Here is a 54189-nt window from a genome sequence, read left to right as displayed (position 1 = left end):
CCAGTTGCTGGGCGGCGCCTGCCACGAACGCATGCGGGTCTACAACACCTGCGCGGGCGTGGACTACAACAGCAAGAGCCTCCAGCGCCGCCTGATCGAGCCCGGCCAATCGCAGGTGCGCGGCCGCTACGACGACCAGATCGCCTTCATCGAGAACCCGGCCGAACTCGCGCAGAGCCTGCTGGACGAAGGCTTCGGCGCCATGAAGATCTGGCCCTTCGACGGCGCCGCCGCGCAGACCGATGGCCAGTACGTGAGCGGCGCCTCGATGCGCCAGGGGCTCGAAGTGTTCGAGAAGATCCGGCTGGCCGTGGGCGACCGCATCGAGATCATGTGCGAGCTGCACTCCATGTGGAACCTCACCTCGGCGCTGGCGATCGCGCGCGAGCTGCGGCAGTACCGGCCGTTCTGGGCCGAAGACCCGATCAAGATGGACAGCCCCGGCGCGCTGGCCGACTACCGCCGGCTCTCGGGCATTCCGGTGTGCGGCAGCGAGACGCTGGCGGCGCAAGGCGCGTTCCGCGACCTGTTGGCCGCCGACGCGGTGGACATCGTGATGCCCGACCTGTCGTGGTGCGGCGGCATCACCGAGGCGCGCAAGATCGCGACCCTGGCCGATGCGTACCAGAAGCCCATCGCGCCGCACGACTGCACCGGGCCCGTGGTCCTCTGGGCATCGCTGCACCTGGCGCTGGCCTCGCCCAACGCCATCTTCCAGGAAGTCGTGCGCGCCTTCATGGCCACCTTCTACCGCGACCTGGTGACCGAGCTGCCGGTGCTGGACCGGGGCTTTCTGGCGCGGCCCACCGAGCCGGGCCTGGGCACCGCACTCAGCCCCGCCGTGCGCAACGATCCGACCGCGATCGTTCGCCGCACCGAGCACGTTTAAGCCCTTTACTTCTCCATCGACTCAGGAACATTTCATGCCGACTTTTGACCGCGCCGCGGTGCGCTCCGCACTCGATGGCATCTCGGGCATTCTCGTCACGCCCTTCGACGCGCAGAACCGCATTGCCCCCGACCTGCAAAAACCCATCGTGGACCGCGCCATCCAGGCGGGGGTGCACGTGCTGGTGGCCAACGGCAACACCAGCGAGTACTACGCGCTGCGCGCCAGCGAAGCCGAGGCCATGGTGGCGGCAAGCGCCGAACACATTGCAGGGCGCGTGCCGCTGCTGGGCGGTGTGGGGCGCGGCATCGAAGAAGCCTGCGACCTGGCCGCGGCCTCGTACCGCGCGGGCGCCGACGCGCTCATGGTGCACCAGCCGCCCGACCCGTTCGTGTCCCCGCGCGGCGTGGTGGCCTATGTGCAACGCGTGGCCGAGGCCGGCAACGGCCTGCCCGTGGTGCTGTATTTGCGCAACGAGAACATTGGCCTGGCGGCCATCGAAGCGCTGTGCGCCATCCCCGAAGTGGTGGGCGTGAAGTGGGCGTCGCCCACGCCGCTGCTGCTGTCCGAAGCCATCCGCCGCACGCGAGACCGCGGGCTGGCCTGGGTGAACGGCCTGGCGGAGAACTGGGCGCCTGCGTTGTACGCGGCCGGCGCGCGTGGGTTCACGTCGGGACTGATCAATGTGCTGCCCGAGCGCTCGATGGAAATCCACGCCGCGCTGGACAAGGGTGACTACGCGGGTGCACAAGTGCTGATCGAATCGGTCCTGCCGTTCGAGACCCTGCGCGCGCAGGAGAACAACGGCACCAACGTCACCGTCGTCAAGGCGGCGCTGGCGTTCATGGGGCTGGACTGCGGTGCAACCCGGCCGCCCTCGGCCTGGCCGTTGACGCCGGAGGCGTCGTCGACATTGAAAGAACTGGTGCGCGGCTGGGGTGCTTCCGTGTAACCGGTCTTCGGGTCAGCGCGCCTCTGCACTCCCTCCCCCGCTGGGGGAAGGAGCAACCCCGCGATTTCAAACCCTCAAGCCATCGCCCCATTGATCGAGATCACCTGTCCGCTCACGTAAGCGGCTTTGTCCGATGCCAGAAACGCCACCAGTTCCGCCACTTCGTTGGCGCGGCCCGCGCGCTGCATCGGCACCAGGCGCTTGATCGCCTCGGCATCGAACGCGCCCGCGCTCATGTCGGTTTCGATGATGCCGGGCGCCACCGCGTTCACGGTGACGCCGCGTGTGGCCAGCTCCAGCGCGAGCGACTTGCTCGCCGCGTGCAGCGCGCCCTTGGCGGCCGCGTAGTTCACCTGGCCCCGGTTGCCCATAACGCCGGCGATGGAGGTGATGGTGACGATGCGGCCCCAGCGCGTGCGGATCATCGGCATGGTGAGCGGCTGCGTCACGTTGTAGAAGCCGTTGAGCGACACGTCCAGCACGCGGTCCCACTGCTCGCCGCTCATGCCGGGGAATACCGCGTCGTCATGGATGCCGGCGTTGTTCACCAGGATCTGCACCGCGCCGGCTTCGACGATCGTGGCCAGCGCGGTGGCGCAGGCGTCGCGGTCGGTCACGTCAAAGGCCACGGCTTCGGCGCTGCCGCCGCTGTCGCGAATGGCTTGCGCGGTGGCTTCGGCTTTGTCCAGCGCGCGGTGCGCGTGCACGATGACGTGGTGGCCATCGGCGGCCAGGCGCTGGCAGATCGCCGCGCCGATGCCGCCGCTGCCGCCGGTGACGAGGGCTCGTTTCATCGCAGTTCCTTCCTTGTTCAGAGTGCTTGCGCGTCCAGCACAACGGAAGCACGGCCTTCGAGCAGGCAGCGGTCGCCGTGGTGGACGGTGAAGCGGTAGAGCACGTTGTTCGCATCGCCCGAGAGGCGCTCGGCGCGCACGCCCAGCGGGCCATCGAGATCATCGAGGCGGTCGGCGTGCAGGGTGACGCTGCGCACGCTGGTGAGGTAACCCTGGCGCGGCGCGGTGTTCGCGTCGGCCACCAGCGCGCCGTGCACCGCCATGGCCTGCGCCGCGTACTCAATGCCGTTGGCGGCACCCAGGCGCCCTGCCGCGCGCAGCGGGTTCTTCGGGTCGGCGTGGCTGGTGGCGCGGCACACGATGTGGTCGGCAGACCAGTCGTCCACCGCGTCGAGCAGGCACATGTCGCCCTGGTGGGGAATGCGCGCGGCGATCCAGGCCTTGTCCATCAGGTCAACACGTCCAGCCGCACCGCGAGTTGCAGGCCGGGCAGGTAGTCCAGGCAGACTTCGCCGCTGTGGCCTTGCGCGAGTTGTTCGAGCAGGGGCAGGGCGCGCAGGGCCGGGATGGACGCGCGCAGCGGTTCGAGCGTGGCGTGGTTCCAGGTTGGCGCGGGCGCCTCGGTGGTCCACGCGGTGATGCGCGCCAGTGCGTGTTCGGACGCTTGCGGTTCCAGGCGCAGCGCCACGCCGGCGCAGTCGGGCACGGGGCGCTTGGCGAACAGCGGTTCGGGGTACTCGCTGTCGTAGGCCATCAGCAGCGTGGCCTGCTGGTCGAGCGCGACCTGCGCCAGCGTGTCGAGCAGGCCCGCGCCGAAGCTGCCATCAAAAGCGCAGAGCACCTGGCAGGGCGCCATCGACTTCGTGGCAATGCCCCAGTAGCCCGCGGGCGCGTTGTGCACCGAGTTGTGAAAGCGCGTGGGCGAGACGTGGCGGTCGTCGGTGGCCAGTTGCTCGCACAGCGCGTGGCAGTTGTGGCCGTCGGAGCCGGAAGCGCTGAACACGGTGGCCAGGGTCGACACATCGGCACCCGCCGCGGCTTCCAGGCCAATCCCGAGCGCGAGCTTGATGACGCGGCTGGCGCGGCGGCGCTCGGCCGGCGGCAGGATCGCCGGGGCCGGCAGCACCGAGGGCGCGGACACCCAGGGCTGCTCGCCGCGCAGCACGGCGCGTGCGCTGGGCCAGTCGGGCAGGCCGGGGGCAATGAAGCCCACACCGGTGATCCAGGCGGTCAAGGGGGCGGGAGCGTTCACTGGACTACCTTCGCCCTGCGGGCTGCGGTGCGAGCTTGCTTGGGAACGGCCCGGTGCGGCGCTCATGCGCGCACCCCCAGCACCAGGCTGCAATTGCTGCCACCGAAGCCAAACGAGTTGGTGAGCGCGTGGCGCAAGGGTGCCGGCGCGCCTTGCAACGGGACGTTGATCGGGATGGCCGGATCGAGTGTGCGTGTGCCGGGGCTGCCGGGCACGAAGCCATCGACCAGCGCGATCGCGCACAGCACCGCTTCCACCGCGCCGGCCGCGCCCAGGGTGTGGCCGGTCGCGCCTTTGGTGGACGAGCAGGGCACGCGCGGGCCGAACAGCGCGGCCACGGCCTTGCCTTCGGCGCTGTCGTTGGCCGGCGTGGCCGTGCCGTGCAGGTTGATGTAGTCGATCGCGCCCGCGTCCAGCGAGGCGCTGCGCAGCGCGGCCTGCATCGCCCGTTGCGCGCCCAGGCCTTCGGGGTGCGGTGCGGACATGTGGTACGCGTCGCTCGACTCGCCGGTGCCCAGCAACCACACGGCGCCCGGTTCGGCCGCGTCGCCGCGCTCCAGCAAGGCATAGGCCGCGCCTTCGCCAATCGAGATGCCGTCGCGGTCCACATCGCAGGGGCGGCAGGGCTCGCGCGAGGTGAGTTCCAGCGAGGCGAAACCGTACAGCGTGGTCAGGCACAGCGAGTCGACACCCCCGACCAGCGCCGCGTCGATTGTGCCCAGCTCCAGTTGCCGCGCGGCGGCGGCGAACACCTTGGCGCTGGACGAACACGCGGTGGAAATGGTGACGGCCATGCCGGTGATGCCGAGGTGTTCGCGCAGCAGCTCGCTCACCGAATACGGGTTGTGCGTGGCCGCGTAATCGAACGCGGCGGGCAGCGCGCCGGTGACCGGGTCGCGCTCGCGGTACGCGAGTTCGGTCTGCAGGATGCCGGAGGTGCTGGTGCCCATGAAGACACCCACGCGCCCCGCGCCGTGGCGTGCGATGGCGGCGCGCACCCGGTCTTCAAAACCGTCGGCGTGCAGCCCGAGCAGGGCCAGGCGGTTGTTGCGGCATTCGTAGCGCGCCAGCGCGGCGGGCAGGGGGTGGTCGTCCACACCGGGCACCTCGCCCACCCAGGTCGGCAGGTCCACCGTTTCGAACGTGCAGGGCTGCAGGCCGCTGCGGTTGTCGTGCAAGGCCGCGCGGTGGGCGGCCAGGCCCACACCCAGGCAGGTGGTGGCGGTGGTGGCGGTTAATGACAAAGGCTTCAAAGTGGGGCTCGGAAAACGCGACCGCGCATTGTCTCAGACCGGTCGCGGCCGTTCAGTGCGGTACCCGGCAGACGAGCATCACGTTGGCAAAGGGCTTGCGACCGCTCATGGGCTCGGTTTCCACGACGAAACCCAGGCGCTGCAGTTCGGCCGCCCAGTCCTGCAGACTGCGGCAGTACAGGCGCGGCAGGCGGTGGCCGCGCGAGTAGGTGACGAGGCGGTCCACGCCGTTGCAGATGCGGTGTGGGAGGCCCGCGCTGGCGTCGCCGATGCGCGTGAGGAACACGCCACCGGGCGGCAGCGCCTGGCGGATGCGGGAGAGCACCTCGCGCTGCTGCTCGTGGCTGAAGTAGTGCAGCGCGTCCAGGATCACGATCGCGTCGGGTCGGCCGAAATCGACCGCGTTCATGTCGCCCCGTTCCACGCGCACCACCGGGTGCTGCGGTCCGAAGGCGAGGGCGGCACGCTCCACATCTTTCTGCATCAGTTCCACGCCGCGCAGTTGCTGCGGCACCGGTGGCGGTGCCCAGCCTTCAGGCCATGGGCCCCGTTCGTACACGCGGCGCGCCGCGAGCAGCCAGGCGAACAGGCTGCCCTGGCCGCAACCGAGGTCCAGGTAACGGCCGCCTTCGGGCAGCAGACCCCGGCGCAACATCTCGTGAAAGATGGTGTCGTAGCCGAGCTTGCCGCGCGCGTAGTGGTACGCGAAGGGGCCGCTCGGGCGGAAGGTCTGGCTGGCTTCGTCGACCAGCGTTCGGACAAATGGACGGCTCATGTGGGCAGGGTGGGTGTCAGCGTGACGGGATGGAGTTGGCGTTCGGCGATCGTCTGCAGCAGGCGCGGCAGCACGGCAAGGATCACGGGCTCACCGGCCGGGGTGCGGGCGCCATGGCCGTCGTGCATCAACACGATGTCGCCCGCGCCCAGGTGTTGGGCCAGGCGCTGGTACACGCGCTCGGGGTCGCCGGTGCGGGTGTCGTAGGCGCGGCGCGTCCAGGTGGCCAGTTGCAGGCCCAGGCCGTGCAGCACCGGATCGAGAAACGGGTTGCGCAGGCCGGCGGTGGCGCGGAAGAAACGCGGGGCCTGGCCGGTGATGTCGGACAGCGTGGCCTGCGCGCGCGCGATGTCGCGCCGCATCGCGCCCGGGCCGAACAGCGAGAACGCATTGCTGTGGGCATAGCCGTGGTTCTCCACGCGGTGGCCGCGTTGCACGATCTCGCGGCACAGGACCGGGTGCTGCTCGGCAATGCGGCCGATGCAGAAGAAACTGGCTTTCACGTTTGCGGCGTCGAGCAGGTCGAGCACGCGCGGGGTCGCTTCTGGGTCGGGGCCGTCGTCGATGGTGAGCGCGATCTCGCGCCGCTGTGCCGCGTCGGGCGGCAGGCGTGTGAGGTTGGGCCCGAGCAGGTGCGAACTCGGCCACAGGCCCGCACCTGCGAGCAGTGCGTGGTTGGCCACCAGCGCGCCCACCGCCCACGGCCATGCAGCGGGCACCGCGAGCGTGCCGAGCACGGCCGTGGTGTGCACCACGGCCGATGCGTGCAGCAGGGGAGCGGGTTTCCAGCGCGTGTTCACCATGTCAATCCACGAAGTAACCGGTGTCCAGAAAATGTTCCCACAAGGGCAGCCAGGCCGACCAGTCGTGGCCGCCCGCGACGGTGTGGCGCGCGGCGGCAGGAAAACGATCCGCCACGCGCTGGATGCGGTCGGCGAACCGGTCTTCACGGCCGTGCCCGATGAACACCGGCAACTCGGGCGGTGGGCGTTGCAGCCACCGCCACACACGCAACTCGGGGTCGCGCAGGTCTTCTTCGCTGGGTTGCCAGCGGTCGGGGCCACCGGCGCGGTCCATCACGTTGACGCTGGGCCGGCTGCCCGGGTAGGGCGCGAGCAGGCACAGCCCGTCGACCACGTCGGGCCGCTCGGCCACGTGCGCCATGGCCACCAGGCCGCCGAGCGAAATGCCGCCGAGCCAGACGCTCTTGCGGCGCGCGCGCTCCGGCGTCAGAAGGCCGTCTTGCAACGCATGCCAGGTGTCGGACGACTCCAGCCCGATGCCACTCACATCCACGGCCAGCAGGTCCAAGGGCAGCGCGCGGCGCGCCACGGCATCGGCAAACCCGGCTTCAAACATTTCTTCGGCGCGCATGGCCATGCCCGGCAGCATCACCACCAGGTGCTTTGCATCGCCTGGCGTGCCGACGGTGCGCAGCGGGGTGTTCATGCGGCGCGCTTTCGCACGGCAAAAGCCGCCGCCATGATCAGCGCGAGCACCGCGCCCGGACCCACCGTAACGCCGATCGCGTGCAGCACCGGCACCGACGACCAGGCCAGCACGCCGAAGCCGACCGCGGTGGTGAAACTCGCCACGCCGATCGACAGCAAGGTCTCGTCGTCCAGCGCTTCGCCGAGCGCGAGACGGTCGAAGAACAGCGTGTAGTTCGAACCCACGGCCACGGTGAGCAGCAGGCCCACCAGGTGCAACAGGTGCAGGCGAACGCCGGCGGCGTGCAGGCCCGCGACGACCACCATCACCGCCATCACCAGCGGCAGCATCACACCGAGCAGCCGCGCCGGGCTGCGCAACACGAAGGCCAGCACCACGACGATGGCGAGGAAGCCCGCGAGCGAGAGCACGATGGCCTCGTCGATGTACTCGCCGTACAGCGTGTCGAACTCGCCCTTGAGGTCGATGAACAAGGCGCCGGTGCCGGCCAGCGCAGTGCGCACGGCGTCCACGGGGATGTCGGCGCCCTCGGAACTGGCCGGTGGGCGCAGCGGCAACAGCACGCTCCAGCCGGTGGGGCGTTGCAGCAGCAGGGCGTCGACCGCGAGGCCCAGGCCTGTGCCGTCCAGGTCGGCGCGCGTGAGGTTGGGCGCATTGCGCGCGGCCTTCACGTCGTCCAGGAAGGGTTGCAGCCGGTCGGCCGACAGCGGCGCATCCACCAGTGCGACGCGCAGGCGCTCCCCGAGTTCGTCGGGCGTGGGCAGGCTGGCGCGCCGCGCGGCCTGCGTGGCTTCGCTGGGCAGGAAGCGCGCGGGCGTGTCGTAGCCGCCGATGAGTCCTTGGTCCACCAGCCCGCGCAGCTGGGTGCCGGCGCGTTCGGCTGCTTGCAATGCGCTCTCGCGGTCGGGCGCGGTGATGACGGCCATGTAGCGCGCGTCGGGTGCGCCGAGGTCGGCGCGCAGGTGGGCGTCGAGTTCGCCTTCTTCCTGCGTCACGGTGGACAGCGCGGAGAGGTCGGGTTGCCACAGTTCGTGGCGGTGCTGCGCGAGGTAGATGCCGGCGACCAGCACGATCGCGAGCAAGGGCCAGCGCAAGGTGTGGGCATGCGCCACCAGCGGACGCAGCACACGGCCCTGGCGCGCGCCGTCGTCCAGGTGCACGCCGGGGCCCGCGAGATCGGGCAGCAGGTAACGCGTGACCAGCGCGGCCGCGAGCACGCCGCTGATGGCGTACAGGCCCAGCTGCGCCAGACCCGGAAAGCCCGAGAACAGCAGCGCGCCAAAACCCAGCACCGAGGTGAGCACGCCCAGGCGAATGGTCGGCCAGTACTGCTCGCGCCACGACGTCGCGCCCTGCCGCCCGGACTGCACGAAGTAATAAATGGCGTAGTCCACCGCCTCGCCAATGAGCGCCGCGCCAAAGCCCACCGTGATGCCGAACACCGTGCCATGCACCAGGCCCACGGTGACGATGGCCGCGAGCGTGCCGCTGAGCACCGGCACCAGCGTGAGCAACATCAGGCGCGCGCGGCGGTACACGAAGCCGAGCATCACCGCGAGGATCACCGTGCTCATGAGCGACAGGCGCGCCACTTCTTCCTGGATCGTGGCGCGCGCGCGCACCGCGAACAGGCCGGGGCCGGACATCTGCATCGTCAGGCCGCTCATGCCGTCCTGCGCGGCGACCTTGTCGAAGGTCGCGCGGATCAGGTCGACGGCGGCGGCCTGGCCGTCGGTGTCGGAGCCGAGTGCGTGGGTCTGCACGATCAGCATGGCGCGCTCGCCATCGCGCGAGGCCCAGACGCCTTCGCGCTCGTTGGGTTGCACGCCGGCGTTGAGGCCGGACACGAGTTCGATCAACTCGCCCGTGGGGTCGCGCGCCAGATAGGGTTTGAACAACAGCCCCGCCGACGAGCTGAGCATGTCCACGCTGTTGTTGACCGCGTTGCGCAGGCCTTCCACGCTGAAACGTTCGGGCGTGACCGCGCTGCTGAGCTGGTAGCGGTGCTTCAGCATGAAGTCACGCACGGTGTCCAGGGCCTCGGCCTCGCCGTTCTGCACCGTTTCCAGCGACGTGTCTTTCGCCAGCGCCGCGCGCAGCGCGCGGGACGCGTCGGCGCGTTGCTCGGCGCTGCCGCCCGAAATGGCCACCATCAGCAGGCGCGACACCGCGCCTTCGCGCAGCTGGTCGACCATCACCTGCTGCTCGGCCGTGGGTTTGGAGGGCAGGAAAAAAGAGATGTCGGCCGAGAAGCGCGTGTTCAGGAGCAGCACGACGCCGCAGCCCATCGCCGCCAGCCAGATCAGCAGGGCGCGCCAGAAACCGCGGCTCATGGGTTCTTCACCGGCGTGATGATCATTTCGGTGCGGTCGCCATCGGCTTGCAGGTATTCGATCGTCAGCACCTGTTCGCGCGCGCCGCCCACCGTGATGCGCTTGAGCAGTTCCAGGATCTTCGGCTCGCTGGGCACCAGGGTGAGCGTCCAGGCGTCGACGTTGCCGGTCAAGGCGAGCTTGTAGTTGCGCTCCAGCGAGGCGCGGTCGCCCGAGAGCGTGCTGCGGATGCTGTCCACGAACGCCGCCACTTCGGGCCGCTGGTTCAGCTGGATGGTCATCGTGCGGCGGTCGCGCTCCAGGCTCAGCGTGTTCTTGTTGAGCACCACGGTTTCGGGCCGGGGCTTGAGGGTGCGCTTCTCCAGCCAGTCAGGCGCCCTGTAGCTCATCTCGCCGGAGGCGACCACCGGCTTGTCGAGCAGCGCGAGGTAACGCTTCTCCACGAACCTGGCGTTGCCGCCGGGGTTGCGCGCCAGCTCGGCCATGAGCTGGTCAACGTCGAACGCCGCGTGTGCCATGGCGGTGAAAGCGCAGAGCACGAGGCCCGTGAGGAGTCGTCGGATCATGTGCGTTGCCAGAAGTCGAAGAAGTTGAACCAGTTGAAAGGCGCCTGGCGACAGTACGCGCCAAGGCGGTCGGCGTAGACCTGCATGGCCTGGGCGATCGCCGCGTCGCGCTCGCCGCGTTCGACGGTGGAGAAATCGGCCAGCAGCTCGAAGTGCAGCCGGTAGCGGTTGCCGCCGAGGTACAGGCCGGCCATGAAGAACACCGGGCGGCGCAACATCGCCGCCATGCGCCAGGGGCCGATCGGGAAACGCGCGGGCTTACCGAGGAACAGGCATTCTGCCGTGCTGTCGTTGGCAAGCGATCGGTCGGCCAGCAAGCCCACGAGGTGTCCGGCGTCCAGCCGGTCGCGCGCCTTGAGCATGGAGTCGGGGCGGCCCAGCGGCACCACATCCTGGTGCGCCTTCGGGTTGATGGCGTGCAGGATGGCGTTGATCTTGCGCGCATTCTCCTCGTACATCAACATCGCCACCGGCGCGTGGGCGTGCTGGTGCGCCATGGCGCGCAGCACCTCGAAGCTGCCCAGGTGTGCGCCCAGCAGAAAGGCGCCGCGTTGCCGTTCGAGCGCGGCATGCACCTGCTCGTCACCGACGAACTGGATGTCGAACAGGTCGAAGCGGTCGTTGAGCAGATAGACACGGTCGTGCACCGTGCTGGAAAAACTCATCACGTGGCGGTAGGCGTCGAGCCAGGTGGGCTTGCGCCCGAGCGCGCGTTCCAGGTAGACGGCCCCCGTGCGGCGCGCCTTGGGCGAGAACACCACGTAGTACAGCGCGATGAAGCGCAGCAACACCCGGCCCACCGTGCGCCCCAGGCGCAGCGAGACCCAGACCATGAAGCGCAGCACACCGAGGTGGCTGCGTTCTTCCTGGCGCATCCAGTCGGGTGGTGCCGGGTTGCTCATGCGGCCGATGGTGGCACGAAGTTGCCCGCAGCCACCTCCCGGCCTTCACAGGTCACGGCAAAAGCGATCGCGCCGCGCGGCGTGGTCTTGAGCGCGAAGCGCAATACCTGCGACGGCCCGACCGGCACGAAGAACTTGGCCTGCGCGATCTGCCAGCCCGCGGCGTGGGATACACCGCGCATCTGCACCGCGAACAGGAGGGCCTGGTCGAGCAGCACCACGCCGGGCACGATGGGGCGCGACGGGAAGTGGCCGGCAAAGGCCGGGTGGTCGGCCGGCACGGTCCAGGTGAATTCAGCCGTGTCCATGCGGCTTCACCTTGTCGGCATAGAGCGCCTGCAGCGCGGTGCGCGGCAGCTTGCCGGTGTCGTTGCGCGGCAGTGCTTCCAGCAGCACCAGCGGGCGCGGCAGGAACACCGCGTCCAGCCGCTGGCGCAACTGGGCCATGAGCGTGCGGGCGTCCAGCGTGGGGGCCACCACGAAGGCGGTGAGGCGCACCACGCCGTCGTGGGCGTCGGCCTCGTCGGGCAGGAAGAACGCGGCATCGACCACGCCGGGCACGGCGCCGATCTGGTGGTTGAGGTAGGCCAGCGAGGTGCGTTTGCCGGCGATGTTGACGAGGTCGGCGTGGCGGCCGTGCAGCACGAAGCGGCCGTCGTCCCGGCATTCGATGATGTCGGCCAGCGGCACGCGGCCTTCCACATGGCCGCCGCTGGCGTAGGTGGTGTCGCCTTCCTGTTCGAGCCGCGCCTGCCCCATGATGGTCCAGGCCGCGCCGTCGAGCGTGCGGCGGCAGGCCAGGGCGGACGATTCGGTGGAGCCATAGATCTCATGCACCGGCGCGCCGCAGTGCGCTTCGGCGCGGCGCGCAAGCTCGGGGCTGAGCGGCGCGGTGGCCGAGAGAATCAGGTCCACCGGCGGCACCTGGAGTTCCGAGGCCAGCAGCGCCGAGAGGTGGTAGGGCGTGGTCACCAGCATGCGCGGGCGCGGCACGGCTTGCAGTGCGGTGACGATGTCTTGCGGGTAGAACGGTTTGCCGGCAAAGAAGCTGCAGCCACCGTGCAGCGCCACGAGAAAGGTGGACTCGAAACCGTAGCTGTGTTGCGCCGGCACCGTGCCCACGATGGCCTGCGGCTGCTTCAGCAGACCCAGTGCCTCGGATTCCGCCAGCCCGTTGAGCACCACCTTGCCCCAGGTCTTGCGGTGCGGCTGCGGCGCGCCGGTGGAGCCGGAGGTGAACAGGATCGCCACCAGGCGCTGCCCGTCCACCTGCGGCATCTCGACCTGGGCCGGGCGCTCCAGCGCACCGAGGTCGGGGAACACCAGGCCGGGCATGCCGGGCACGGTGTCGGGGCGGTCGCCGAGCCAGGCCACGCCGGGGTGGTCGAGCGCCAGGTGTTGCAGGGTCTCCGGCGACTGCGACGAGGGCTGCAGGCTGACCTTGCCCGCCAGCAGACCGGCGGCAAAACCGACCGCGAAGTGGTAGCGGTCTTCGCACATGTTGAGCAGCCAGTCGCCCGCGGGCAGCACGGCCGCGAGCGCGTGCGCGTCGCTCAGGAAGGCGCGCACGGTGACCGGGCCTTGCGCGCGCCAGGCGAACACGTCGTCCAGCGCGTGGTGGCTGAACAGGGCGGACGTGCTCATGGCTTCGACGCCTTCGTGCCGTTGCGCTGCGCCGACTCGCGCCGATAGGCCTTGATGACCGCCGAGATGCCCGGGCGCTCGTCCGGTGGCAACAGCCAGAATCGCATCAGGTATTCGGCGAGAAACATCAGGCCCACGAGCGGGCCGGTCAGCAGGTTGGCGTGTATCGACCAGACCTCGGGCGAGGCCCAGATGAACAGCCCGGTGGAGACCAGTGCATTGCCAAAGAAGAACAACGTCCAGGCCAGCGTGGCGCCGCGCGTGTAGCGCACATTGCGCTCGGACAGTGGCGGCGGAAAGATGCGCCGCGCCATGCGGGTAATGACCGCTTCCCCCGGGCCGAACAGCGACTTGCCGAAGAACACCCCCAGCGCGATGTGAATGCCCAGGTGCTGCAGGTAGTACATCAGCGGCACGTTGTGGCGCAGGCGCGGCCACAACCAGGCCAGCAGCGCGCACAAGGCCAGCACACCGCCCGCGCGCAACATCCATTGCGGCACGCGCCACAAGGCCATGGCCAGCGCCGCCACGATCGGCAGCACCGCCACCGCCGCGTTGAAGCTGGCGTTGCCCCAGCCACTGCTGCCCACGTGCGCCGCGACGACCCATGCCACCATCAGGAGCAGCACGCCGAGGTTGCGCAGCACCGAGGACTCCGTCATCTCAGACCTTCTCAGGTCGTGCGCTGGCTGGCGATGTAGGCGGTGAGGGCGCGTGGCGACGCGAAGATTTTTTCGTTGTCTTCGTTGTCCGAGCGCATCTGGAAGCCGTAGCGCTTGGAGATCACGAGCGAGATCTCGAGCATGTCGATGGAGTCCAGACCCATGCCATCGCCGTACAGCGGGCCATCGGGGTCGACCTCGCTGGCTTCGAGTTCCATGTTGAGGGCTTCGATGATCAGCGCGATCACCTCGGGAACGAGGGCGTCGATGTCGGCGGGAGAAGCGGGAGAAGTCATGGCATCCGTTCAAGAAGAAAAACCAGGTGGTGCGCGGAACGCCAGCACGGCGTTGCTGCCACCGAAGGCAAAGGAGTTCGACAAGGCCGTCCGCAGCGGCACGCCACGGCGGCCTTGCAGGACATGGTCCACGCCTTCGCAGGCCGGGTCAATGCGCCCGGACAAGTGGGCGGTGGGCGGAATGGCCTGCTCGCGCAGGGCCAGGGCGGTGATCACCGCTTCGACCGCGCCGCTGGCCCCCAGCAGGTGGCCGTGCATGGACTTGGTGGCGCTCACCGGCAGCTGCCGCGCGTGCTCGCCAAAGACCTCGCACAGGGCGGCAATCTCCACCGGATCACCCTCGGCCGTGGCGGTGCCATGGGCGTTGACGTAGTGGACGTCGTCGGGGCCGAGCTGCGCATCGGCCAGCGCCGCGCGCAGGGCGCGCACCTGGCCCGTGCGTTGCGGGCGGACGAGATGGGTGTGGTCGCAACTCGTGCCGAAGCCGATGAGTTCGCCGTGGATGCGCGCGCCGCGCGCCACCGCGTGGTCCCAGGCTTCGAGCACCAGCGCCGCGCCGCCTTCGCCCAGCACCAGGCCGGCGCGGTCGGCGGAAAACGGCCGGCAGGCCGACGGCGCGGTCTGCGCGTCACCCGGGGCCATGACGCGCATGGCTTCCCAAGCGCGCACCACGCCGTAGGACTGGCACACGTCGGAGCCGCCGGTGATCATCACCGCGGCCTCGCCGCTGCGCACGCGCCGGAACGCTTCGCCAATCGCGATGCCCGACGACGCACAGGCGGCGGTGTGGCTGGTGCTCACGCCGCCCATGCCGAGCTGGATCGAGATGTGCGCGTTGACCGCGTTGTTCATGCCTTGAACCACCGACAGCGGCGACACGCGCTCGCGGCCCTTGAGCCACATCTCGCGGCTGCCGCGCTCGTGCGCCGCCACACCACCCAGTGCCGTGCCCCAGATGCAGCCCCAGTGCTCGCGCGAGGTGTCGCCCTCGGCGGCCAGGCGCGGCAGGCCCGCCTGTTCCCAGGCCAGGAAAGCCGCGGCCGTGCCGAGCTGGGCGAAGCGCTCCATCATCAGCGCCAGGGGCTTGCCGAGAATGGCTTCGGGATCAAAGTCCGGACAGATGCCGGCCGGTATCGACAGCGGGCGCGGTGGATCGTCGGTCTGCAGATGGCGCACGGCCGATTCGCCGGCCAGCAAGCGTTCGAAGAAGTGGGTGTCATCGCCGCCGTAGGGGCTGATCACCCCGAGGCCGGTGATCGCGACACGGTGGGCGCGGTGCATGGTTCAGGTGGTCTTCAGGGCCGTCAGCGAGTCGATCACGGCCTGCATGTCGGCGATGGTTTTGGGAGGCGTCACGTCGGAGGGAATGTCGATCCCCATGCGGTCTTCGGCCTCGAACATCAGCTCGGCCAGCATCAACGAATCCACGCCGAGATCGGCCAACAACGACTCAGGTCGCACCTGATCGGGTTCCACGCCCAGGCGGTCGGTGAGAAACGTGCGGATCATGTCGGAAGAGTTCATGAGAAACGCCCAAGGGTGAGACTGGCATGGCGCGGCCTGCACGCAAGCCATGGATTGCGCAAGTAAATGAAACGGGGGAACTCCTCCGAAGCGAATGCTCTCTGTGCTGCATGCGGCCTTGGAGGCCGCACGCCGCCTCGCTTTTCGCAGGGTGGTGAATTATACAAAGGCCCCTGGCGCGGCAAGGGCAGCGGCGCGCGTGTCGTACAGTAGCTTCCGCCGGTCGGGTTTTCCCCGACAGACGTTACATCCAACCGCATGACCCCCCCTTCCGCCCGCACCTGGTACGGCCAACTTCTGTCCCGGTTCGTCACGCTCTGGTACATCAAGGCGCTCGGCACCACGGCCTTCATGGTGCTGTTCTTCAAGGGCTACTTCTGGGTCCTGCACCACCCCCTGACCGAGCCGCTGCCCATGCCCACGCTCGCGGTCGACGACTGGGTGCCGTTCACCGCGCTGGGCTTCCCGGCCTATGTGTCGCTCTGGTTTTACGTGTCGTTGCCGTCGGCATTGATGCCCAGCCTGCGCGAACTGATCCGCTACGGGCTCTGGACGGCCGCGATGTGCCTCTTTTGCCTGGCCCTGTTCTGGGTGTTTCCGACCCAGGTGCCGGTGCCGGACATCGACTGGGCGCAACACCCGGAACTGCAGTTCCTCAAAGGCATCGACGCCTCGGGCAACGCCTGCCCGTCCTTGCACGTGGGCTCGGCGGTGTATTCGCTGATGTGGCTGCGCTACATCTTTCTGCAGGTGCGCGCGCCCACGGCGATGCAGGTGCTGAGCGTGGTGTATTGCGTGGTGATCGTCTGGTCCACCATGGCGATACGTCAGCATGTGTTTCTGGATGTGCTGGCCGGCGCGGTGGTCGGCGCCGTGTTCGGTTGGTTGTCGTTGCGTCGGGTGCCGGTTTTTCGGCCGGCGCTGGTCGAAAACGCCTAGGCTCGTGCGTCGTAGGAATGAGGATGACCCATGAACGGGCCATCCGGTCCGATGATCGTTCCACCGAAAGGAGTCTTGCCATGTCCGCCACTGCCACCACGTCCAACACCGTCCGACTGCACCGCGTGCTGCGCGCGCCCCCGGAAAAGGTGTACCGCGCTTTTCTGGATGCTGACGCCCTCGCCCGCTGGCTGCCGCCCTATGGTTTCCTCTGCCAGGTGCACCACCTGGAGGCCAGGGTTGGCGGCACCTTCAAGATGTCGTTCAAGAACTTCTCGACCGGCCATGCGCATTCGTTTGGCGGCGAGTACCTCGAGCTGGTGCCGGGTGAGCGCGTGCGCTACACCGACAAGTTCGACGACCCCAACCTGCCCGGCGAGATGCGGGTGGACGTGCAATTGAAAGCCGTGATCTGCGGCACCGAACTCAGTGTCGTGCAGGAGGGCATTCCGGCCGTGATCCCGGCCGAGATGTGCTACCTCGGCTGGCAGGAGTCGCTGGTGCAACTGGCCCACCTGGTCGAGCCGGACATTCCCGACGGGGCCTGAGTTCAGGCGGTTTTTGCGGCCGCGATGCTGGCCGCGAAGCCCTGCACGAACTCGCCCAGCTGGGCCTTGACCTTGTCGTCCTGCAGCGCACCGTCGGCGCCGAACACCGAGCCCGCGCGCGACACCATCAGGCGCCCGCCGTGCCACTGGCGCGTGCCCAGCGTGCGCAGCACCTGCAGCCAGTGGGTCTGCGACATGATGGTGCCGAAGTTGCCCGGCGATGCGCCGATGACGGCCACCGGGCGGTCGCGGAACACGTCGGGCAGGCCGGGCGTGGGCCGCGAGAGCCAGTCGATCGCGTTCTTGAACACACCGGGCACGCCGTTGTTGTATTCGGGCGTGACCAGCAGCAGCCCGTCGTTGGCGAGGATCTTTTCTTTCAGCGCGCGCACCGCGGCCGGCGTGCCTTCGCTCTGCTCCACGTCGCCGTCGTAGAGCGGAATGCCGTGCAAGGTGACGGGCTCGATCTGTGCGCCGTCGCTCGCCAGGGACACGGCCGCGCGCAGCAGCGCGGTGTTGTAGGACTGCGCGCGCAGGCTGCCGGAGATGCCGAGGATCTTGGTCATGGTGGGTCGCGTTTCAAAAAGAGGTTCAGGTTTTCCAGAAATCCGGCCGCACGTACTCGTGCTTGAGGAAGTCGATCCACAAGCGCACGCGCAGCGCCAGGTGTTTGCGCTGCGGGAACAGCGCGAAGATGCCGTTGGGCGGCGCGGCGAAGTCGTCGAGCACGCTCTCCAGCCGCCCGGCCGCGATGTCGGCCTCCACCTCCCAGGTGCTGCGCCAGGCAATGCCGTAGCCGGCCAGGCACCACTCGCGCAACACCTGGCCGTCGGTGCAGTCCAGCGGGCCGCTGGGGCGCATGTGCACGATCTCGGGCTCGCTGGCGCCGCCGGCTGCCGCCGGCACCACGAACGCCCAGCCGCGCGTTTGCGACGCGTCGCTGGAGAGCACCAGGCAATCGAAACGCGCAAGGTCGGCGGGGGTCTGTGGCCGGCCATGCAACTGCAGATAGCGCGGCGTGGCCACGCACAGGCGGCGGTTGTCGGCCAGGCGCACGCTCACCAGCGACGAGTCGGGCAGGTCGCCCACGCGCACGGCGCAGTCGTAGCCCTCACCGGCCACGTCGACCACGCGGTCGCTCAGGTTGAGCGACACGGTCACCTCGGGATGCAGTTCGCGAAAGCGCGGCACCAGCGGCGCGACGTGGCGGCGGCCAAAACCGGCCGGCGCGGTGATGCGTAAGTGCCCACTCGCTTTCACGCCACCCGCGCTCACGCTGGCTTCCGAGTTGGCGATGTCGACCAGCAGGCGCTGGCAGTCTTCGAGAAAAGCGCTGCCCTCGTGCGTGAGGGTGATGCGCCGCGTGGTGCGCACCATGAGCTTGACACCCAGCCGGGCCTCGAGCGCGTCGAGCCGGCGACCGATGATGGCCGGGGCCACGCCCTCGGCTTTGGCGGCGTTGGTGAGACTGCCGCGCGTGGCCACTGCCACGAAGGTTTCCAGTTGTTTGAGTTTGTCCACGGAGAGGCAGATTACCCCACGTGGTGTGAATAATCAACGCGAATTTGTGTTCAATTGATGACTTTCAGGCGGCCTTTTCGACCGTGGCGCTCAGGCGGGCCGCGTCTTGTGCGGTGTAGCCCAGTTCGGCCAACAGATCGGCGCTGTGCTCGCCCAGCCGGGGCGGACTGCAACGCACGCCCAGGCGCTCGCCGTCGATCGCCAGCGGCAGCAGCACGGTGTTCGCGGTCTGGCCGGCGCTGGCGCCGTCGGTCAAGGTGATGGGCGCCAGGCCACCCGTGGCGAGCAAGTGGGGGTCGTCCAGCAACTCGTGGGGTTTGGTGATGGGCGCGAACGGCAGGCCGTGGCGCTCGAACAGCGCGCCCAGATCGGCGGCGCTCTGCAGCGCCAGGCGCTCGCGCAGCAAGGGGATGAGCCAGTCGCGGTTGCGCACGCGGTTGTTGTTGCCCTGCAGGCGTGCATCGGCCTTGAGGTCCTCGTAGCCAAAGGCGTCGCAGAAGATCGCCCATTGCGTGTCGCTCACCACCGCCAGGAAGATCTGTTCGTCGTCCTTCACGCGGAACACGTCGTAGATGCCCCAGGACGAGATGCGGTCCGGCATGGGCGCGGCGGCCTTGCCGGTGACGGCGAACTGCATCATGTGCTGCGCGACGAGGAACACGTTGTTCTCGAACAGCGAGCTCTGTACCTCGCAGCCTTCACCGGTTTTCTCGCGCGCGCTGAGCGCGGCCATGACGCCGATCGCGCCGAACAGGCCGCCCATGATGTCGTTCACCGACGAGCCCGCGCGCAGCGGGTCGCCGGGGCGCCCGGTCATGTAGGCCAGGCCGCCCATCATCTGCACCACCTCGTCCAGGGCGGTTCGGTGGTCGTACGGGCCGGGCAGAAAACCTTTGTGGCTGACGTAGATCAGGCGCGGGTTGAGCTTCTTCAGGCTCGCGTAGTCCAGCCCGAGTTTCTTCATCGTGGCGGGCTTGAAGTTCTCGCTCACCACGTCGGCCGTGGCAATGAGCTTGAGCACCGCTTCCGTGCCTTCAGGTGACTGCACATCGAGCACCAGGCTTTTCTTGTTGCGGTTGAACATGGGGTAGAAGCCCGCGCCCGAACCGAGCAGGCGGCGCGTGTTGTCGCCCGCGGGCGGCTCGACCTTGATGACCTCCGCGCCCAGGTCGGCCAGCACCATGCCGCAGGTGGGGCCCATGACCATGTGGGTGAATTCGACGACGCGGATGCCTTCGTACGGCAGTGGGCGGGGGGCGGTGGCGGTGGTGTCTTGCATGGTGAACACAGGAAAGATCAGGCAGCGTGCCAGCCTTTGGGCAGGCCGGCTTCGGGCGTCATGCCGTACACCGGTTCGCCGGGCAGACCTGCTTTGAGCGGTTCGCGCGCGGCGATGAGTTTGGGAATGTCGATGCCGGTGCGCACGCCCATGGCCTCGAACATGAACACCAGGTCTTCGGTGACCACGTTGCCCGAGGCGCCCGGCGCGTAAGGGCAACCGCCCAGGCCACCGAGCGAGGCGTCGAAGGTGCGCACACCCACGTCGTACGCCGCCAGGCAGTTGGCCAGGCCCAGGCCGCGTGTGTTGTGCATGTGGGCCGCTCCAGCTTTCGCGCCCAACTCGGCGCGCAGCCGCGTGAACAGGCGGCGCACCTGTGCCGGGTTGGCCATGCCGGTGGTGTCGGACAGGCCCACCTCGTCCACGCCCACGTTCGCACAGGCCACGGCGAGGCGGATCACATCGTCCTCGTCGACCAGGCCCTGCAGCGTGCAGCCGAACGCGGTGGACAAACCGACTTCCATCGCCACGCCGGGCACGGCGTCGCGCCGCAGCGCGTGCACCTCGCGCAGTTCGTCCACCATCTGCGCCGGCGTCTTGCGCACGTTGGCCAGCGAATGCGCCTCGCTGGCCGACACCGGCAGGGTGATCTTGTGCACGCCCGCAGCCAATGCGGCCTCGGCCCCGCGCCGGTTGGGCACCAGCGCCATCACCGTGAGGCCGGCGTGTCGCAACGCGTGCTGCACCACCGCTGGCGCATCGGCCATCTGAGGCAGCAGCCTGGGCGGCACGAACGAGCCTACCTCGATCTCGCGCAGGCCAGCCGCCACGAGCGCATCGATCCACCGCAGTTTGTCCGCCGTGGGCATGGTCGCCTTGACGGACTGCAGGCCGTCGCGCGGGCCGACTTCGCTGATGAGGACTTCGGGGACGTTGTGCATGGAAAAGTGGTTTTTCTTGCGTTTCGTTAGTTAGAACGATATTCTTTCTATTGAAAGAATCGCAGATCGACCCCAGCCTGTCAACCCATGCCCCGCAAAGCCCAGACCCCTTCTGTTGCCGACGCCAACGCCGCCACGGGCGGCACCGCCGCGGTGGACCGCGCACTCTCGCTGCTCGGCGCGTTCCGTGCGGACGACGCCGCGCTCACGCTGGCCGAGCTGGCCGAGCGCACGCAACTCCACAAGAGCACCGCGCTGCGTTTGCTCGCGTCGCTGGAGCACGCGCGTTTGTTGCAGCGGCTGGACGACGGGCGTTATGCCCTGGGCGGCGAGGTGGCCCGGCTGCACGGCATCTACGCGGCCACGTTCTCGCTGGACCGCGTCGTCATGCCCGTGCTGCGCCAACTGGTCGCAGCCACCGGCGAAAGCGCGGCCTACCACGTGCGCCAGGGCCAGGCACCGAACCAGACGCGCCTGTGCCTCTACCGCGTGGACTCACCCCACCCGGTGCGCGACCACATCCGCGCGGGCGATGTGCTGCCGCTGCACAAAGGCACGGGCGGGCGCGTGCTCTCGGCCTTCGGCGCGGGCGACGACAGCCGCAAGCCCTCGCCGGCCGACAAGCGCGTTCACGCGCGCATCCGCGCCGACGGGTTCATGACGTCGGTGGGCGACCGCCTCGCGGAAGTGGCCGGCATCTCGGCGCCCGTGTTTCATGCGGACGGGTCGATAGCCGCCTCGGTGACGCTCACGATGCCCGCGCACCGGTTTGATGAGCGGCATGTGGGGAAGGTGCTGGCCGCGGCGCGGCAGTTGAGTGGGCGGGTGGGGTGACCTTGAAATAACATATATGTTGTATTTTCAACGTTAATGATAATATGAATGCATGCCAAAGCGCTCCGCCGCCATCGACGCCATGCCGCCTTCCGTGCTCGCGCATCTGCGCCAGCTGGGCGAGAACCTGGCCATTGCGCGCAAGCGCCGCCGCGAGTCGTTGAAGGACTGGGCCCAGCGCATGGGTGTTTCCGAGCCCACGCTCACGCGCATGGAAAAAGGGGACCCCAGCGTCTCCATGGGGGTGTACGCCACCGCGCTCTGGTTGATCGGCCGGTCGCAGGCCATGGCCGAATTCGCCGCACCCGAACACGACCACGGCGCACTGGAAGATGCGGTGCGGGTGGCCAGGGCGCGCTCGGTGCGCAAGCGGCCTTCGCTGTATGGCACGCCCCCGCGCGATGAAGGAGGCGATGCATGATCGCGTTCGATCTTCAGGCGTACGAGCCCACCGACACGCTCTACCTCTGGTGGCTCGCCGACCCCGCTGCACCGCGCCTCGTCGGCGAGTTGCGCATGGCACGCGCGCTGAAAGGCGTGTCGTTGGTCTACGCGTCGTCGTGGCTCGCCTCCGGCTTTCCGCTCAGCGAAGACCTGCCGTTGATGGACACAGAGTTCTTTCCCGCCGGCAAGGAAACGGCCGTGGGCGCGGTGGACGACGCGCGACCGGACCGCTGGGGTGAGCGTGTCATTCGCTTTCTGGACAAGCCGCCCCGTTTGTCGGTGCTGGACTTTCTTTTCTATGCCGGCGACGAGCGCTTCGGAGCCTTGGGTGTCTCGGTGTCGGCCGAGGCGTACTTGGCGCGGGCCACGGGGCCACTCCCGCAGCTCGCCGACGTGGACGAGATGGACCGCCTGGTGCGGCAGGTGCTGGCGGGCGAGCCTGTGGACGAGCAGAAACGGCGGCTGATCTCGCCGGGCGGCACGCTGGGCGGCGCGCGCCCCAAGTCGCTGCTGAGCATCGACGGCCACCCGTGGATCCTGAAATTCAACGAACCGGGCGAGTCCATCGACACACCATTGGTGGAGCACGCCGCGATGACCTTGGCCGAGAAGGCCGGCATCCGCGTGGCACCCACGCGACCGATCCCGTTGCCCCGGGGGCATGCGGTCGCCATCCGGCGCTTCGATCGCGAAGGTGGCATGCGCCAGCACGCGATCTCGGCCAACGTGGCGTTCAAGGCCGCAGGCGAGAAGCCGGGCTATCCCGAGTTGGCCCAGTGGCTGCGCCGGCGCGGCGTCACTACCGGCCGGCGGCACCAGGCGCAGATGCACGAGCTGTTCCGCCGGATGGTCTTCAACATCCTGATCGACAACACCGACGACCACGAGAAAAACCATGTGCTGCTGATGGACGACAGCGGCGCCTACGACCTTGCCCCGGCCTTTGATGTGCTCCCTTCCGGCCAGGCGCTCGGTTACCAGCAGATGCGGGTCGGAACCGCTGCAGCGGACTCGACGCTGGACAACGCGCTCTCGGAATGCGCGCAGTTCGGGCTCAAGAAAGACGAAGCGATTGCCCAGGTGAAGCGCGTCTGCGAGACCGTGGCGGCCTGGAAGACGCACTTCGCGCACACGGGCGTGGGCAAGGCCGACATCGAGTCGCTGGCGGCCCAGATCGACCGCGCGTTCCTGCGGGATCAGCGGGCGGATCTGCTGTCCCGTGCAAACCGGTAGACCACCAGGGCTCTCGCGGCAAATGCGCCGCTGAACGCGCCGAACACCCCGCTGGCGGCGAGCATGAACCCGGGTTGCCGAACGATGGGCAAACCGATGCCCGTGGCAAAGCCGAGGAAGAACTTGGCCATGAAGATGCCCAGCATGAGACCCGCCGGCACCCAACTGCCGGGCACCCGGATGGCACCAGGCATCGCCTGCATTTCCCGGGGACCCAATACCGAACGACCCCAGCCCGCGACAACGGTGACACCCACGGCCCAGGACAACAGCGGCGCCATCTTCAGCCCGAACGCGCTCACCACGCCGACCAGCGACAAGCCGAGCATGGCCAGCGCGATGGCCCCCATGGTGAGCGGCGTGACCAGCCGGTCGCGGGATTGCCGGTACCCGAGGAAGACGAGCAACAGCAGGACACCGAAAACCCAGGGTGGAATTTGGGACAGCATGGTGGTGGTTTGAACAGAAGTGCCGATGGGCGATGCACCCGACTGTGCAAGGGCAGGCCCCCGCGCACCACGCCCATGCGACAGGCTGCCGCTGGTGGGCGTGAAACGACGGGATGGGGCCGCGAAACGGCGGTGGAGGCGCCACGCCCATTGCCTACATTAAGGTCACAGATAAATCGCAAAAAATCGATTTAATGTCGCCTCAAGTGTGGAATACAGTTCGTCTTCACACAAACGCGCGCGCGCGTAATCCCTCACGGAGCCTTTCATGACCTCACGCACCTCTGTCCACGGCCTTCAAGTCGCCACCGAACTGTTCGATTTCATCAACCAGCAGGTGCTGCCTGGCACCGGTGTGAGCGAAGCGGATTTCTGGAAAGGCTTCGACGCCATCGTCACGGACCTCGCGCCCAAGAACGCCGCCCTGCTGGCCGAGCGCGACCGCCTGCAGACCGAGCTGGACACCTGGCACGCCGCCAACCCCGGTCCGATCCGCGACATGGCGGGCTACCGCAAGTTCCTGGAGACCATCGGCTACCTGGTGCCACAGCCCAAGAGCGTGAAGGCCACCACCAAGAACGTGGACGACGAACTGGCCGTGCAGGCCGGCCCGCAGCTCGTGGTGCCGATCCTGAACGCGCGCTACGCGCTCAACGCCGCCAACGCGCGCTGGGGCTCGCTGTACGACGCGCTCTACGGCACCGACGTGATCTCTGAAGACAACGGCTGCGGCAAGGCCGGCCCCAAGGGCGGCTACAACCCCAAGCGCGGCGCGAAGGTCATCGAATACGCGCGCTACGTGCTCGACCGCACCGCGCCGTTGAAGAAGGGCTCGCACGTGGGCTCGCGCGGCTACAAGGTGAACAAGGACGGCGACCTCGTCGTCACGCTGGCCGATGGCGGCACCAGCAAGCTGGAGCACAAGTCGCAGTTCGCGGGCTACCAGGGCGAGGCCAAGAACCCCAGCGCCGTGCTGCTCGCCCACAACGGCCTGCACCTGGAGATCCAGGTCAACCGCAACACACCCATCGGTCAGACCGACGCGGCCGGTGTGAGCGACCTCGTGGTGGAAGCCGCGCTCTCGACCATCCTCGACCTGGAAGACTCCGTGGCCGCGGTGGACGCCGAAGACAAGGTGCTGGCGTACCGCAACTGGCTCGGCATTCTGCAGACCACGTTGACGGAGTCCGTCACCAAGGGCGACAAGACCTTCACGCGCGGCCTCAACGCCGACCGCGAATACACATCGCCCAACGGCAAGAAGAATGGTGTGCGCCTGCACGGCCGCTCGCTCATGTTCGTGCGCAACGTGGGCCACCTGATGACCAACCCCGCCATCCTCTGGGGCGCGGACGGCAAGGAAATTCCCGAAGGCATCATGGACGCGATGGTCACCACCACCATCGCCCTGCACGACCTGAAGCGCACGAAGAAAGACGCCATCCGCAACTCGCGCAAGGGCTCGGTCTACATCGTCAAACCCAAGATGCACGGCCCGCGTGAAGTCGCGTTTGCCGCCGAGCTGTTCGGCCGTGTGGAACAGGTGCTGGGCCTGAAGGACAGCACGGTCAAGCTCGGCATCATGGACGAAGAGCGCCGCACGTCCGTCAACCTCAAGGCCTGCATCGCTGCTGCCGCGAGCCGCGTGGCCTTCATCAACACCGGCTTCCTGGACCGCACCGGCGACGAGATGCACACCGCCATGCTCGCCGGCCCGATGGTGCGCAAGGGCGACATGAAGGCCAGCGCCTGGATCCAGAGCTACGAGAAGAACAACGTCATCGTGGGCCTGAACTGCGGCCTGCGCGGCAAGGCGCAGATCGGCAAGGGCATGTGGGCCATGCCCGACCTGATGGCCGAGATGATGAAGCAGAAAATCGGTCACCCCAAGGCCGGCGCCAACACCGCCTGGGTGCCCAGCCCGACCGGCGCCACGCTGCACGCGCTGCACTACCACCAGGTGCTGGTGTCCGACGTGCAGAAGGAGATGGAAAAGATCGACGCCAACGCCGAGCGCGACAACCTGCTCACCGGTCTGCTGACCATTCCCGTGAGCAGCAACCCGAACTGGAGCGCCGCCGAGAAACAGCAGGAGCTCGACAACAACGTGCAAGGCATCCTGGGCTACGTGGTGCGTTGGGTCGACCAGGGCGTGGGCTGCTCCAAGGTGCCCGACATCCACAACGTCGGCCTGATGGAAGACCGCGCCACGCTGCGCATCTCCAGCCAGCACATCGCCAACTGGCTGCACCACGGTGTCGTGACCGCCGCGCAAGTCACCAAGACCTTCGAGCGCATGGCCGCCGTGGTCGACGGCCAGAACGCCGGCGACCCGCTCTACAAGAAGATGGCCGGCAACTTCAAGACCAGCAAGGCCTACATGGCTGCGCAGGACCTGGTGTTCAAGGGCATGGAACAGCCGAGTGGCTATACCGAGCCGCTGCTGCATGCGTGGCGTTTGAAGGTGAAAGCCGCAGTCTGATCCCGGCTGTGACTCCCTCTCCCGCAGGCGGGAGAGGGCCGGGGTGAGGGCTCTGGCCGAGCCAACCCCACATCAACGCGGCGCCTTCGGGCGCCGTTTCCATTGACTCTCTTCGCCTGCACATGCATCTTCAATACCTTCTCTTCGACCCCAGCGACGACGGCGAAGGCACCGGTACCTGGGATGCCATGGCCAGCGTGCGCGCCGCGCAAGTGCCCGCCGTGCTGGCCGAGGTGCGCGCGGTGATGGCGTGGGCCGAAGCCCATGCCCCCGGCCCGCGCGGCCCGCTCGATGAGGGTGGCGCGTGGGACGCGGATGAGCAGGTGCAAACCGACGGCGAATGGACCACGGTGACGCTCACCTTTACCGGCCCGTGGGAATGGGGCGAGGCGGTGGTGGCGCACTTCACGCCACCCGGCGACTGAGTCACCCGCGGATCACCTCACTTCGATTCAGGGATCACCGACCCGTCGAACGACAGCGTGCGCCGCAGCACGATGGGCTTGCCGCCCGTGCGCAGCTTGCTCATCCAGTGCGAGAGGGCCGAGTCGAGGTAGTCGGCGTGGCCGGGGAACCACTTGGCCAGTTCCAGAGCGAAATCGCGCACCGTGGCGTGGTCGCCCACGGTCAGGCGTTGTTTCACCTCGTCGAGCGACTTCAAGACGGCGGCGTGCTCGTCGATGTGGCAATCGCGCGGTGGAAAATCGGTCTCGACCATCCAGCGGTCTTCTGCGTTGAAGTGGTCGCGAAGGTGTTTTTCGACGTCAGCGAAGCACGTTGCGACCTGTTCCCCGCTGGCGTTGATCAGGGCCGAGACCACGGCGACGAACTCGCGGTGGGTGTCGTCCATGGGGCCGTAGCCCAGCAGGAATGCGTCGCTCCAGGCGAGCGGGTTGTCAGTGGCCGAATAGCCCTCGGCAGTGCGGGTGTTCATACCTTCAGAAGATACACCCAACCGCACGGCTGCCGGGGCTCAGTCGGACTTCAGGCTGGCGGCTTTTCCGGCTTTGGCCATCAACTCGTTTTCCCGAGCGATCACCTTGCCGTACGCTTCCGGGCCCGCGCCCACCGGCTCGATCACCGCGCCTTCAAAGGTCTTCACCACTTCCGGCGCTTTCACCACTTCGGCAATTTCCTTGCTGATGCGGTCGATCGCTGCCTGCGGCGTGCCCGCGGCGGCGAGCACACCCACGACCACCGAGAAGTCGAACCCGGGCACCGTTTCCGCAATCGCGGGAATGTCTGGCGCCTGGGGTGAGCGCGCGGGGGCGTTGCTGGCCAACAGCCGCACCTGGTTGCTTTTGATGAAGCCCATTACCGAGGGCAGCGCCGCGACGGAGAAGTCCACCTGCCCGCCCACCAGGGCCGGCGTGGATTGGCCCGACCCTCGGTAGGGCACGTGGCGAAGGGTGAGGTTCTGCGCGACCTTCAGCGCCTCCATCGTCAGGTGGTGTGTGCTGCCGATGCCGGAGGACCCATAGGTGAATTCATCGGGTTTGCTTTTCACCAGCGTCAGGAACTCGGCGAAGGTGTGCACACCCGTTTTCGGGTGCGCCACCACGAACAGCGGCGAGCGCGCGATCAGCGACACCGGCAGGATGTCCTTGCCCGCCTGGTAGGTGGCCGCCTTGTTGACCTGGGGTGTGATGGACAGCATGGAGCCGTCCGACACGATGAACGCGTGTCCGTCGCCGGGCGTGCTTTGCAGCAGCGTCTGGTACGCCACCACGCCGTTGCCACCCGGACGGTTGTCCACCACCACCGACTGCCCGAGCCGTTCGCCCAGGTGTTTGGCAACCACGCGCGCTACCGTGTCCGGCAGCCCACCCGCGGCATACGGCACGATGAATTTCACCGGCTTGGAGGGGTAGGCCTGCTGTGCCCACGACGCCAGCGGCGTGAGGCACAAGGCGAGTGCGGCGGTGGCGAGTGTTCTGCGGTGCATGTGGGTCTCCGGTAGTGGGCGGTGCCGCTGTTCAACACCGATCTTGTCATTTACTTAGACAACTAAGATAATTCATTCTTGCAAACCGGATGGGGCTTGTCAACGTTGAAAACCCTCCACCCACCGGACACGAACAAGGAAGATGCATGACACCCGATCCCATGTTGATGAAGCTCGTCGTGGTGCGTGCCGAGCCTGCCGCACGCGACATCCAGTGCTTCGAACTGGCCGATCCCGCCGGCAACGAGTTGCCGCCCTTCACGGCGGGTGCGCACATCCGCATCAAGACACCGCTGGGGGTCACGCGCCAGTACTCGCTGAGCAACCATCCGGACGAGCGCCAGCGCTACGTCATTGCCGTCAAGCGCGAGCGCGACGGCCGTGGGGGCTCCGTCAGCCTGGTGGACACGGTGCGGGTCGGGCAGACGGTCGAGGTGGGCATGCCCGAGAACCTGTTCGAGCTGGACGACAAGGCGCGCAGCTTCGTATTGATCGCCGGGGGCATCGGCATCACGCCAATGATGGCGATGGCGCGCCAGCTGTCGTCGATGGGCGACCGGCCCTTCAAGCTCTACTACCTGACCCGGGACCCGGAAGGTACCGCGTTCCGGCAGGAACTGCTCGACAGCGATTTCGCGCCGAGCGTGGTCGTGCACCACGACCACGGCGATATCGCCAACGCGTTTGACCTGTGGCCGGTGCTGGAGAGGCCAGGCGCCGTCGCGGGCCGCCATGTGTACTGCTGCGGCCCCAAGCCGCTGATGGAGGCGATCAAGGACATGACAGGTCATTGGCCGAGCCGCACGGTGCATTTCGAGAGCTTCGGCGGCGACACGAAGCCGCACGCGGACGATCGGCCCTTCTCGGTGCAACTGCAGAAGGATGGACGGACCTTCGTGGTGCCGGTGGGCAAGTCCATCCTCGACACGCTGCGGGCCGAAGGCGTGCATGTGGCGAGTTCTTGCGAGAGCGGCACCTGTGGCTCTTGCAAGACGCGCTTGCTGAACGGCGAGGCCGATCACCGAGACCTGGTGTTGCTCGACGAAGAGAAGGGCGACCACATCATGGTGTGCGTGTCGCGCGCGAAATCGCCTTGCCTGGTGCTCGACCTGTGAGCGCAGCCGACACCAGCACACTCGTGCCCCTTCGTCTGGGGGTGCTGGGCATGGGCCGCGCGTTCACGCTGATGCTGCCCACGTTCCTGAACGACCCGCGCGTTCAACTGGTGGCGGCGTTCGACCCCCGGGCTTCGGCCCGGTCGCAGTTCGTGCAGACGTTCGGTGGTGCCTCGCACAGCTCGCCCGACGCGCTGTGCGCGGACCCCGACGTGGAGTGGGTCTACGTCGCCACGCCGCACCAGATGCACGCGGAACACGTGGCCTTGGCGGCGCGGCACGGCAAGGGCGTTCTGGTGGAAAAACCCATGGCCATCACGCTCGACGATTGCACGCGGATGATGGAAGCCTGCGAGCGCGCGAATGTGCCGCTGATCATCGGGCACAGCCACAGCTTCAACGCCCCGGTGCTGCTCGCGCGCCAACTGATCGACTCGGGCGCCTTCGGCCAGGTCCGCCTAGTGCATGCCATGCAGTACACCGACTTCCTCTACCGGCCTCGCCGCCCGGAAGAACTGGACACGGCACGCGGTGGCGGCGTCGTGTTCAGCCAGGCCGCGCACCAGATCGACATCGTGCGCCTGCTTGCCGGTGGCCTGACGACCCAGGTGCGCGCGAGCACGGGCGCATGGGACCCGTCCCGACCCACCGAGGGTGCGTTCAGTGCTTTGCTCAACTTCGCGAACGGCGCCTTCGCCAGCGTCACCTACAACGGCTACGGCTGGTACGACACCGACGCGCTCATGGACGGCGTGGGCGAGATGGGCCAAGCGAAAGACCCCGACGCGCACCACCAGACGCGCGCACGCCTGGCGTCGGTGCCCGACGAAGCACAGGAGGCCGCGTTGAAGGCGGAGCGCAACTTTGGTGGCCGCCTTTTTGTACCGCCGCCACCGCGCGTGCCGGATGCGTGCCAGCACTTCGGCCCGGTGCTCGTGAGCTGCGAGCGCGGAGACCTGCGCCTGACGCCGCGCGGCGTCGAGGTCGTGGACGCGAACGGCAGGCGTTTCGTCGAAGCCGACATCCCCCAGGTGCCGCGCGCCGAGGTGATCGACGAGGTGTGGAACGTGGCGCGCCATGGCGCGCAGCCGCTGCATGGCGGTGCGTGGTCACGGGCCACGCTGGCGGTGTGCCTGGCGATTCTGGAATCGGGTCGCCAGGCGGTGGATATCATGCCGATGCACCAAGTCGGCTACCGTCCACCCTCCAACCACCATGCCTGATACCCGCCCCACACAACACTTGCTGCGCCATTGGCGCGAGGCCGTCCCGCAGGATCGACTGGCGCACCTCGTGCGCGATGTGGCGCGGGCGCAAATGCGCGCGCTGCAGGTGCGGCTGAGCGCGCACGGCGTGTCCTTCGGTCACTGGACGTTCCTGCGCATCCTCTGGATTCAGGACGGGATCACGCAGCGCGAACTCAGCGATCTGGCGGGCGTCATGGAGCCCACCACCTTCACCGCGGTGAAGGCGATGGAGAGCATGGGCCTGATCGAACGGCGCCAACTCGCGGGCAACCGCAAGAACGTGCACGTCTTCCTCTCGAAAGAAGGGCGCGCGCTCGAAAAGGTGCTGGTGCCCCTGGCGGAAGATGTCAACCGTGCCAGCGTGCGCGGCATCCCGGACCGCTCGGTGGCCATCGTGCGCAAGAGCCTGTTGCAGATGATCCAGAACCTGGCCGACGAAGAAGCGGGCCTCAGCGAACCAGACCCCACTCTCAAATAGCGTAGCTTTCGTAGGTGGCGGGATGGAAGATCTCGTCGGTCGACAAGGCGCGGCCAGACAGGCCCTGCGCATGGTGGTGGCGCAGGAAGGTGTCGATGGTCGCGCGGTTGCGCGCCACGCCGTAGGACCAGTAGTCCTCGCCCATCGTTTCGCGCGCGGCCTTGAGCTGCTCTTCGACAAAGGGCAAGGTGACCTTCGTGGCCGAGGTGTCGGAGAGCGCGTCGAGGGCAGCGTCCTTCGCGTGTGAAAACGCCTTGAACACCGCGCCCGGCAACCAGGGGTGCCGCTCGGCCAAGGTCTTGCGCACGCCCACCACGTGCATGATCGGAAAAATGCCGGTGCGCCGGAAGTAGTCTTTCGCGGCCGACGTGGGGTCGTCGAACAGCCAGCCGACGTTCGGGTTCGCCAGGGCCTTCGCGCTGGGCGGGCGCGGCGCCATGAAGCCGTCGATCTCGCCGCGGTCGAGCAGTTCGGAAATGGTCACGCCCTCGGGCGCGCTCTCCAGCTTCACGCCAGCGGGCAGGCTCAGGGCGATCTTCTCGGGCCGCCCCGCGGTTTCAATGCCGCCGCGCACCCACGTCACGTCTTCGGGTGCAACGCCATGGTCGTCCTGCAGCAGCGCGCGCGCCCACACGTTGGCGCTGAGCTGGTACTCGGGCAAACCGATGCGCTTTCCCTTGAGGTCTTCGGGCCGCCGGATGCGGTCCTTGCGCACATAGATCGAGGTGTGCCGGAACGCGCGCGAGAGGAACACCGGCACCGCGATGTAGGGGCAGTCACCTTTTGCCGTCTTCACCGCGTAGCTGGAGAACGAGAGTTCGGAGATGTCGAACTCCTGGCTGCGCATCGCGCGAAAGAACATCTCTTCGGGATACAGGTTCATGTAGACCGGGTCGACGCCGTCGATCTGCACGCGCCCATCCAGCAAGGCCCGCGTGCGGTCGTAGTCGCCCATGGCGATGGAGAGTTGAAGCTTTGACATGGGGGCTTTCAGGCTTTGACGGAGTAGGACGGTTCCAGCTCGGGGCGGTTCGCGTCCTCGCCCCACACGCAGGTGGCTTCGTATTCGCGCCAATCGATGGTCTTGGGAATGACGGCCTGGAAGGCGCACACCGAGGCGGGAATGGCCTTGTCACCCGTGCCGATCGCGGGTTCGCCGCGCTGGAATTCGCGCACGGCTTCCAGCATCTGTTTGCGGAACTCCACCACCGCCATGTCGCTGGCGCCCAGGCGGTCGTGGGTGCGGTCGGCGATCGGGCCCATGGTGATCCACATCGCCACGTCCTGGTTGGGGAAGCCCGTGATGCCGGTGAAGTTGCCGGCCTTCATCGCCTCGCGGTCCTGCCAGAAACGGTTGTCTTCGTTGCGCAAGGGTCGGTAGTGCGCGTCGAGGTCCACACCCACGGTTTGCCGCAGGAACTTGCGCCAGGTCTCCGTCTCGGGCGTGCTGGCCGGGTGGCCCCATGCGAGGAAGTAGAAAACCGTGTGGGTGTCGTCCATCGGCACGTTCACGTTGGCCACGTTGTAGAGGTTGTTCGGCGGAATCAACACCGAGACGGGCGCGAGAAACACGGTCGAGCGCACGTACTCGTGCGTCGCCGCGTTCTGGATCGGCCGGCGGATCGCGGCGTAGCGGAATCCGTAGCCACCGCGCTGCACCTGCATGCGCGGCGCCTTGTCGGTGGATGGCCGCAGCCAGGTCTTGTCGGTGGCTTGCGCGCCCCCGACACGCGCGGGGACCATGTCGGACGAGTGCAGGCTGGAGCTGTGCGCGGAGTCGATCGCGCCTTCCAGAATCTGTGCCCAGTTGCAGGGCAGTACCACCTTGGCGATGGACACGCGCGTGTCCGCCGTCGGTGCCCATGGGGGTGGCACGAACGCCGGCACCTCGTCCGCCGCGCCGAACCACGCCCACACGAGCCCACCCCATTCCTGGACGGGATAGGCCTTGTGCCTCACCTTCTCGGCCAGGCCGCTCGCAGCGGGCTCCGACACCATCTCGAGCACGGTGCCCGCCACGTCCATCTTCCAGCCGTGGTAGAGACAGCGCAGGCCGCCTTCCTCGTTGCGACCGTAGACCAGGGACACGCGGCGGTGCGGGCACTTCTCGTCCAGCACGCCCACCGCGCCGTCGGTGTCGCGGAATACCACCAGGTCTTCGCCCAGCACACGGGCCTTGACGGGCGTGCCATCCGGCTCGGCGACCTCTTCGATCAGGCACACCGGCAGCCAGTGGCGCCGCATGAGTTGCCCCATGGGCGCGTCGCCGACAACGCGGCACAGCAGTTCGTTTTCTTCGGGTGTGATCATGGCGGCGACTCCGTGCGTGGTTCGAAGGTTGAGGCGTGAAGACTCAACCGGGCGACATTCTTAGTGATCTAAGTATATTGCCGCCACGTACGGATGACAAGTGGCGATGGCTCCGCGCGGCTCGGCTGGCCGCACGCCCGCGCCAGCGTCTTCAGCGAATCGCCGCGTAGCGCTGTTCCATCTCCTGGCGCATGGTCTTGCGCAGCGTGGCCGCGGCGTGGCGGCGGTGTTCGTCGGGGGTGCTGGGTTCGAGTGCCGGTACGGGCTGGGTTTTGCCGTCGTCGCCCACGGCCACCATGGTGAAGAAGCAGCTGTTGACGTGGCGTTGCACCTGCGTGCGGATGTTCTCGGCAATCACCTTGATGCCGATCTCCATCGATGAGGTGCCGGTGTGGTTGACGGCGGCGAGGAAGGTGACCAGTTCGCCCACATGGATGGGTTGGCGGAACATCACCTGGTCGACGCTGAGCGTGACGACGTACGAAGAGGCATAGCGGCTGGCGCAGGCGAACGCGACCTGGTCGAGCAGTTTCAGCACGCTGCCGCCGTGCACTTTGCCGGAGAAGTTGGCGGTGTCGGGGGTCATCAGCACCGTCATGCTGAGTTGGTGGCGAGGCAGTTCCATGGGGCGGTTCGTGGGTAGGGTTGGCGGAAGAAAAGGAGGCGCAGGCCGGTGATTCTGGGGCGTTAAAAGAAGCGGTTGCGAATATCCGGATTTTTCAAAGTAATCTCGGCTTCCCCACAACCGAGGAGAACACCATCAACACCCGTTTTGTCTCGCTGGCGCTCGCCGCCGTGCTGAGTACCGCCGCATGGGCCGGCCCCCAGGACCCTTCGTCTTTCGACGGCGCGCGTTACGCGCCCCAGAAGGCCTTGTACGACTTCAACTTCGCCAAGCCGCTGGAAGGCAAGGCGGCGTTCGGCTACGTCAAGAACCACCTGCGCGCAATCAAGGAATACGGCGACGCCGCGAAATCGCACATCGTGATCGTGGCGCACGGCAACGAGCTTCACGCGTTCTCGCGCCTGAACCGCGCCGCCTACCCCGACATGTACGAGGAGCTCAAGGCGCTGAAGGATGCGGGCGTGACGATCCGCGTGTGCAGCAACGCGGCGCGTTCGCGCGGCTACAAGCCCGACGAGTTCTACGACGTGGTCACCGTGGTGCCGGCTGCCGTGATCGACATCGCCAAGTGGCAGAACGAGGGCTACAGCTACATGTACGCCGAAGGCTTCCCGCGCCTCACGCGCGAGGAGCTGGTGAAGCAGACGGTCGAGCTGCAGTAAGCCCGCGGCTCAGGCCGGGGCGGTGTCCTGCGCGGGCACCGTTTCGGCCAACGCATTGGCCGCGCGCAAACCGTCGGCTTCGGTGCGGTACAGGTGCAGGCGCGGGCCTTCGTCGAGGTGGCCGGCGCGGCGCAACAGTTGCTCCACCGGCAGCTTGATGCCGACCAGGTGCAGCTCGATGCGTTGGTCGTCCAACTGCTCGCGCACGCGGCCGAAGGCTTCCGCGCCGGTGGCGTCGATCCAGTTGATCGGGTGCACGATCCACATCACGTGGCGCGTGTCGGGGTGGGCGGCGATGTGCTCCGCGACGGCGCGCTCGAAGCCGTTGGCCGTGGCGAAGTCGAGCGCGGCGTCCATGCGCAGCGCATACAGGCCGGGCGCCAGCGGTGGCAGCTGCCACAGGTGGCGGTCGCGCAAACTGCCGTCGGGGTGCAGGCCGACTTCGATGATGCGCGGGTGCAGGCGCAGGTAGAGGAAGTGCGACAGCGCCATGAGCACGCCGGCCAGCACGCCCCAGTACAGGCGCGGCGCGGCCAGCACCGTGACCGCAAACGTGACGCCGGCGATCACCGCTTCCACGCGCGAGAGTTTCCACAGTTGCGTGAAGGACCGCGGCTTGATCAGGCCGATCACGGCCACGAGCACGATCGCGGCCAGCACCGCCAGCGGCACGTGGTGCAGCAGCGGAATGAACAGCAGCAAGGTGATCAGCACCACCGCCGTCATGAACAAGGTCGCCCAGCCGGTTTTCGCGCCCGCGTAGAGGTTGAGCGCCGAGCGCGAGAACGACGAACTGGTGGGGAACGCGCCGCTCAGGCCCGAGGCCAGTTTGGCCAGGCCCTGGCCGATCAGGTCCTGGTCCTGGTCCCAGCGCTGGCCGCGTTGTCCGTTGTCCACCTTGGCGCTGGAGGCGGTTTCCAGAAAGCTCACGAGTGTGATCACCAGCGTGGGCACCACCAGCTGGCCGAGCGTGGCCCAACCCGGCCAGCCGGGCCAGTAGAGCGCGGGCAGACCTTGTGGCAGCGAGCCGATGACCGCGCCGCCGCGCGCCTCGAAGCCCACGGCGTAGCTGATGGCGGCGCTCGTCGCCACCACCGTGAGCACCGTGGGAAAGCCCGGCCGCCAGCGCCGCGCCAGCACCAGCAGCGCCAGGCTCACCAGCCCGAAGAGCATCGCGGGCCAATGCACTTGCGGCTGCGTGAACAGCGAGTCCCAGTCGCCCAGGCCGAGCAACGAAGGCAGTTGCGACGCGATGATGAGCACCGCCGCGGCTTGCGTGAAGGCCATCAGCACCGGCGAGTTGACGAGGTTGAGCAACCAGCCGAAGCGCGCAAAACCCAGCCCGATCTGCAGCAGGCCCGAGAGCAGCGCGAGCCACACGGCCAGCGCGATCCATTGCGCGCTGCCAGGCTCGGCCAGGCCGTGGAGCGAGGCGCCCACCAGCAGGCAGGTGAGTGCGGTGGGGCCTACCGACAGGCGCGGCGAGGCGCTGAACAACACGGCGATCAGCGCGGGCAGCAGCGAGGCGTAGATGCCGGTGACCAGCGGCATGCCGGCCAGCGCGGCGTAGGCCACGCCTTGGGGGATGACCATCAGGCCAACCGTGAGGCCGGCCATGGCTTCGCCGCGCAGCAGGGGCGCGTCGGGGCGCGGCCATCGGAGAAAGGGAAAGAGTCGGTGCAAACGGGACATGCCCCGATCGTACTGGCGTTGGTCGGGCATCAGCGCTGCGGCATGTCCTTCGCGGCGTAGCCCAGACTTACCGTGGCATCGGTCGGGATCGGCGGCACGCTCGCGTTCCACGCCACCCACTGCGCGCGCATGCGCTCCAGGCGTTCGGGCTCTCGCGCGGCGAGGTTGGCACGCTCGCGCTCGTCCTTGCTGATGTTGAACAGGTACTCGTGGCCGTCCACCTGCAGGTACTTCCAGTCGCCCTCGCGCAGCGCGCGCTGGCCCCGGTGGTTCATGCGCCAGTACAGCGGGCGTTCGAAGCGCTGAGCGGGGTCGCGCAACACCTTGAGCAGGCTCACGCCGTCGAGTGGCCAGTCCGGGTCGGCCTGGCCGCCGCCGGCGTCGAGCAGGGTGGTCGACCAGTCCATGGTCATGCAGTGCTGGGTGCTCACCGTCCCGGCGGGAATGGCCGCGGGCCAGTGCGCGATCCAGGGTACGCGGATGCCGCCTTCGGTGAGGTCCATCTTGCCGCCCACGAGTGGCCAGTTGTCCGAGAAGCGCTCGCCGCCGTTGTCGCTGGTGAAGACGATCAGCGTGTTCTCTTCCAATCCTTCTTCGCGCAGCGCGGCCATGAGGTGGCCAATGCCTTCGTCCATGTGGTGGATCATGCGGCGGTAGGTCTGCACGTCGCCGCCATGCAGGTGGAACAGGTTCTTCGCCACATCGGACGCCACGTGCGCGTCGTCGCGCGTTTCCCAGGGCCAGTGCGGCGCGGTGTAGTGCAGGCTGAGCAGAAAGGGCTTGCCGGCCTTGGCGTCGGCCGCGCGCTGGTGCACGTGGTCCACCGCGCGCTGCGAGAGCACGTCGGTGAGGTAGCCCACCTCGTGGTGTTCGTCCTCGTCGATGTAGAGGTCGTGCTCGCCGCTGGACGAGCAGTGGGTGAAGTAGTCCACGCCGCCGGCCATGATGCCGAAGAATTCGTCGTAGCCCGAGCGGCGCGGCCCGAACGTGGGCGGGTAGCCCAGGTGCCATTTGCCGATGAGCGCGGTGTGGTAACCGGCCTTCTTCAACAGCGACGGCAGCGTGGGCACCTCGGGCGGCAGGCCCAGCGTGGTGCTGCCCTTGCTGCGGCTGTTGATCGGCTCTTCCATCGCGCCGCGCAGCCGGTACTGGTAGCGCATGGTGATGAGCGCGAAGCGCGTGGGCGAGCACACCGGCGAGTTGGCATAGCCTTGTGTGAACTTCACGCCGCCCGCGGCCAGGCGGTCGATGTGCGGCGAGACCGGGCCGAAGTCCGCCGCGCGCCCACCGTAACAACCGAGGTCGGCGTAGCCGAGGTCGTCGCAGACGATGAAGATGATGTTGGGGCGTTGTTGTGCAGGTGCCATGGCGTGCTCACTCCACCTTCATGCCGGTGGCTTTGACGATCGGGCCGTAGCGGTTGTAGAGCGCGTCCATGCGCTGGCTCGCCTGCGCGCCGGTGAGGCCTTCGAAGAACAGGTCCAGGTTGTGCATGCGCGTCTGCACGTCGGGCCGCTTGAGCGCCTCGATGATGCCTTTCTGCAGCGTCTGCGCCACCGCGTCGGGCGTGGCGGCAGGCACCATCACGACGTAGAGCACTTCCTGCTCCAGGCTCTTGAGGCCGGCTTCGGCCACCGTGGGCAGCTCGGGCGCCAGGCGGGAGCGTTGGCGGCTGGTGACGGCCAGCGGAGTGATCTTGCCGGTCTGCACGTGCGGCAGCATGCCGGGCGTGGCGAGCACGCCGCCGTCGACCTCACCCGAGAGCACGGCCGTGACGGCCGGCATGTTGCCGCGGTAGGGCACTTGCGTGATCTTCGCTTGCGTGGCTTCCTTGATGACCTCGATCGCGAGGTGGCCCGGGCTGCCGCTGCCGGCCGAGCTGAAGTTCAACCCCTTGGTCTTGCCCACCTCGACCATGCTGGCCAGGGTCTTGATGCCGGTGGCCGGGTTCACGCCCACCAGCAGGCCCGAGGACGCCATCACCACCAGCGGCTTGAGGTCCGTGCGCTTGAACGGCATGGTGGCGTAGAGGTGCGGGTTGACGGTGAACGTGGTGTCGATGCTGAACAGCACGGTGTAGCCGTCGGCTGGGGCGCGCGCGACCTCGGTCGCGCCGATGTTGCCGGCCACGCCGGGCTTGTTGTCCACCACGAAGGGCTGCTTGAGCGTCTCCTGCAGCACCGTGGCCACCGAGCGCGTGAGCAGGTCCGAGGGGCCGCCGGCGGGGAAGTTGTTGACGAGGCGCACTGGCTTGTTCGGGTAAACGTCCTGCGCAGAGGCGAAGGGCGCGGCGGTGGCGGCGAGCAGGGCCAGGGCGAGGCGAAGGGCTGTGATCTTCATGGGATGTCGCAAGAAAGGAAGGAGAAGAAAAAGACTCAGGGCTGGTAGCCCGATGTCTGGACCACCGGGGCCCATTGCGCACGGTAGGCCGCGAGCATGCGGCGCGTCTGCTCGGGTGTGCTGGCCACCGGGCCCAGGCGCGCGTCGTTGAAGCGGCGCACGGTCTCGGGCTCCTGCATCACCTCGCGGATCGCCTGGCCTATCTGCGCCACGCGCGCGGCGGGCATGCTGGCCGGCGCGAAGAAGGTGTTCCAGCCGTCGGCGCCGAGGTCCAGCCCGGCTTCCTTGAAGGTCGGAATGCCGGGTGCGAAGGGCGAGCGTTTCGCGCTGGAGACCGCGAGGATGCGGATCTTGCCGGCCTCGTGTTGCGGCAGCAGGGCGTCGAAGGTGTCGAAGGCCACGGGGATCTGGCCGCCCATGAGGTCGCTGAGCAGCGGGCCCGAGCCGCGGTAGCCCACCACCTGCGCCTTCACGCCGGCCTTCTGGCCCACCATGAGGCCGAAGAAGTGCGGCAGGCTGCCGGTGGCCGGTACACCGAAATTGGCCTGCTCGGGGTTGGCGCGCACCCAGGCCAGCAGGTGGTTGAGTTCGCGCACCGGCACGCCCGCGCCCACGGCCACCGCGAACTCGTAGCTGCTCGCCTGGGACACGGGCTGAAAGTCCTTCTCGGGGTCGTAGCCGGCGTCCTTGAACACCAGCGGCGCGACCAGCATCAGCGCCGGGTTGGCCAGCAGCAGCACGCTCTGGTTGGCCGGGGTGGCCTTGAGCTGCTGGGCCGCGATGCGCCCACCGCCACCGGTGCGGTTCTCCACCACCACCGTCAGGCCCAGCTTGGGGCCGAGCTTGTCGGCCACCAGACGCGCCACTCGGTCGGACGAGCCGCCCGGCGCATAGGGCACGACGATGCGCAGCGGGCCTTCGGGCGCCTGGGCGCGGGCGGGCAGGGCGGTGGACGCGGCGAGCGCGGCGGTGAGGGCCAGCAGCTGGCGGCGGGTGGTCATAGGGCGGTCTCCTGATGGGGCACGGTGTTCCGGGCACAGCCCACCATGCTATGCAGTGACAATCAATTGCCGAAATCAATCGTTGCGGGTGTTTTCCCTGATGAACGACCGAATCACCGACCCCCATCAACAAGCCGATCTGCTGCTCTACCGGCTCTACCGCATCCACATCACGTCCGCGCGCCTGGTGGTGCACATGTGCGAGAGCGAGTTCGGCATCACGCGGCGCGAGTGGCGCATCCTGTCCTTCCTCGCCGAGCACGAGGGCGCGATGTCGTCGCAACTGGCCGAGCACGCCATGCTCGACCGCGCCCGCACCTCGCGCACCCTCGGCGCGCTGGCGACCAAGAAGCTCGTGGTGCGCCAGCCGCGCCCGTCCGACCGGCGCGAGGTGCACGTCTTCCTGAGCGACGAAGGCCGGCGGCTGTATAACGCGATCTATCCGCGCGTGGCGGCCATCAACCGAGAGCTGGCGGCCGGCCTCGATGCCACGCAGCGCCAGCAGCTCGACGCCATGGTGGACGCACTGCAAGCCCAGGCCGACCGCATGGTGGCGGCCCGGCCCGAGACCCCCGCGCCGCAAGACGGCGGTGATTGACCTCAGGAGCGCTTCATGCAACTCATCGCCTCGGCCGGCCTCATCCTGCTGGTTGTCCTGTGGGGTGTGATCGCGCCCGACTCCCTGGATGCCCTGTTCGCCACCGCGCTGACCCGCATCACGCGCGATTTCGGCTGGCTCTACCTCTGGGTGGTGCTGGGCCTGGTGATCATGGCGCTGGTGATGGCTCTGAGCCGCTATGGCGATCTCAAGCTCGGCGCCGAGGACGAGGAGCCCGAGTTCACGGTGACCAGCTGGTTCGCCATGCTGTTCGCCGCCGGCATGGGCATCGGCCTGGTGTTCTGGGGCGTGGCCGAACCGATCTCGCACTACGGCAACCCGCCGCCCGGCATCGCGGCCAATACGCCCGAGGCCGCCAACGCGGCCATGCGCTACAGCTTCTTCCATTGGGGCCTGCACCCCTGGGCGGTCTACAGCATGGTGGCGCTGGCGATTGCCTTCTTCCAGTTCCGCCGGGGCGGCTCCGCGCTCGTGAGCACGGCGGTGGAAGGGCTGCCCTGGGCGCCGCTCAAACGCATCGGCCCTCTGGTCAACGTGCTCGCGGTCATCGCCACCGCCTTCGGCGTGGCAGCCTCGCTGGGCATGGGTGCGCTGCAGATCAACAGCGGCCTCAATGCGATGTGGGGCTTGCCGGTGAGCGAGGCCTCGCAGGTCGGCATCATCGCTGTGACCACGGTGCTGTTCCTGACCTCGGCCGTCACCGGCGTGGCCAAGGGCATCAAGTGGCTGTCCAACATCAACCTCACCTTGGCCACCCTGCTGGCCCTGTCGGTGTTCGTGCTGGGCCCGACCGTGGTCATCATCGACGCCTTCACCTCCACGCTGGGCAGCTACGTGAGCGAACTGGTGCGCATGAGCCTGCGCATGACACCCTTTCGGGACAGCACCTGGGTGGGCGGATGGACCATCTTCTACTGGGCCTGGTGGGTGAGCTGGTCGCCCTTCGTGGGCCTGTTCATCGCGCGCGTCTCGCGCGGCCGCACCATTCGCGAGTTCATCCTGGGCACGGTGCTGGCGCCCACGCTGGCGGCGTTCATCTGGTTCTCGGTGTTCGGTGGCACCGCGCTGCACCTGGAGATCATGAAGAACGTGCCGATCGCCGATGCGGTGCGCGCCGATGTGGCCACGGCGCTGTTCGCCATGTTCGATGCGCTGCCGATGGGCTCGCTCATGTCGGGCATCGCGACCCTGCTCGTGCTGCTGTTCTTCGTCACCTCGGGCGACTCCGCCACGTTGGTGCTGGGCATGATGAGCACCGGCGGCCAGGAGAACCCGGGCGCGCGGGTCAAGATCGCGTGGGGCCTGCTGGTCTCGGGCATCGCCATCAGCCTGCTGCTGGCCGGCGGGCTCAAGGCGGTGCAGACGGCGACCATCGTGTTCGCGCTGCCCTTCACCGCGGTCATCGTGCTCATGGCCATTGCGCTGTGGCGCGGCGTGCGCGACGACTGGCACGAAGAGCAGCGGCGCGAGCGTGCCCTGCGCAAGCGCATGCGCGAAGTGTTGAAATGAGCCATGACCCTTGAACTCGCGCTCGCCTTCGGCAAGAGCTTTCTTTTCGCCTTCGCGGCCATCCTGCCGATCCTGAACCCCGCGGCCACCGCGCCGATCTTTCTCAGCCTCACCGAAGGCGCGTCACCGTCGACCCGCGCGGCGCTGGCCCGGCGCATCGCGCGCAACATGTTTGCGCTGATGCTGGGCTCCATGCTGGTGGGCTCGTATGTGCTGGACTTCTTCGGCATCTCGCTGCCGATCGTGCGCGTGGGCGGCGGGCTCATCGTGGCCGCTTCCGCCTGGCGCCTGCTCAACACCGACCATGTGTCCGAGGACAGCCGCGTCGCCCTGGCCGAGGCCTTCACGCCCGAACGCGCGCGCCGCCAGGCGTTCTACCCGCTCACGTTTCCGATCAGCTGCGGCCCGGGCTCCATCGCCGCGGCCATCACCGTGGGCGTCACCCTGAACGACCAGCGTTTCGCACTCTCGCTGGCCCGCATGGGCGGCGGCGTGCTCGCGCTGTTCGCCATCGGCATCCTGCTGTACCTGGCGTTCCGTTATGCGCAGCGCCTGCTCAAGCCGCTGGGCGAAGCCGGCACCATCATCTTCCTGCGGCTGTCGGCGTTCATCCTGCTGTGCCTGGGGGTGCAGATCGTGTGGGATGGTTTGAGCGAGTTGTTGCGCAGCCTGATGGCGCCGGTGGGGGGGTGATTTTTACGGGCCACCGACGCGCGCAATCGCGCGCTGGAGGGTCCATAAAATGGCCGGTGGGCTTTACCGCAGCACGTCGCGGATGGTCGGGTCCTTGTCGAACTGGGCCTTGGCAAACGGGCACAGCGCGATCACCTTGGTGTGCGTCTCGCGCGCCCAGGCCACGAGCGCGTCGAGCAACTGGCGTCCGGCGCCCTGGCCTTTGAGGCGCTCGTCCACCTCGGTGTGGTCGATCACGATCAGCGTGGCGTTGGTGCGGCTGTAGGTCATCTCCGCGATGCGCTCGCTGCCTTGCTGGATGTAGAAGGCGCCCTTGGCGTCGGCTTCCTGGTGTGCGATGGTGTGGGGTGTCGTCATGGTCTTGGGGTGTGGTGTGGGTCAGGCCAGCACGTCGCGGATGGCGGGATTGCGCTCGAACTGGTGTTTGACGTACGAGCAGACGGGAATCACTTTGTTGTTCGTCTCGCGCGCCCAGGCCACCATGGCGTCCTGCAGCTGCTGCGCGAGACCATGGCCGCGCAGGTTCGGGTCCACGTAGGTGTGGTCGACCACGACCAGCGACGGGTTGGTGCGGCTGTACGTCATCTCGCCCACCTGCTTGCCGTCGTGGTGGATGTGAAAGACACCGCGCGAGGCGGCTTCCTGGTGTTCGATGGTCTGTGTCATGGAGCGATGGCCGGTGCGGCGGTGGGTTGCGGCAGGGGTGCTTCCCATGCATTCAACACGATGGGCCTTGGCCTGTGCGTTCCGAGGGGATTTCCGGCTCGCCAAACAACAAGGCCCGCAACGCGGGTTGCGGGCCTTGCGGTCAGAGCGCCGGGTCGGTCAGACCTTGGCGGTGGTGATGAAGCTGTCGTAGCGCCATTCGGAGAAGCGGCTCCACAGGATCTGGTCGCGCTGGAAGGCGCGCATGTCCTGGTGGATCTTCTTGAATTCGGGCGACTTGGCTTCCTGCTCGGCGAACACGGCCATGGCGGCCTTGAAGCCGGCATCCATCACGTCCTTCGAGAACGGCTTGAGCTTGGTGCCGGCGGCCACCAGGCGCTTGAGCGCGGCCGGGTTCTGGGCGTCGTACTTGGCGGTCATGTCGCGTGCGGCCACGGCGCCCGCGGCGCGCACGATCGCCTTGTTCTCGGCCGACAGCGCGTCGAAGGCCTTCTTGTTGATGAAGAACTCCAGCTCGGCGCCGCCTTCCCACCAGCCGGGGTAGTAGTAGAAGGGCGCGACCTTGTGGAAGCCCAGCTTCTCGTCGTCGAACGGGCCGACGAACTCGGTGGCGTCCAGCTGGCCCTTTTCGAGCGCCTGGTAGACCTCGCCAGCGGGCATGTTCTGCGCGACCACGCCCAGCTTGGCCATGGTGTCACCGAACAGGCCGCCGCCCAGGCGCATCTTCAGGCCCTTGAGGTCGGCCACCGACTTGATCTCCTTGCGGTACCAGCCGCCCATCTGGGTGCCGGTGTTGCCCGAGCTCATGGAGACGATGTTGTACTTGGCGTAGAACTCGTCCATGTACTTGCGGCCGTTGCCGTGTTCCATCCAGGCGTCCATGTGGCGCGCGGTCAGGCCGAAGGGCACGGCGCAGCCGAAGGCGAAGATCGGGCTCTTGCCGGTGAAGTAGTACGGCGCGGTCTGCGCCATCTCGATGGAGTTGTCCTGAATCGAGTCCACCACGCCGAAGGCCGGCACGATCTCGCCGGCCGCGTGCAGCGAAATTTCGAACTTGCCGCTGGACAAGGCCTTCACGGTTTCCGAGAACTTCTCGGCCGAACCGAAGATGGTGGGCAGCGATTTCGGGAAGCTCGAGGCCAGGCGCCAGCGAATGGCAGCCTGGGCGTGCACGGCGGGTGCGACACCCGCGGTCAGAACGCCCGCGATGCCGGCGTGTTTGATGAGGGAACGGCGATCCATTGAATGTTGTCTCCAGTACGGGGAATGAAAAAGGGCCATGGGCCCGCGAGAACCTGAAGCGTACTCCAACCGGTATTGCCATCCGGCGTTGCCCGGTATTGATAGCATGCGCTTCAGCCCGGGAGCAACTGCGCCAGGTCGAAACTGCTGCGCCGACCCATGTCGCCTCGGTGACGCTGCAGCCACTGCTCGGCCGCGCCCCGGCCCAGCGCGTGCAGGTGCGACAGGAACGACCACTGCGTCTCGGTCTTGCTGCCCGCGCCCAGGGGCGCGAGCGATGCGCCGCCGTCGATGAGGTGCACGCGCAGGCGCTGCACGCGCCGCAGCAGCGCGGGGCCACCGGCTTGTGGCGTGTCGCCGGCCATCTGCTTCATCAGCGCCAGCGTGCGCAGTTCCTTGAGCAGGCTGGCGTTGAAGGTGACTTCGTTGATGCGGTCGAGGATGTCGCTCGCGCGCGTGGGCACCACGTCGCGCAGCATCGGGTTGATCTGCACCAGCAGCAGGTCGTCGGCGGGGGTGTCCTGCACCAGCGGCAGCAGCGAGGGGTTGCCGGCGTAGCCGCCGTCCCAGTAGGCCTCGCCGTCGATCTCCACCGCCTGGAACAGCAGGGGCAGGCAGGCCGAGGCCAGCACCATGTCCGCGGTGAGGCCGTGCTGGCCGAAGATGCGCAGCGCGCCGGTGCGCACGTGTGTGGCGGCCACGAACAGCTGCGTCTTGTGGCAGTGGCGCACGCGCTCGAAGTCCACCGTTTCCGAGAGGATGTCGCGCAGCGGGTTGAGGTTGAGCGGGTTGAGCTGGTAGGGAGAGAACTGGTGGCCCAGCGCGTCGGCGGCCTGCTTGAGCGGCTCGGTCCAGGGCTTCATCCAGGGCGCGATCCATTCGTTGACGGGCTCCAGCATCGCGCCCAGCGGGCTGGTCTGCAGGCTGTGAAAGGGCGAGAGCTCGGCCACGCGTGTCCAGAACTGGCGCAGCACGCGCTGCGCGCCCGCGCGGCCGCCGTCCATGAGCCCGGCGGCCAGCGCCACCGCGTTCATCGCGCCGGCGCTGGTGCCGCTGATGGCGGTAATCTCCAGCGTTTCGTCTTCGAGCAGGCGGTCGAGCACGCCCCAGGTGAAGGCGCCGTGGGAACCGCCGCCCTGCAAGGCCAGGTCGATCGGGTGTTTTCCGGGGCGGATGGCGCGGCGGGGGATGGATGCGGTCATGTGCTGCATTGCAGCATGCTTTTGTGAAGCGCCGCTCCCTCGCATTGCTGCTGAGACGGGCTGACCCAGGCGGATCACCGCGCTGGCTGCGCGGCTACATCGTTGACGGCCCGGTGTCTCCCTTTCGCGTCAGCGCGGTGCACCCGCCGCCAGCCAGGCCCTCCAGCCCCCGAAGTGCGTGATATCGGTCGCGCCGACGATGCCCAGGCCTTCGCAGATGAAGCCGGGCACTTCGCTGCCATCGGCCAGCTTCACCTTGCCGATGCCCAGCGGCGCGGGAATGCCGGCCACGAAGCTGCCGAACAACGCGGCGGGCACTTCCCACACCTCCAGCGCAACCGCGGCACCGCCCTCGGCCGCGCGCACCATGCCCGGGCGTTGTACCGGCCCACCGGCGAGGGCGTACAGCTTGTACTCGGCGGCCGACAGGGGGCTGGCCAGCAGGCGCGCGCCGCGCGAGGTGAGCTGGTGGTTCAGGGGCAGGCCCGAGAGGTGGGCTCCGCAGACGGCCACGCGCACCGCGCCTGTGCCGGCCGTGCCCAGGTCGCCTGAAGGCAGACCGTTGCATGGCGGGGTGGACGCCACATCGCTGGCGGTGGCGCCCAGCGTGCCGCCGAGCGCGCGGTGAAAGCGGTCGGCCAGGCGCAACAGCGCGATGTCTTTGTGCGCAGGCGCGCCGAGGGTCACACCCCAGGGCAAGCCTTGGGCGTCGCCGCTGGCCAGCACGCCGGCCGGCACGGCCACCGCGCAGTGGTCCAGCAGGTTCACGAAGTTGGTGTAGTAGCCCAGGTTCGAGTTGAGGCGGATCGGGTCGGCCTGCATCTCGTCGATGCGGTAGATGGTGCCGGCGGTGGGCGTGAGCATGCAGTCCACGTCGCGCCACACGCGGTCGCACACGCGGCGCAAGGCCTTGAGGCGGTAGGCCGCGGCGAAGGCCTCGGCAGCGCTCTTGCGGCCGCCGCCTTCGATGATGCTGCGCACCGGTGGAAACACCGCCTCGGGCTGCGCGTCGATGAAGCTCTGGATGGCGATGTAGCGCTCGGCCACCCACGGGCCTTCGTACAGCAGCTTGGCCACTTCAAGAAACGGCGTGAGATCGAATGCCACGGCCGTTCCACCCAGCGATTCGAGCCGCTGTACGGCCGACGCGAAGAGCGCCGTGGCGGCCTCGTTGCCGAAGAACGCGAGGTCTTGCGGACGAGGCACCCCGAAGCGGAACGGCCCGCCCGAGAAGTCCACGCCCAGCGGCTGGGCCGGGCGGCTGTAGGCATCGGCTTCGTCGAACGCCGCCGCCGCGCCCAACACGGTTTGTGCGTCGCCCGCCGTCAACGCGAAGATGGACGGCGTTTCCGCCGAGCGGCAGGCGGGCAGCACACCCGAGGCCGAGAGCAGACCCAGCGTGGGCTTGAGACCGATCAGGCCGTTGAACGCCGCGGGCACGCGTCCCGAGCCGGCGGTGTCGGTGCCGAGCGCAAATGCCACATACCCTTTCGCCACCGCCACGGCCGAACCCGAGCTGGAACCGCCCGAGACGAAGGCCGGGTTGTGGGCGTTCTGGCACGCGCCATACGGCGAGCGCGTGCCGTTCAGGCCGGTGGCGAACTGGTCGAGGTTGGTCTTGCCCACCGGCACCGCGCCGGCCGCGAGCAACTGGCGCACCAGGAACGCCGTGTCGTCCGGCGTGAAGGCGAATGCCGGGCAGGCGGCGGTGGTGGGAATGTGCGCGAGGTCGATGTTGTCCTTGATGGCGAAGGGCACGCCGTACAGCGGCAGGCTGGCCGGGTCCACGCCCTCCAGGCGGGCAATGAAGGGTTCGACCTCTGCCGCGCTCAGCACGTGGATGTACGCGTGGTGCGTGTCGGCCAGGCTGCGGCGCCGCGCTTCGGTGATCACATCGAGCACGGTGGTGCCCTGGCGGTAGGCGGCTTGCAGGCTGGCGAGATCGAAAGACAGTTGACTCAAAGACATGACAGGAAACTCCTTGGCTATTTTTGGGGGCCGTTCAGGCCACCGTTTCGTCGATCAGCACCAGCACGTTCTGGCCGGCGGCCACCGCGCCGCCTTGCGCGCACATGAGGCTGTGCACCGTGGCGTTGGCGGGCGCGAGCAGGTTGAACTCCATCTTCATGGACTCGATGACCAGCAACACGTCGCCGGCCTGCACCTGCTGGCCCACGCTCACCGCAACCTTCCACACGTTGCCCGGCACGCTGGTGGCCAGCGCCCGGCCGCCTTCGGGCAGGTCGATCTCGGCCTCCACGCCGGCGGCCGACACGTCCGCATCGCTCGCGTAGTCCACCTGGCCCGCGGCGGCCCAGCGCTCGCGCTCGGCTTCGAACGCGGCTTGCTGCCTGGATTTGAAGTCCGCGATGCTGGCGCCGTTCTCGGCCAGGAAGCGCCGGTAATCTTTAAGGCTGAACGTGCCGTCTTCGGTGCGCAGCGCATAGCCGCCGTGCGGGAAGCGGGCGCGAATGGCCAGCAGCTCGGCCTCGCTCACGGGCTCGAATCGGATCTGGTCGAAGAAGCGCAGCAGCCAGGGTTGCTCGAACGGCGTGCCCGGCGTGCCGTGGCGCCAGCGGTTCCACATCTGCAGCGTGCGGCCGACGAACTGGTAGCCGCCCGGGCCTTCCATGCCGTACACGCAGAGGTACGCGCCGCCAATGCCCACCGCGTTTTCCGGCGTCCAGGTGCGTGCGGGGTTGTACTTGGTGGTGACGAGCCGGTGGCGCGGGTCCAGCGGCGTGGCCACCGGCGCGCCCAGGTACACATCGCCCAGGCCGAGCACGAGGTAGCGCGCGTCGAACACCGTGTTGAACACCTCGTCGATCGAATCCAGCCCGTTGATGCGGCGGATGAACTCGATGTTGCTCGGGCACCAGGGCGCGTCCGGGCGCACCGACTGCATGTACTTTTCGATCGCCAGTTTCGTCTGCGGGTCGTCCCACGAGAGCGGCAGCACCACCGTGCGCGACGGCACGACCATCTCATCCACCGGCGGCAGCGCGTCGTCCACCGCGCCGATCACGCGCAGCAATTCGTCGCGCGGCAACTGCGCGGGGTCGAAGTGCACCTGCAGCGAACGGATGCCGGGGGTGAGGTCGATCACGCCCTGCAGCGCCCGTTGCTTCAAGCCTTCGAGCAGTGCCTGCACGCGCATGCGCAGCTCCAGGTCCAGCGTGAGCGGGCCGAATTCGATGAGCACATAGCGGTCGCCCGCCTGCCGCACCACGCGGCGCGGTCGCTCGCCCTCGGCCGCACGGTCGTCGAGGAGGGGGCTCGCCAGCGAGCCTGCACGGCGGTGAAAGCGCACGGTGTCACCGGGCCGCAGTTGCCCCAGCTTCCACAGCTCGTCGTGCAGCACCACGGCCGGGCAGACGAAGCCGCCCAGGCTCGGGCCATCGGGGCCGAGGATCACCGGCATGTCGCCGGTGAAGTCGATCGCGCCGATGGCATACGCGTTGTCGTGGATGTTCGACGGGTGCAGGCCCGCTTCGCCACCGTCGGTGCGCGCCCACTGCGGCTTGGGGCCGATCAGGCGCACGCCGGTGCGGCTGCTGTTGTGGTGCACCTTCCAGTCGGTGCCGAAGAACATCGCAATGTCGTCGGGCGTGAAGAAGTCCGGTGCGCCGTGCGGGCCGTAGAGCACGTCGATGTCCCAGTGGTTGGTGTACGCGGGGATCAGCACCGGATCGCTGTCGGTTTGCGTGGCCGCGTCGGCCAGGTGCAGCACATCGCCCGTGCGCAAATGCCGCCCCGCGTGCCCGCCAAACTGGCCGAGCGTGAAGGTGCTGCGACTGCCGAGGTACAGCGGCACGTCGAGCCCGCCAGCCACCGCCAGCGCGAGGCGCACACCGTGTTCGCAGCGGCCCACGGCCAGCGTGGCGCCGGCCGGTACATCGATGGCTTGCCACATCGGCACCGTCTGGCCGTTCAGCGTCAGCTTCGCGGGCGCGCCCGTCACCGCCACCACGCTGGCCACATTGAAGCGCAGCGTGGGTCCGGCCAGGGTGATCTCCAGTGCCGCCGCGTCGGGCGGATTGCCCACCAACCGGTTGGCCGAGCGGTGCCCATGCGCGTCCATCGGGCCACTCGGTGGCACGCCCACCGCCCAGTAGCCCTGGCGGCCGGGCCAGTCCTGCACGCTGGTCTGCACGCCGGGTTCGAGCACGTCGATGGTGCGCGGCTGGAAGGCGAAGGTGGAGAGAAAACGCGTGACCTGTCGGCCCTCGCGGAACACCACGTCGCGCACCACCTGGCGCAGGTAGCCCAGGTTGGTTTCGATGCCGGCCAGGCGCGTCGCGTCCAGCGCGTCTTCCATCTTCTTCAACGCCTCGTCGCGCGTGTCGGCGGTGACGATCAGCTTGGCCAGCATCGGGTCGTACCAGGCGGGCACCTCGGTGCCGCGCTCCACCCAGCTGTCCACGCGCGCGTCGGTGGGGAACACCACCTCGGTCAACAAACCCGCGCTGGGCTGGAAATTTTTCGCCGGGTCTTCCGCGTACAAGCGCACCTGGATCGACGCGCCGCGTGGCGTGGGTTGCAGGGTGTGCAAAGGTGGCAAGTCACCCGCCGCGAGTTGCAGCATCCAGGCCACCAGATCCACACCGCACACCTGCTCGGTCACGCCGTGCTCGACCTGCAGGCGCGTGTTCACTTCGAGGAAGTAGAACGCGCCGGTGGACGCGTCGTAGACGAACTCCACCGTGCCGGCGGAGCGGTAGTTCACGGCTTGTGCCAGGCGCACGGCGGTGGCGTGCAGCTCGTGGCGCTGCGCATCGCTCAAGCCCGGCGCGGGGGTTTCTTCGATCACTTTCTGGTTGCGCCGTTGCACGGAACAATCGCGCTCGCCCAAGGCAATCACACCGCCCGCACCATCGCCGAACACCTGCACTTCGATGTGCCGCGCCTGCTCCACGTACTTCTCGAGGAAGAGACCTGCGTCCTTGAAGTTGGCTTGCGCGAGCCGCCCGACGGCGTCGAACGCATCGCGCAGTTCGGTGTCGTTCCACACCAGCCGCATGCCGATGCCGCCACCACCGGCCGTGCTCTTGAGCATCACTGGGTAGCCCATGCGCGCAGCTTCTGCCGTGGCCTGCGCCACGTCGAGCAACAAGCCCGTGCCCGGCAGCAGCGGAACACCGTGCGCCTGCGCCAGATCCCGCGCGGTGTGCTTCAGGCCGAAGGCGCGCATGTGTGCCGGTGCGGGGCCGATGAAGGCGATGCCGGCGTCTTCACAGGTCTGGGCGAACGCGGGGTTTTCCGAGAGGAAGCCGTAGCCGGGGTGAATGGCCTGCGCGCCGCAGTCCTTCGCGATCTGCAGGATGCGATCGCCGCGCAAGTAACTCTCGGCTGCCGGTGCCGGGCCGAGCAGGTACGCCTCGTCCGCTTCGCGCACGTGGCGGGCCTGTGCGTCGGCTTCGGAATACACGGCCACGCTGCGAACGCCCAGCGTTTTCAGCGTGCGGATGATGCGGCAGGCAATCGCGCCGCGGTTGGCAATCAGAACCTTGCTGAACATGGGTTGGGTCTCCGGGGCAGGCCGTCCTGCGAAGGCTGTGAGGTCAGGCAGGTCGTCCTGCTGGCCATACGAAAGTCGTGCGCGTGTCAGATGCCGCTCCAGCACATGCCGAGGAACCGGCTTCGCCGGGCCTCTGGCGTGGTCCCCCTTGGGGGGAAGCCGCGCAGCGGCGCAGGGGGGGTCATGGTTCGTTCCAGAGGAGAAGCTGGATGGGTGTGGGGTTGTAGGCGTTGCACGGGTTGTTGAGTTGCGGGCAGTTGCTGATCAGCACCCAAACATCCATCTCCGCGTGCATCTCCACGTACTTGCCCGGACCGGACACGCCGTCTTCAAAGCTCAGCGCGCCGTCCGCCGTCACCGGTACGTTCATGAAGAAATTGATGTTGGGCACCAGGTCGCGTTTGCCCAGGCCCACGTCGGCGTGCTGCAGGGCGATGAGGTAGTTGTCGCGGCAGCTGTGCATGAACTTCTTCTGCAGCGCGTAGCGCACGGTGTTGCTCTCGGCCGCGCAGGCACCGCCCAGCGTGTCGTGCCGCCCGCAGGTGTCGGCCACGATGGTGAGCATGGCGTTGCCGTCGTTGCTGCGGATGACGGAGCCCGTGGTGAGGTAGATGCCGCCCTGGCGTTGCATGGTGGCGGTGGCGCTGTAGTGCTCGGCCGGGTCGTGCCGGTTGTAGAACAACACGTCGGCGGCCTGGTTGCCCTCCAGGTCCACGATGCGCAGCGTCTGGCCGCGCTTCACTTCGAACAGGATGGGTTCGCCCGCCGGGTGGCGCTGGTTCATCACGGCCTGGGCCGGGTCGAGCGCGCTCTCCTGGATGCGGATGGCGGTGGCTTCTGGGGTGGTGGTCGTGTTCATGGTGGGGGTCTCCATCACAGGTACAACATGTCGGTGTTGTGCAGCGCGCGCGCGTTCTCGGGGCGGAAGGCGCGGCACACGTCGTCGGCCGGCGCGGCGCCGCAGCGCCATGCGAGCAGGCCTACTTTCTTCGGCGCGTAGTGGCTGGCGGTGTCGAGCCCGTGCGGCGCGGTGCTGATGGCGGCGATCACGTCCATGTCGAAGCGCAGCTCGACGAAGTCACCGGCCTTCGCGTGCTCGGGCACGAAGGCGAAGCGGCCTTGTGTATCCACGCCCACCTTGCTGAACAGGTTCACCGGCGCGATCAGGTCGCGCTTGCCGAGACCGTACTTGCCGATCTCGATCAAGAGGCCGTCCTTGCCCGAGCGGTGCATGGCGTTGCGGTGCGCTGCGTAGCGCTTCTCGCCGTACTTCTGCTGCATCAGTTCGTTGTCGAGCAGCGCGCCCAACGGGTCGTGCCAGCCCAGGCTGTCGGCGGTGAAACTGGCCATGCTGCGGCCCATGTCGCTCATGAGCACGTGGCCGCGCGTGTAGTGCGCGGTGTGCTGCGCCTTGAGCGAGTCGGGCATGTTGTAGCGCTCGAGTTTTTCCTGTGCGCTGTAGAGCACCAGGCTCACGTTCGCCCCGGCTTCCAGCGCGACGAAGCGCAGGGCGCTGCCGCGTGGCATGCGCCAGCTCCAGTGGCTGCCACCGGGCACGGTCTCGCTCCACATGAGCTGGGTGGTGTCGACGCCCGACAGCGCGGGCGCGGGGAAGGATTGCCAGAGGGCGGGTGTGTCCACCGGCGCGGCTTGTGGGGCGTTCGGCGTGGCGGTTGTCGTGTTCATGGGATGTGTCTCCAGAGATGTCAGACGGCCATGCCGCTCATGCGCTGCAGTTGTTCCAGGTCGGTTTTCATGCCGGAGGTCTCGCGGATGCGGTCCAGGATGTCGCGCTTCAGGCGCACGAATTCGGGCGCGTGCTTCAGGTCCTGCGTGCGCTGGTCGCCAAAGGGCACGTCGTAGATCGTGTCGATGCGGCCCGGGCGCGGTGACATCAACACCACGCGGCTGCCCAGGTACAGCGCCTCTTCCACGTCGTGCGTCACGAACACGATGGTGGCCTTCTCCAGCTTGTGCACGTAACGGATCAGGTCGTGCATGACCTCGCGCGTTTGCGCGTCCAGCGCACCGAAGGGTTCGTCCATCAGCACGATGTCGGGCCGGCCCATCAATGCGCGCGCAATCGCCACGCGCTGCTGCATGCCACCCGAGAGCTGGTTGGGCCAGGCGTGGCCCATGGCCTCCAGGCCCATCAGGCGCAAGAGCGCGTCGGCCCGGCCGTCGGCGGCTTCCACGTCGGCAGACGTGCGGCCGTCGGTGTGCGCGCGCAGCTGGCGGCAGAACTTGATGTTCTGGCACACCGTCATCCAGGGGTACAGGCTGTAGTGCTGGAACACCATGGCGCGGTCGATGCCCGGGCCGGTCACCGCGTGGCCGTCCACCAACAGGTCGCCACTGGTTTGCACTTCGAGCCCACCGATGGTGCGCAAGAGCGTGGACTTGCCACAACCCGAGGCGCCGACGAAGGTGACGAATTCGTTGGCGCAGATGTCGAGGTTGATGTTTTCGAGGGCGTTCAACGGCGCGCCGTCGAAGCGTTTGAACACATCGCGAATGGCGATCTTGGGCACCGTGAGCGTGGACGCGGACGGGCTGATGGGGTTGGTGCTCATCGGTTCAGCCTTTGAGGTACAGCCAGGGGAACGCACGGCGGTGCGCAAGGCGGAACAGCTGGTCCGTCACCAGGCCGATGAGGCCGATGACGATGATGCCGGCGAAGATCGTGTCGGTTTGCAGGAAGCGCTGCGCCCGCAGGATGGCGTAGCCCAGGCCCGAATTCGCGGCCACCAGCTCGGCCACCACCAAGTAGGTCCAGGCCCAGCCCATGGTGATGCGCAGGGTGTCGAGCAAGGCCGGTTTGGCGCTGGGGAAGATCACCTTCTCGACCAGCTCCGAGCGGTTCGCGCCCATGGTCTGCGCGGCTTCCACTTGCGCGGCCGGCACGCGGCGGACGTCTTCCGCCACCATCAACACCATCTGGAAGAAGGTGCCGATGAAGATGATGGCGATCTTCGAACCCTCGCCAATGCCCACCCACAACATCACCAGCGGAATGAACGCCACCGCCGGCATGTAGCGGATGAAATCCGTCAGCGGCTCCAGCAGCGCCTGCACCGCGCGGTACGAGCCGATGAACAGGCCCAGCGGCAGCGCGATGATGGCCGAGAGCAAAAAGCCCGTGACCACGCGGTAGATGCTGATGCCCATGTCATCGAACAGGCCGGTCTCGGTCGCCCAGGTCCAGGTCTTGGTGAGCACCTGCAGCGGCGCGGGAAGAAACACCGGGTCCAGCCCGCCAAAGGCCGCGAGCAGCGCCCAGAGCACCAAAGGGGTGAACAGGCCGACGAGGGCGAGCACCCAATAGGTGCGCCGCGCGATCGGTGCGCGCACCGTCCAGAGG

The 54189-nt window shown here is 67.9% G+C and carries 55 protein-coding genes and 2 pseudogenes (1 of these 57 only partly in view); 16 read left to right on the top strand and 41 right to left on the bottom strand.

Annotated features, from left to right (window positions below; genetic code table 11):
• On the top strand, positions 1-889 hold the 3' portion of the coding sequence (locus FFS09_RS20075) for a mandelate racemase/muconate lactonizing enzyme family protein (protein ID WP_137920676.1). The gene continues 314 nt to the left of window position 1, outside the view; 889 of the gene's 1203 nt are visible here — the last part of the coding sequence; the start codon falls outside the window, past its left edge; its stop codon occupies positions 887-889.
• Between the two features lie 34 nt (positions 890-923).
• The gene (locus FFS09_RS20070; RefSeq protein ID WP_137920675.1) at positions 924-1841 is read left to right on the top strand and encodes a dihydrodipicolinate synthase family protein; all 918 of its coding nucleotides are present in this window, start codon (positions 924-926) and stop codon (positions 1839-1841) included.
• A 74-nt stretch (positions 1842-1915) separates the two neighbouring features.
• Here the strand turns inward: FFS09_RS20070 and fabG are convergent, their stop codons facing one another.
• The 15 genes and pseudogenes from fabG to FFS09_RS19995 all read right to left on the bottom strand — a co-directional run bounded on the left by fabG (position 1916) and on the right by FFS09_RS19995 (position 15294).
• Positions 1916-2635 carry a 3-oxoacyl-ACP reductase FabG gene (gene fabG, locus FFS09_RS20065; RefSeq protein WP_137920674.1) on the bottom strand — a complete coding sequence of 240 codons (720 nt, stop codon included), beginning with the start codon at positions 2633-2635 and terminating at the stop codon, positions 1916-1918.
• A 17-nt stretch (positions 2636-2652) separates the two neighbouring features.
• A complete protein-coding gene (locus FFS09_RS20060) occupies positions 2653-3084 on the bottom strand; it encodes a hotdog family protein (protein ID WP_137920673.1) in 432 nt (143 codons plus the stop codon).
• Positions 3084-3887, bottom strand: a complete 804-nt coding sequence (locus tag FFS09_RS20055; protein WP_252374443.1) for a beta-ketoacyl synthase chain length factor — start codon at positions 3885-3887, stop codon at positions 3084-3086. The genes FFS09_RS20060 and FFS09_RS20055 overlap by 1 nt, the downstream gene beginning before the upstream one ends.
• A 62-nt stretch (positions 3888-3949) precedes the next feature.
• A complete protein-coding gene (locus FFS09_RS20050; protein WP_137920671.1) occupies positions 3950-5140 on the bottom strand; it encodes a beta-ketoacyl-[acyl-carrier-protein] synthase family protein in 1191 nt (396 codons plus the stop codon).
• A gap of 52 nt (positions 5141-5192) precedes the next feature.
• The gene (locus FFS09_RS20045) at positions 5193-5915 is read right to left on the bottom strand and encodes a class I SAM-dependent methyltransferase (RefSeq protein WP_137920670.1); all 723 of its coding nucleotides are present in this window, start codon (positions 5913-5915) and stop codon (positions 5193-5195) included.
• Positions 5912-6718, bottom strand: a complete 807-nt coding sequence (locus FFS09_RS20040) for a polysaccharide deacetylase family protein (RefSeq protein WP_137920669.1) — start codon at positions 6716-6718, stop codon at positions 5912-5914. The genes FFS09_RS20045 and FFS09_RS20040 overlap by 4 nt, the downstream gene beginning before the upstream one ends.
• Before the next feature lies 1 nt (position 6719).
• Positions 6720-7364, bottom strand: coding sequence for an alpha/beta hydrolase (locus FFS09_RS20035; protein ID WP_137920668.1), 645 nt, complete (start codon positions 7362-7364; stop codon positions 6720-6722).
• Positions 7361-9700 carry an MMPL family transporter gene (locus tag FFS09_RS20030; protein WP_137920667.1) on the bottom strand — a complete coding sequence of 780 codons (2340 nt, stop codon included), beginning with the start codon at positions 9698-9700 and terminating at the stop codon, positions 7361-7363. Before FFS09_RS20030 ends, FFS09_RS20035 begins: the two co-directional genes overlap by 4 nt.
• Positions 9697-10266, bottom strand: a complete 570-nt coding sequence (locus FFS09_RS20025) for a LolA family protein (protein WP_137920666.1) — start codon at positions 10264-10266, stop codon at positions 9697-9699. Before FFS09_RS20025 ends, FFS09_RS20030 begins: the two co-directional genes overlap by 4 nt.
• On the bottom strand, positions 10263-11168 hold the full coding sequence (locus tag FFS09_RS20020; RefSeq protein ID WP_137920665.1) for a lysophospholipid acyltransferase family protein: 906 nt from the start codon (positions 11166-11168) through the stop codon (positions 10263-10265). The genes FFS09_RS20025 and FFS09_RS20020 overlap by 4 nt, the downstream gene beginning before the upstream one ends.
• Positions 11165-12812, bottom strand: a pseudogene (locus tag FFS09_RS20015) (AMP-binding protein). The gene FFS09_RS20020 and the pseudogene FFS09_RS20015 overlap by 4 nt, the downstream one beginning before the upstream one ends.
• Entirely contained in the window at positions 12809-13474 is a 666-nt protein-coding gene (locus FFS09_RS20010) for a COG4648 family protein (RefSeq protein ID WP_137920664.1), read from the bottom strand. The pseudogene FFS09_RS20015 and the gene FFS09_RS20010 overlap by 4 nt, the downstream one beginning before the upstream one ends.
• An 11-nt stretch (positions 13475-13485) precedes the next feature.
• Complete coding sequence (locus FFS09_RS20005) at positions 13486-13770, bottom strand: phosphopantetheine-binding protein (RefSeq protein ID WP_137920663.1); 285 nt, start codon at positions 13768-13770, stop codon at positions 13486-13488.
• A 9-nt stretch (positions 13771-13779) separates the two neighbouring features.
• Positions 13780-15051 (bottom strand): beta-ketoacyl-[acyl-carrier-protein] synthase family protein, encoded by a 1272-nt coding sequence (locus FFS09_RS20000; RefSeq protein ID WP_137920662.1) that lies wholly within the window; start codon positions 15049-15051, stop codon positions 13780-13782.
• A gap of 3 nt (positions 15052-15054) precedes the next feature.
• A complete protein-coding gene (locus FFS09_RS19995; RefSeq protein WP_137920661.1) occupies positions 15055-15294 on the bottom strand; it encodes an acyl carrier protein in 240 nt (79 codons plus the stop codon).
• Between the two features lie 258 nt (positions 15295-15552).
• On the opposite strand from FFS09_RS19995, the gene FFS09_RS19990 reads away from it, so the two are divergent.
• Complete coding sequence (locus tag FFS09_RS19990; protein WP_212745128.1) at positions 15553-16233, top strand: phosphatase PAP2 family protein; 681 nt, start codon at positions 15553-15555, stop codon at positions 16231-16233.
• A gap of 80 nt (positions 16234-16313) precedes the next feature.
• Positions 16314-16781, top strand: coding sequence for an SRPBCC family protein (locus FFS09_RS19985; protein ID WP_137920660.1), 468 nt, complete (start codon positions 16314-16316; stop codon positions 16779-16781).
• A 2-nt stretch (positions 16782-16783) separates the two neighbouring features.
• Here FFS09_RS19985 and FFS09_RS19980 read toward each other — a convergent pair whose 3' ends face one another.
• The 4 genes from FFS09_RS19980 to FFS09_RS19965 form a co-directional block, all read right to left on the bottom strand.
• The gene (locus tag FFS09_RS19980) at positions 16784-17347 is read right to left on the bottom strand and encodes an NADPH-dependent FMN reductase (protein ID WP_137920659.1); all 564 of its coding nucleotides are present in this window, start codon (positions 17345-17347) and stop codon (positions 16784-16786) included.
• Between the two features lie 25 nt (positions 17348-17372).
• Entirely contained in the window at positions 17373-18302 is a 930-nt protein-coding gene (locus FFS09_RS19975) for a LysR family transcriptional regulator (protein ID WP_137920658.1), read from the bottom strand.
• A gap of 64 nt (positions 18303-18366) precedes the next feature.
• A complete protein-coding gene (locus FFS09_RS19970; protein WP_137920657.1) occupies positions 18367-19581 on the bottom strand; it encodes a CaiB/BaiF CoA transferase family protein in 1215 nt (404 codons plus the stop codon).
• Positions 19582-19598: 17 nt separating this feature from the next.
• Positions 19599-20522 (bottom strand): hydroxymethylglutaryl-CoA lyase, encoded by a 924-nt coding sequence (locus FFS09_RS19965; protein WP_137920656.1) that lies wholly within the window; start codon positions 20520-20522, stop codon positions 19599-19601.
• A gap of 87 nt (positions 20523-20609) precedes the next feature.
• Here FFS09_RS19965 and FFS09_RS19960 point away from each other — a divergent pair, with 87 nt between their 5' ends.
• The 3 genes from FFS09_RS19960 to FFS09_RS19950 are packed head-to-tail and all read left to right on the top strand — an operon-like array spanning position 20610 to position 23033.
• A complete protein-coding gene (locus FFS09_RS19960; protein WP_137920655.1) occupies positions 20610-21356 on the top strand; it encodes an IclR family transcriptional regulator in 747 nt (248 codons plus the stop codon).
• Between the two features lie 52 nt (positions 21357-21408).
• Complete coding sequence (locus FFS09_RS19955; RefSeq protein ID WP_252374442.1) at positions 21409-21777, top strand: helix-turn-helix domain-containing protein; 369 nt, start codon at positions 21409-21411, stop codon at positions 21775-21777.
• A complete protein-coding gene (locus tag FFS09_RS19950) occupies positions 21774-23033 on the top strand; it encodes a type II toxin-antitoxin system HipA family toxin (protein ID WP_137920654.1) in 1260 nt (419 codons plus the stop codon). The genes FFS09_RS19955 and FFS09_RS19950 overlap by 4 nt, the downstream gene beginning before the upstream one ends.
• On the opposite strand, the gene FFS09_RS19945 is transcribed toward FFS09_RS19950, so the two are convergent.
• Entirely contained in the window at positions 22997-23482 is a 486-nt protein-coding gene (locus FFS09_RS19945; RefSeq protein ID WP_137920653.1) for a DUF6622 family protein, read from the bottom strand. The genes FFS09_RS19950 and FFS09_RS19945 overlap by 37 nt on opposite strands.
• Positions 23483-23750: 268 nt before the next feature.
• Between FFS09_RS19945 and FFS09_RS19940 the strand changes: the two genes are divergently transcribed.
• The gene (locus FFS09_RS19940) at positions 23751-25964 is read left to right on the top strand and encodes a malate synthase G (RefSeq protein ID WP_137920652.1); all 2214 of its coding nucleotides are present in this window, start codon (positions 23751-23753) and stop codon (positions 25962-25964) included.
• A gap of 122 nt (positions 25965-26086) precedes the next feature.
• On the top strand, positions 26087-26389 hold the full coding sequence (locus FFS09_RS19935) for a hypothetical protein (protein WP_137920651.1): 303 nt from the start codon (positions 26087-26089) through the stop codon (positions 26387-26389).
• A gap of 17 nt (positions 26390-26406) precedes the next feature.
• On the opposite strand, the gene FFS09_RS19930 is transcribed toward FFS09_RS19935, so the two are convergent.
• Positions 26407-26898, bottom strand: coding sequence for a bacteriohemerythrin (locus FFS09_RS19930; protein WP_137920650.1), 492 nt, complete (start codon positions 26896-26898; stop codon positions 26407-26409).
• Between the two features lie 39 nt (positions 26899-26937).
• Positions 26938-27909, bottom strand: coding sequence for a Bug family tripartite tricarboxylate transporter substrate binding protein (locus tag FFS09_RS19925; protein WP_137920649.1), 972 nt, complete (start codon positions 27907-27909; stop codon positions 26938-26940).
• A 146-nt stretch (positions 27910-28055) separates the two neighbouring features.
• On the opposite strand from FFS09_RS19925, the gene FFS09_RS19920 reads away from it, so the two are divergent.
• Genes FFS09_RS19920 through FFS09_RS19910 form a run of 3 tightly spaced genes read left to right on the top strand, consistent with a single transcriptional unit; the run spans position 28056 to position 30749 of the window.
• A complete protein-coding gene (locus FFS09_RS19920) occupies positions 28056-29024 on the top strand; it encodes a PDR/VanB family oxidoreductase (RefSeq protein WP_137920648.1) in 969 nt (322 codons plus the stop codon).
• A complete protein-coding gene (locus tag FFS09_RS19915; RefSeq protein WP_289509313.1) occupies positions 29021-30247 on the top strand; it encodes a Gfo/Idh/MocA family protein in 1227 nt (408 codons plus the stop codon). The genes FFS09_RS19920 and FFS09_RS19915 overlap by 4 nt, the downstream gene beginning before the upstream one ends.
• The gene (locus FFS09_RS19910; protein ID WP_137920647.1) at positions 30240-30749 is read left to right on the top strand and encodes a MarR family winged helix-turn-helix transcriptional regulator; all 510 of its coding nucleotides are present in this window, start codon (positions 30240-30242) and stop codon (positions 30747-30749) included. Before FFS09_RS19915 ends, FFS09_RS19910 begins: the two co-directional genes overlap by 8 nt.
• Here FFS09_RS19910 and FFS09_RS19905 read toward each other — a convergent pair.
• The 3 genes from FFS09_RS19905 to FFS09_RS19895 all read right to left on the bottom strand — a co-directional run bounded on the left by FFS09_RS19905 (position 30742) and on the right by FFS09_RS19895 (position 33684).
• A complete protein-coding gene (locus tag FFS09_RS19905; protein ID WP_137920646.1) occupies positions 30742-31731 on the bottom strand; it encodes a PhnD/SsuA/transferrin family substrate-binding protein in 990 nt (329 codons plus the stop codon). The two genes, FFS09_RS19910 and FFS09_RS19905, sit on opposite strands and share 8 nt — an antisense overlap.
• Before the next feature lie 8 nt (positions 31732-31739).
• Positions 31740-33059, bottom strand: coding sequence for a Rieske 2Fe-2S domain-containing protein (locus FFS09_RS19900; RefSeq protein WP_137920645.1), 1320 nt, complete (start codon positions 33057-33059; stop codon positions 31740-31742).
• Positions 33060-33210: 151 nt separating this feature from the next.
• The gene (locus FFS09_RS19895; protein WP_137920644.1) at positions 33211-33684 is read right to left on the bottom strand and encodes an acyl-CoA thioesterase; all 474 of its coding nucleotides are present in this window, start codon (positions 33682-33684) and stop codon (positions 33211-33213) included.
• A gap of 170 nt (positions 33685-33854) precedes the next feature.
• On the opposite strand from FFS09_RS19895, the gene FFS09_RS19890 reads away from it, so the two are divergent.
• A complete protein-coding gene (locus tag FFS09_RS19890; RefSeq protein ID WP_252374441.1) occupies positions 33855-34346 on the top strand; it encodes a DsrE family protein in 492 nt (163 codons plus the stop codon).
• Positions 34347-34355: 9 nt separating this feature from the next.
• Here the strand turns inward: FFS09_RS19890 and FFS09_RS31710 are convergent, their stop codons facing one another.
• From FFS09_RS31710 to FFS09_RS19870, 6 genes and pseudogenes are all read right to left on the bottom strand, one after another.
• On the bottom strand, positions 34356-34838 hold the full coding sequence (locus FFS09_RS31710; protein ID WP_502703749.1) for an STAS domain-containing protein: 483 nt from the start codon (positions 34836-34838) through the stop codon (positions 34356-34358).
• Positions 34839-34916: 78 nt separating this feature from the next.
• A pseudogene (locus FFS09_RS31705) lies at positions 34917-35978 on the bottom strand (SulP family inorganic anion transporter); the annotation flags it as partial.
• Positions 35939-36046 carry a hypothetical protein gene (locus FFS09_RS31700; RefSeq protein WP_502703748.1) on the bottom strand — a complete coding sequence of 36 codons (108 nt, stop codon included), beginning with the start codon at positions 36044-36046 and terminating at the stop codon, positions 35939-35941. The pseudogene FFS09_RS31705 and the gene FFS09_RS31700, both read right to left, overlap by 40 nt.
• Positions 36047-36067: 21 nt before the next feature.
• Positions 36068-37405 (bottom strand): sulfatase family protein, encoded by a 1338-nt coding sequence (locus FFS09_RS19880; protein WP_137920642.1) that lies wholly within the window; start codon positions 37403-37405, stop codon positions 36068-36070.
• A 7-nt stretch (positions 37406-37412) separates the two neighbouring features.
• Positions 37413-38378 (bottom strand): Bug family tripartite tricarboxylate transporter substrate binding protein, encoded by a 966-nt coding sequence (locus FFS09_RS19875; protein ID WP_137920641.1) that lies wholly within the window; start codon positions 38376-38378, stop codon positions 37413-37415.
• Positions 38379-38413: 35 nt separating this feature from the next.
• On the bottom strand, positions 38414-39379 hold the full coding sequence (locus tag FFS09_RS19870; protein ID WP_137920640.1) for a Bug family tripartite tricarboxylate transporter substrate binding protein: 966 nt from the start codon (positions 39377-39379) through the stop codon (positions 38414-38416).
• Positions 39380-39479: 100 nt separating this feature from the next.
• Between FFS09_RS19870 and FFS09_RS19865 the strand changes: the two genes are divergently transcribed.
• From FFS09_RS19865 to FFS09_RS19855, 3 genes are read left to right on the top strand one after another with little or no spacing between them, the layout of a single operon-like run.
• A complete protein-coding gene (locus FFS09_RS19865) occupies positions 39480-39977 on the top strand; it encodes a MarR family winged helix-turn-helix transcriptional regulator (RefSeq protein WP_171020108.1) in 498 nt (165 codons plus the stop codon).
• Positions 39978-39992: 15 nt separating this feature from the next.
• Entirely contained in the window at positions 39993-41507 is a 1515-nt protein-coding gene (locus FFS09_RS19860) for a BCCT family transporter (RefSeq protein ID WP_137920638.1), read from the top strand.
• A gap of 3 nt (positions 41508-41510) precedes the next feature.
• Positions 41511-42200 (top strand): MarC family protein, encoded by a 690-nt coding sequence (locus FFS09_RS19855; RefSeq protein ID WP_137920637.1) that lies wholly within the window; start codon positions 41511-41513, stop codon positions 42198-42200.
• A gap of 63 nt (positions 42201-42263) precedes the next feature.
• Here FFS09_RS19855 and FFS09_RS19850 read toward each other — a convergent pair whose 3' ends face one another.
• From FFS09_RS19850 to FFS09_RS19805, 10 genes are all read right to left on the bottom strand, one after another.
• Positions 42264-42557 carry a GNAT family N-acetyltransferase gene (locus FFS09_RS19850; protein ID WP_137920636.1) on the bottom strand — a complete coding sequence of 98 codons (294 nt, stop codon included), beginning with the start codon at positions 42555-42557 and terminating at the stop codon, positions 42264-42266.
• A gap of 21 nt (positions 42558-42578) precedes the next feature.
• Positions 42579-42866, bottom strand: a complete 288-nt coding sequence (locus FFS09_RS19845) for a GNAT family N-acetyltransferase (protein ID WP_137920635.1) — start codon at positions 42864-42866, stop codon at positions 42579-42581.
• 159 nt (positions 42867-43025) lie between these two features.
• Positions 43026-44108, bottom strand: a complete 1083-nt coding sequence (locus tag FFS09_RS19840; protein ID WP_137920634.1) for a TRAP transporter substrate-binding protein — start codon at positions 44106-44108, stop codon at positions 43026-43028.
• Positions 44109-44221: 113 nt separating this feature from the next.
• On the bottom strand, positions 44222-45310 hold the full coding sequence (locus FFS09_RS19835) for a patatin-like phospholipase family protein (protein WP_137920633.1): 1089 nt from the start codon (positions 45308-45310) through the stop codon (positions 44222-44224).
• 129 nt (positions 45311-45439) lie between these two features.
• Positions 45440-47278, bottom strand: a complete 1839-nt coding sequence (gene atzF, locus FFS09_RS19830) for an allophanate hydrolase (RefSeq protein WP_137920632.1) — start codon at positions 47276-47278, stop codon at positions 45440-45442.
• A gap of 34 nt (positions 47279-47312) precedes the next feature.
• Entirely contained in the window at positions 47313-50828 is a 3516-nt protein-coding gene (locus tag FFS09_RS19825) for a 5-oxoprolinase/urea amidolyase family protein (RefSeq protein WP_137920631.1), read from the bottom strand.
• A 181-nt stretch (positions 50829-51009) separates the two neighbouring features.
• The gene (locus tag FFS09_RS19820; protein WP_137920630.1) at positions 51010-51687 is read right to left on the bottom strand and encodes an urea amidolyase associated protein UAAP2; all 678 of its coding nucleotides are present in this window, start codon (positions 51685-51687) and stop codon (positions 51010-51012) included.
• Positions 51688-51701: 14 nt separating this feature from the next.
• Positions 51702-52514 (bottom strand): urea amidolyase associated protein UAAP1, encoded by an 813-nt coding sequence (locus FFS09_RS19815; RefSeq protein ID WP_137920629.1) that lies wholly within the window; start codon positions 52512-52514, stop codon positions 51702-51704.
• 20 nt (positions 52515-52534) lie between these two features.
• The gene (locus FFS09_RS19810) at positions 52535-53401 is read right to left on the bottom strand and encodes an ABC transporter ATP-binding protein (protein WP_137920628.1); all 867 of its coding nucleotides are present in this window, start codon (positions 53399-53401) and stop codon (positions 52535-52537) included.
• A gap of 4 nt (positions 53402-53405) precedes the next feature.
• On the bottom strand, positions 53406-54189 hold a 784-nt coding region (locus FFS09_RS19805; RefSeq protein ID WP_502703747.1), incomplete at its 5' end, for an ABC transporter permease.

Origin of the sequence: Hydrogenophaga sp. 2FB (genome assembly GCF_005503365.1) — a bacterium.
Lineage (GTDB): Bacteria > Pseudomonadota > Gammaproteobacteria > Burkholderiales > Burkholderiaceae_C > Hydrogenophaga.
This window is presented reverse-complemented; position numbering and strand designations above follow the sequence as displayed.

What these genes read in the sequence shown, in the direction of transcription:
- FFS09_RS19945 (WP_137920653.1), bottom strand. Translation starts at nt 23,482, where the DNA reads ATGCTGTCCCAAATTCCACCCTGGGTTTTCGGTGTCCTGCTGTTGCTC.
- FFS09_RS19810 (WP_137920628.1), bottom strand. Translation starts at nt 53,401, where the DNA reads ATGAGCACCAACCCCATCAGCCCGTCCGCGTCCACGCTCACGGTGCCC.
- FFS09_RS20070 (WP_137920675.1), top strand. Translation starts at nt 924, where the DNA reads ATGCCGACTTTTGACCGCGCCGCGGTGCGCTCCGCACTCGATGGCATC.
- FFS09_RS19930 (WP_137920650.1), bottom strand. Translation starts at nt 26,898, where the DNA reads ATGAACACCCGCACTGCCGAGGGCTATTCGGCCACTGACAACCCGCTC.
- FFS09_RS19850 (WP_137920636.1), bottom strand. Translation starts at nt 42,557, where the DNA reads ATGACGACACCCCACACCATCGCACACCAGGAAGCCGACGCCAAGGGC.
- FFS09_RS20025 (WP_137920666.1), bottom strand. Translation starts at nt 10,266, where the DNA reads ATGATCCGACGACTCCTCACGGGCCTCGTGCTCTGCGCTTTCACCGCC.
- FFS09_RS20010 (WP_137920664.1), bottom strand. Translation starts at nt 13,474, where the DNA reads ATGACGGAGTCCTCGGTGCTGCGCAACCTCGGCGTGCTGCTCCTGATG.
- FFS09_RS19880 (WP_137920642.1), bottom strand. Translation starts at nt 37,405, where the DNA reads ATGGCACCTGCACAACAACGCCCCAACATCATCTTCATCGTCTGCGAC.
- FFS09_RS19940 (WP_137920652.1), top strand. Translation starts at nt 23,751, where the DNA reads ATGACCTCACGCACCTCTGTCCACGGCCTTCAAGTCGCCACCGAACTG.
- FFS09_RS19840 (WP_137920634.1), bottom strand. Translation starts at nt 44,108, where the DNA reads ATGGATCGCCGTTCCCTCATCAAACACGCCGGCATCGCGGGCGTTCTG.
- FFS09_RS19895 (WP_137920644.1), bottom strand. Translation starts at nt 33,684, where the DNA reads ATGGAACTGCCTCGCCACCAACTCAGCATGACGGTGCTGATGACCCCC.
- FFS09_RS20035 (WP_137920668.1), bottom strand. Translation starts at nt 7,364, where the DNA reads ATGAACACCCCGCTGCGCACCGTCGGCACGCCAGGCGATGCAAAGCAC.
- FFS09_RS19965 (WP_137920656.1), bottom strand. Translation starts at nt 20,522, where the DNA reads ATGCACAACGTCCCCGAAGTCCTCATCAGCGAAGTCGGCCCGCGCGAC.
- FFS09_RS19875 (WP_137920641.1), bottom strand. Translation starts at nt 38,378, where the DNA reads ATGAAGATCACAGCCCTTCGCCTCGCCCTGGCCCTGCTCGCCGCCACC.
- FFS09_RS20060 (WP_137920673.1), bottom strand. Translation starts at nt 3,084, where the DNA reads ATGGACAAGGCCTGGATCGCCGCGCGCATTCCCCACCAGGGCGACATG.
- FFS09_RS19905 (WP_137920646.1), bottom strand. Translation starts at nt 31,731, where the DNA reads ATGTCAAAGCTTCAACTCTCCATCGCCATGGGCGACTACGACCGCACG.
- FFS09_RS19950 (WP_137920654.1), top strand. Translation starts at nt 21,774, where the DNA reads ATGATCGCGTTCGATCTTCAGGCGTACGAGCCCACCGACACGCTCTAC.
- FFS09_RS19855 (WP_137920637.1), top strand. Translation starts at nt 41,511, where the DNA reads ATGACCCTTGAACTCGCGCTCGCCTTCGGCAAGAGCTTTCTTTTCGCC.
- FFS09_RS19960 (WP_137920655.1), top strand. Translation starts at nt 20,610, where the DNA reads ATGCCCCGCAAAGCCCAGACCCCTTCTGTTGCCGACGCCAACGCCGCC.
- FFS09_RS19820 (WP_137920630.1), bottom strand. Translation starts at nt 51,687, where the DNA reads ATGAACACGACCACCACCCCAGAAGCCACCGCCATCCGCATCCAGGAG.
- FFS09_RS20045 (WP_137920670.1), bottom strand. Translation starts at nt 5,915, where the DNA reads ATGAGCCGTCCATTTGTCCGAACGCTGGTCGACGAAGCCAGCCAGACC.
- FFS09_RS19845 (WP_137920635.1), bottom strand. Translation starts at nt 42,866, where the DNA reads ATGACACAGACCATCGAACACCAGGAAGCCGCCTCGCGCGGTGTCTTT.
- FFS09_RS20000 (WP_137920662.1), bottom strand. Translation starts at nt 15,051, where the DNA reads ATGCACCGCGCCCACCGTGTCGCGATCACCGGCCTCGGGGTGATCAGC.
- FFS09_RS19825 (WP_137920631.1), bottom strand. Translation starts at nt 50,828, where the DNA reads ATGTTCAGCAAGGTTCTGATTGCCAACCGCGGCGCGATTGCCTGCCGC.
- FFS09_RS20020 (WP_137920665.1), bottom strand. Translation starts at nt 11,168, where the DNA reads ATGAGCAACCCGGCACCACCCGACTGGATGCGCCAGGAAGAACGCAGC.
- FFS09_RS19995 (WP_137920661.1), bottom strand. Translation starts at nt 15,294, where the DNA reads ATGAACTCTTCCGACATGATCCGCACGTTTCTCACCGACCGCCTGGGC.
- FFS09_RS19865 (WP_171020108.1), top strand. Translation starts at nt 39,480, where the DNA reads ATGAACGACCGAATCACCGACCCCCATCAACAAGCCGATCTGCTGCTC.
- FFS09_RS19985 (WP_137920660.1), top strand. Translation starts at nt 16,314, where the DNA reads ATGTCCGCCACTGCCACCACGTCCAACACCGTCCGACTGCACCGCGTG.
- FFS09_RS19970 (WP_137920657.1), bottom strand. Translation starts at nt 19,581, where the DNA reads ATGCAAGACACCACCGCCACCGCCCCCCGCCCACTGCCGTACGAAGGC.
- FFS09_RS19870 (WP_137920640.1), bottom strand. Translation starts at nt 39,379, where the DNA reads ATGACCACCCGCCGCCAGCTGCTGGCCCTCACCGCCGCGCTCGCCGCG.
- FFS09_RS19860 (WP_137920638.1), top strand. Translation starts at nt 39,993, where the DNA reads ATGCAACTCATCGCCTCGGCCGGCCTCATCCTGCTGGTTGTCCTGTGG.
- FFS09_RS19935 (WP_137920651.1), top strand. Translation starts at nt 26,087, where the DNA reads ATGCATCTTCAATACCTTCTCTTCGACCCCAGCGACGACGGCGAAGGC.
- atzF (WP_137920632.1), bottom strand. Translation starts at nt 47,278, where the DNA reads ATGTCTTTGAGTCAACTGTCTTTCGATCTCGCCAGCCTGCAAGCCGCC.
- FFS09_RS19990 (WP_212745128.1), top strand. Translation starts at nt 15,553, where the DNA reads ATGACCCCCCCTTCCGCCCGCACCTGGTACGGCCAACTTCTGTCCCGG.
- FFS09_RS19835 (WP_137920633.1), bottom strand. Translation starts at nt 45,310, where the DNA reads ATGACCGCATCCATCCCCCGCCGCGCCATCCGCCCCGGAAAACACCCG.
- FFS09_RS31710 (WP_502703749.1), bottom strand. Translation starts at nt 34,838, where the DNA reads ATGGCGCTGTCGCACTTCCTCTACCTGCGCCTGCACCCGCGCATCATC.
- FFS09_RS20040 (WP_137920669.1), bottom strand. Translation starts at nt 6,718, where the DNA reads ATGGTGAACACGCGCTGGAAACCCGCTCCCCTGCTGCACGCATCGGCC.
- FFS09_RS19955 (WP_252374442.1), top strand. Translation starts at nt 21,409, where the DNA reads ATGCCAAAGCGCTCCGCCGCCATCGACGCCATGCCGCCTTCCGTGCTC.
- FFS09_RS19815 (WP_137920629.1), bottom strand. Translation starts at nt 52,514, where the DNA reads ATGAACACGACAACCGCCACGCCGAACGCCCCACAAGCCGCGCCGGTG.
- FFS09_RS19900 (WP_137920645.1), bottom strand. Translation starts at nt 33,059, where the DNA reads ATGATCACACCCGAAGAAAACGAACTGCTGTGCCGCGTTGTCGGCGAC.
- fabG (WP_137920674.1), bottom strand. Translation starts at nt 2,635, where the DNA reads ATGAAACGAGCCCTCGTCACCGGCGGCAGCGGCGGCATCGGCGCGGCG.
- FFS09_RS19980 (WP_137920659.1), bottom strand. Translation starts at nt 17,347, where the DNA reads ATGACCAAGATCCTCGGCATCTCCGGCAGCCTGCGCGCGCAGTCCTAC.
- FFS09_RS20005 (WP_137920663.1), bottom strand. Translation starts at nt 13,770, where the DNA reads ATGACTTCTCCCGCTTCTCCCGCCGACATCGACGCCCTCGTTCCCGAG.
- FFS09_RS20030 (WP_137920667.1), bottom strand. Translation starts at nt 9,700, where the DNA reads ATGAGCCGCGGTTTCTGGCGCGCCCTGCTGATCTGGCTGGCGGCGATG.
- FFS09_RS19925 (WP_137920649.1), bottom strand. Translation starts at nt 27,909, where the DNA reads ATGCACCGCAGAACACTCGCCACCGCCGCACTCGCCTTGTGCCTCACG.
- FFS09_RS19910 (WP_137920647.1), top strand. Translation starts at nt 30,240, where the DNA reads ATGCCTGATACCCGCCCCACACAACACTTGCTGCGCCATTGGCGCGAG.
- FFS09_RS19920 (WP_137920648.1), top strand. Translation starts at nt 28,056, where the DNA reads ATGACACCCGATCCCATGTTGATGAAGCTCGTCGTGGTGCGTGCCGAG.